Annotated in this window: 48 protein-coding genes, 2 tRNA genes and 1 pseudogene (1 of these 51 running past the window's edge); 35 read left to right on the top strand and 16 right to left on the bottom strand. The window is 65.4% G+C overall.

All coding sequences use genetic code 11. The features are described from left to right. Positions 1 to 80, top strand: partial view of a TetR/AcrR family transcriptional regulator gene (locus QO259_RS11845; RefSeq protein ID WP_285950114.1) — the final stretch only. It extends 460 nt beyond the left edge of the window; the window shows 80 of its 540 coding nt (coding positions 461–540); the start codon falls outside the window, past its left edge; it ends in the stop codon at positions 78 to 80. A 225-nt stretch (positions 81 to 305) separates the two neighbouring features. Here the strand turns inward: QO259_RS11845 and asd are convergent, their stop codons facing one another. Continuing rightward, the gene (asd, locus tag QO259_RS11840; RefSeq protein ID WP_285950113.1) at positions 306 to 1136 is read right to left on the bottom strand and encodes an archaetidylserine decarboxylase; all 831 of its coding nucleotides are present in this window, start codon (positions 1134 to 1136) and stop codon (positions 306 to 308) included. A 102-nt stretch (positions 1137 to 1238) separates the two neighbouring features. Further along, complete coding sequence (locus tag QO259_RS11835; protein WP_285950112.1) at positions 1239 to 2069, bottom strand: sulfurtransferase; 831 nt, start codon at positions 2067 to 2069, stop codon at positions 1239 to 1241. A 288-nt stretch (positions 2070 to 2357) separates the two neighbouring features. Here QO259_RS11835 and QO259_RS11830 point away from each other — a divergent pair, with 288 nt between their 5' ends. Further along, on the top strand, positions 2358 to 3692 hold the full coding sequence (locus QO259_RS11830; RefSeq protein WP_285950111.1) for an NCS2 family permease: 1335 nt from the start codon (positions 2358 to 2360) through the stop codon (positions 3690 to 3692). A gap of 148 nt (positions 3693 to 3840) precedes the next feature. Here the strand turns inward: QO259_RS11830 and rsgA are convergent, their stop codons facing one another. Then, positions 3841 to 4884, bottom strand: coding sequence for a small ribosomal subunit biogenesis GTPase RsgA (gene rsgA / locus QO259_RS11825; protein ID WP_285950110.1), 1044 nt, complete (start codon positions 4882 to 4884; stop codon positions 3841 to 3843). Positions 4885 to 5015: 131 nt separating this feature from the next. Between rsgA and orn the strand changes: the two genes are divergently transcribed. Then, positions 5016 to 5585 (top strand): oligoribonuclease, encoded by a 570-nt coding sequence (gene orn / locus QO259_RS11820; RefSeq protein ID WP_285950109.1) that lies wholly within the window; start codon positions 5016 to 5018, stop codon positions 5583 to 5585. 33 nt (positions 5586 to 5618) lie between these two features. Here orn and queG read toward each other — a convergent pair whose 3' ends face one another. After that, positions 5619 to 6737, bottom strand: coding sequence for a tRNA epoxyqueuosine(34) reductase QueG (queG, locus tag QO259_RS11815; protein ID WP_285950108.1), 1119 nt, complete (start codon positions 6735 to 6737; stop codon positions 5619 to 5621). 121 nt (positions 6738 to 6858) lie between these two features. Between queG and QO259_RS11810 the strand changes: the two genes are divergently transcribed. The 18 genes from QO259_RS11810 (at position 6859) to QO259_RS11725 (ending at position 27646) form a co-directional block, all read left to right on the top strand. After that, entirely contained in the window at positions 6859 to 8346 is a 1488-nt protein-coding gene (locus tag QO259_RS11810) for an NAD(P)H-hydrate dehydratase (RefSeq protein WP_285950107.1), read from the top strand. Between the two features lie 126 nt (positions 8347 to 8472). Next, entirely contained in the window at positions 8473 to 8952 is a 480-nt protein-coding gene (tsaE, locus tag QO259_RS11805) for a tRNA (adenosine(37)-N6)-threonylcarbamoyltransferase complex ATPase subunit type 1 TsaE (RefSeq protein ID WP_285950106.1), read from the top strand. Beyond that, a complete protein-coding gene (locus QO259_RS11800; protein WP_285950105.1) occupies positions 8946 to 10472 on the top strand; it encodes an N-acetylmuramoyl-L-alanine amidase in 1527 nt (508 codons plus the stop codon). Before tsaE ends, QO259_RS11800 begins: the two co-directional genes overlap by 7 nt. 31 nt (positions 10473 to 10503) lie before the next feature. After that, on the top strand, positions 10504 to 12522 hold the full coding sequence (mutL, locus tag QO259_RS11795; RefSeq protein WP_285950104.1) for a DNA mismatch repair endonuclease MutL: 2019 nt from the start codon (positions 10504 to 10506) through the stop codon (positions 12520 to 12522). A gap of 21 nt (positions 12523 to 12543) precedes the next feature. Continuing rightward, complete coding sequence (gene miaA / locus QO259_RS11790) at positions 12544 to 13485, top strand: tRNA (adenosine(37)-N6)-dimethylallyltransferase MiaA (protein ID WP_285950103.1); 942 nt, start codon at positions 12544 to 12546, stop codon at positions 13483 to 13485. Between the two features lie 159 nt (positions 13486 to 13644). Further along, positions 13645 to 13896 carry an RNA chaperone Hfq gene (hfq, locus tag QO259_RS11785; protein ID WP_035469968.1) on the top strand — a complete coding sequence of 84 codons (252 nt, stop codon included), beginning with the start codon at positions 13645 to 13647 and terminating at the stop codon, positions 13894 to 13896. A gap of 14 nt (positions 13897 to 13910) precedes the next feature. Next, positions 13911 to 15233: a ribosome rescue GTPase HflX gene (gene hflX, locus QO259_RS11780; protein ID WP_035469969.1), complete on the top strand. Its 1323-nt coding sequence runs from the start codon at positions 13911 to 13913 to the stop codon at positions 15231 to 15233. A 217-nt stretch (positions 15234 to 15450) separates the two neighbouring features. After that, a complete protein-coding gene (hflK, locus tag QO259_RS11775; RefSeq protein WP_353057282.1) occupies positions 15451 to 16647 on the top strand; it encodes an FtsH protease activity modulator HflK in 1197 nt (398 codons plus the stop codon). Then, positions 16647 to 17606, top strand: coding sequence for a protease modulator HflC (gene hflC, locus QO259_RS11770; RefSeq protein ID WP_285950102.1), 960 nt, complete (start codon positions 16647 to 16649; stop codon positions 17604 to 17606). The genes hflK and hflC overlap by 1 nt, the downstream gene beginning before the upstream one ends. A gap of 223 nt (positions 17607 to 17829) precedes the next feature. Next, positions 17830 to 19011: an ATP phosphoribosyltransferase regulatory subunit gene (locus QO259_RS11765; RefSeq protein WP_285950101.1), complete on the top strand. Its 1182-nt coding sequence runs from the start codon at positions 17830 to 17832 to the stop codon at positions 19009 to 19011. 55 nt (positions 19012 to 19066) lie between these two features. Beyond that, entirely contained in the window at positions 19067 to 20359 is a 1293-nt protein-coding gene (locus tag QO259_RS11760) for an adenylosuccinate synthase (protein ID WP_035470629.1), read from the top strand. A gap of 415 nt (positions 20360 to 20774) precedes the next feature. After that, on the top strand, positions 20775 to 21248 hold the full coding sequence (locus QO259_RS11755) for an SUF system Fe-S cluster assembly regulator (protein ID WP_035470671.1): 474 nt from the start codon (positions 20775 to 20777) through the stop codon (positions 21246 to 21248). Between the two features lie 102 nt (positions 21249 to 21350). After that, entirely contained in the window at positions 21351 to 22793 is a 1443-nt protein-coding gene (gene sufB / locus QO259_RS11750) for a Fe-S cluster assembly protein SufB (protein ID WP_285950100.1), read from the top strand. A 76-nt stretch (positions 22794 to 22869) separates the two neighbouring features. After that, positions 22870 to 23622 (top strand): Fe-S cluster assembly ATPase SufC, encoded by a 753-nt coding sequence (gene sufC, locus QO259_RS11745; protein WP_035470632.1) that lies wholly within the window; start codon positions 22870 to 22872, stop codon positions 23620 to 23622. After that, positions 23619 to 24956, top strand: a complete 1338-nt coding sequence (sufD, locus tag QO259_RS11740) for a Fe-S cluster assembly protein SufD (protein WP_285950099.1) — start codon at positions 23619 to 23621, stop codon at positions 24954 to 24956. The genes sufC and sufD overlap by 4 nt, the downstream gene beginning before the upstream one ends. Continuing rightward, on the top strand, positions 24956 to 26197 hold the full coding sequence (locus QO259_RS11735) for a cysteine desulfurase (RefSeq protein WP_285950098.1): 1242 nt from the start codon (positions 24956 to 24958) through the stop codon (positions 26195 to 26197). Before sufD ends, QO259_RS11735 begins: the two co-directional genes overlap by 1 nt. 5 nt (positions 26198 to 26202) lie before the next feature. Next, positions 26203 to 26766: a putative Fe-S cluster assembly protein SufT gene (gene sufT / locus QO259_RS11730; RefSeq protein ID WP_370635761.1), complete on the top strand. Its 564-nt coding sequence runs from the start codon at positions 26203 to 26205 to the stop codon at positions 26764 to 26766. A 223-nt stretch (positions 26767 to 26989) separates the two neighbouring features. After that, positions 26990 to 27646 carry a SanA/YdcF family protein gene (locus QO259_RS11725; RefSeq protein WP_233076493.1) on the top strand — a complete coding sequence of 219 codons (657 nt, stop codon included), beginning with the start codon at positions 26990 to 26992 and terminating at the stop codon, positions 27644 to 27646. 233 nt (positions 27647 to 27879) lie between these two features. Here QO259_RS11725 and QO259_RS11720 read toward each other — a convergent pair whose 3' ends face one another. The 4 genes and pseudogenes from QO259_RS11720 to QO259_RS11705 form a co-directional block, all read right to left on the bottom strand. Then, entirely contained in the window at positions 27880 to 28320 is a 441-nt protein-coding gene (locus tag QO259_RS11720; RefSeq protein ID WP_035470638.1) for a hypothetical protein, read from the bottom strand. A gap of 109 nt (positions 28321 to 28429) precedes the next feature. Continuing rightward, complete coding sequence (gene rimK / locus QO259_RS11715) at positions 28430 to 29338, bottom strand: 30S ribosomal protein S6--L-glutamate ligase (protein WP_207031067.1); 909 nt, start codon at positions 29336 to 29338, stop codon at positions 28430 to 28432. A 33-nt stretch (positions 29339 to 29371) separates the two neighbouring features. Beyond that, positions 29372 to 29810, bottom strand: a pseudogene (locus QO259_RS11710) (ATP-dependent zinc protease family protein). 4 nt (positions 29811 to 29814) lie between these two features. Further along, positions 29815 to 30825, bottom strand: a complete 1011-nt coding sequence (locus QO259_RS11705) for a DUF3549 family protein (protein ID WP_285950097.1) — start codon at positions 30823 to 30825, stop codon at positions 29815 to 29817. Positions 30826 to 31124: 299 nt separating this feature from the next. On the opposite strand from QO259_RS11705, the gene QO259_RS11700 reads away from it, so the two are divergent. Further along, positions 31125 to 31451, top strand: a complete 327-nt coding sequence (locus QO259_RS11700; protein ID WP_207031063.1) for a YqcC family protein — start codon at positions 31125 to 31127, stop codon at positions 31449 to 31451. A 109-nt stretch (positions 31452 to 31560) separates the two neighbouring features. On the opposite strand, the gene QO259_RS11695 is transcribed toward QO259_RS11700, so the two are convergent. From QO259_RS11695 to QO259_RS11675, 5 genes are all read right to left on the bottom strand, one after another. Beyond that, on the bottom strand, positions 31561 to 32112 hold the full coding sequence (locus QO259_RS11695) for an OmpW/AlkL family protein (protein WP_207031061.1): 552 nt from the start codon (positions 32110 to 32112) through the stop codon (positions 31561 to 31563). A gap of 305 nt (positions 32113 to 32417) precedes the next feature. Next, positions 32418 to 33908 carry a sodium/proline symporter PutP gene (gene putP, locus QO259_RS11690; RefSeq protein WP_035470644.1) on the bottom strand — a complete coding sequence of 497 codons (1491 nt, stop codon included), beginning with the start codon at positions 33906 to 33908 and terminating at the stop codon, positions 32418 to 32420. A gap of 306 nt (positions 33909 to 34214) precedes the next feature. Continuing rightward, positions 34215 to 37406, bottom strand: coding sequence for a bifunctional proline dehydrogenase/L-glutamate gamma-semialdehyde dehydrogenase PutA (putA, locus tag QO259_RS11685; protein WP_207031059.1), 3192 nt, complete (start codon positions 37404 to 37406; stop codon positions 34215 to 34217). A 200-nt stretch (positions 37407 to 37606) separates the two neighbouring features. Beyond that, entirely contained in the window at positions 37607 to 38371 is a 765-nt protein-coding gene (locus QO259_RS11680; RefSeq protein ID WP_285950096.1) for an AraC family transcriptional regulator, read from the bottom strand. 16 nt (positions 38372 to 38387) lie between these two features. Then, complete coding sequence (locus QO259_RS11675; RefSeq protein WP_285950095.1) at positions 38388 to 38759, bottom strand: hypothetical protein; 372 nt, start codon at positions 38757 to 38759, stop codon at positions 38388 to 38390. Between the two features lie 495 nt (positions 38760 to 39254). On the opposite strand from QO259_RS11675, the gene QO259_RS11670 reads away from it, so the two are divergent. Beyond that, the gene (locus tag QO259_RS11670) at positions 39255 to 40451 is read left to right on the top strand and encodes an MFS transporter (RefSeq protein WP_207031052.1); all 1197 of its coding nucleotides are present in this window, start codon (positions 39255 to 39257) and stop codon (positions 40449 to 40451) included. Between the two features lie 55 nt (positions 40452 to 40506). Here QO259_RS11670 and QO259_RS11665 read toward each other — a convergent pair whose 3' ends face one another. Together QO259_RS11665 and QO259_RS11660 are read right to left on the bottom strand one after the other, a co-directional pair. Further along, positions 40507 to 40701, bottom strand: a complete 195-nt coding sequence (locus QO259_RS11665) for a hypothetical protein (RefSeq protein WP_207031050.1) — start codon at positions 40699 to 40701, stop codon at positions 40507 to 40509. Between the two features lie 223 nt (positions 40702 to 40924). Continuing rightward, a complete protein-coding gene (locus tag QO259_RS11660; protein ID WP_233076491.1) occupies positions 40925 to 41479 on the bottom strand; it encodes a helix-turn-helix domain-containing protein in 555 nt (184 codons plus the stop codon). Between the two features lie 464 nt (positions 41480 to 41943). Here QO259_RS11660 and gltX point away from each other — a divergent pair, with 464 nt between their 5' ends. The 3 genes from gltX to QO259_RS11645 all read left to right on the top strand — a co-directional run bounded on the left by gltX (position 41944) and on the right by QO259_RS11645 (position 43692). After that, entirely contained in the window at positions 41944 to 43422 is a 1479-nt protein-coding gene (gene gltX, locus QO259_RS11655) for a glutamate--tRNA ligase (protein ID WP_285950094.1), read from the top strand. 87 nt (positions 43423 to 43509) lie between these two features. After that, positions 43510 to 43585 (top strand) — tRNA-Ala (locus QO259_RS11650). A 31-nt stretch (positions 43586 to 43616) separates the two neighbouring features. Beyond that, positions 43617 to 43692 (top strand) — tRNA-Glu (locus QO259_RS11645). A gap of 375 nt (positions 43693 to 44067) precedes the next feature. On the opposite strand, the gene gltA is transcribed toward QO259_RS11645, so the two are convergent. Next, positions 44068 to 45357, bottom strand: a complete 1290-nt coding sequence (gltA, locus tag QO259_RS11640; protein WP_207031044.1) for a citrate synthase — start codon at positions 45355 to 45357, stop codon at positions 44068 to 44070. Between the two features lie 669 nt (positions 45358 to 46026). On the opposite strand from gltA, the gene sdhC reads away from it, so the two are divergent. From sdhC to sucD, 9 genes are all read left to right on the top strand, one after another. Next, positions 46027 to 46404: a succinate dehydrogenase, cytochrome b556 subunit gene (sdhC, locus tag QO259_RS11635; protein ID WP_035470652.1), complete on the top strand. Its 378-nt coding sequence runs from the start codon at positions 46027 to 46029 to the stop codon at positions 46402 to 46404. Further along, positions 46398 to 46745: a succinate dehydrogenase, hydrophobic membrane anchor protein gene (gene sdhD / locus QO259_RS11630; protein ID WP_035470653.1), complete on the top strand. Its 348-nt coding sequence runs from the start codon at positions 46398 to 46400 to the stop codon at positions 46743 to 46745. The genes sdhC and sdhD overlap by 7 nt, the downstream gene beginning before the upstream one ends. A 3-nt stretch (positions 46746 to 46748) precedes the next feature. Beyond that, on the top strand, positions 46749 to 48521 hold the full coding sequence (gene sdhA / locus QO259_RS11625) for a succinate dehydrogenase flavoprotein subunit (RefSeq protein ID WP_035470654.1): 1773 nt from the start codon (positions 46749 to 46751) through the stop codon (positions 48519 to 48521). A 14-nt stretch (positions 48522 to 48535) separates the two neighbouring features. Beyond that, entirely contained in the window at positions 48536 to 49246 is a 711-nt protein-coding gene (locus QO259_RS11620) for a succinate dehydrogenase iron-sulfur subunit (protein ID WP_035470655.1), read from the top strand. 259 nt (positions 49247 to 49505) lie between these two features. Next, positions 49506 to 52343, top strand: coding sequence for a 2-oxoglutarate dehydrogenase E1 component (locus QO259_RS11615; RefSeq protein WP_207031042.1), 2838 nt, complete (start codon positions 49506 to 49508; stop codon positions 52341 to 52343). A gap of 51 nt (positions 52344 to 52394) precedes the next feature. Then, positions 52395 to 53987, top strand: a complete 1593-nt coding sequence (odhB, locus tag QO259_RS11610) for a 2-oxoglutarate dehydrogenase complex dihydrolipoyllysine-residue succinyltransferase (protein WP_233076488.1) — start codon at positions 52395 to 52397, stop codon at positions 53985 to 53987. 69 nt (positions 53988 to 54056) lie between these two features. Then, positions 54057 to 55508: a dihydrolipoyl dehydrogenase gene (lpdA, locus tag QO259_RS11605; protein WP_035470657.1), complete on the top strand. Its 1452-nt coding sequence runs from the start codon at positions 54057 to 54059 to the stop codon at positions 55506 to 55508. A gap of 118 nt (positions 55509 to 55626) precedes the next feature. Then, on the top strand, positions 55627 to 56793 hold the full coding sequence (gene sucC, locus QO259_RS11600) for an ADP-forming succinate--CoA ligase subunit beta (RefSeq protein ID WP_035470658.1): 1167 nt from the start codon (positions 55627 to 55629) through the stop codon (positions 56791 to 56793). Continuing rightward, positions 56793 to 57665, top strand: a complete 873-nt coding sequence (sucD, locus tag QO259_RS11595) for a succinate--CoA ligase subunit alpha (protein ID WP_207031038.1) — start codon at positions 56793 to 56795, stop codon at positions 57663 to 57665. The genes sucC and sucD overlap by 1 nt, the downstream gene beginning before the upstream one ends. Positions 57666 to 57671 lie beyond the last annotated feature (6 nt).

Genomic DNA, 57671 nt, shown 5'->3' with positions numbered 1-57671 from the left:
TCAGCGAGATCGATCGTGACTTCGTCGAAACCGTGGTGATGCGTGTGCTCGGCCCCTATCTCATCGAAGGGGCGCGCTGAGCCAACGATGCGAGCGCCGCGAGAGCGCCTGCATATGGCGAGGGCCCATCGCCAGTAGGCGAGAGCCTAGAAGTGGGCGGTGAGCGATAAGTAGGTGGTGAGCGATAAGTAGGTGGTGAGCGATAAGTAGGCGGTGAGAACCAAGAGATAGACGACGAACGCCGCGGTCGGCCGACCGCGGCGTTCGTCGTCTTGGGCCAGTTGCTGAAAACCCGACGCCGAGAATCAGGCGCCGAGGCTCTGGCCCATGCTGACCGGCGTACCGGTGGGGTCGAAGTCGTGGAATTCGGCCTCGCGGCCCAGGCACATCACTACCGTGGAGCCGAGCTTGAAACGGCCCATCTCGGCGCCTTTCTCGATCACCACCGGGGTATCGAAACAGGTGGTCTGCACACGGCCGCTGAGCGGCGTGATCTGGCCCGCCCACACGGTTTCGATGGCGGCGACGATCATCGCACCCACCAGCACCATCGCCAGCGGCCCGCGCTCGGTGTCGAACACGCAGACCAGGCGCTCGTTGCGCGCGAACAGCCCCGGCACGTGGTTGGCGGTCGCCTGGTTGACCGAGAACAGCCGGCCCGGCACATAGGTCATCTCACGCAGGGTACCGGTGAGCGGCATGTGCACGCGGTGGTAGTCCTTGGGGGAGAGGTAGACGGTGGCGAAACTGCCCTGGCGGAACGGCGCCGCGCGGGCGCTGTCGCCTCCGAGCAGGGCATTGAGCGAGTAGGCCTGGCCCTTGGCCTGGATCAGTGTGCCGTGGTTGATGCGGCCGAAGCGTGAAAGCGTGCCGTCGGCAGGGGAGATCAGCCCCTCGCCGATAGGGCGGGCGTCGGGCTTGAGCGCGCGGGTGAAGAAGTCGTTGAAGCAGGCGTAAGCGCCGGGGTCGGGCTCTCGGGCCTGGCTCATGTCGACACCGTAGTGCTTGATGAAGTGGCGGATGAAGAGATCCTTGATCCAGCCGACGCGGCTCTCGGCGAGCTTGCCGATCAGGCGCGAGATCGCGTGCTGGGGCAGCGGATACTGAATTTTGGCGAAGAGTTCCTGGCGATCCACGGTATGACTGCCCCTCGAGTCGGAAAGGCGCACAAGGTAGCGGCCGTACCGCGCGGGCGCAATAGCCCGCAGCATTGACCGCACGGTCGCGTTCAGGTGAGCCTAGCGCTCGACCGGCGTATCGTCCCGATTCCCCCACTCCTTCCACGAACCGGGATAGGCGCGCACGCTCGTATAGCCCAGTGCGCGCGCGGCGAGCCAGGTCAGTCCGCTGCGGTGATGGCTCTGGCAGTGGGTGACGATCTCCTTGTCCGGCGTGATGCCGCGGGCTTCGAGCTCCGCTACCAGCTCGGCATAGTCGCGCAGGCGCAGGTCGCGCTGGCTGTCCATGACCTCCAGCCAGTCGAAATTGACCGCGCCCGGCAGATGGCCGAGCTTGCGGTTGTCGCCCTTCAGGCCGCGATACTCGGCATCGGAGCGAGCGTCCCAGATCGCCAGATCGCGGGAGCCCAGACGTTCGAGCAGCTCCTCACGGCGTATCTGTACCCCGGGGTTGAGATACTCGGCCTGGTAGTCACTGGGTGTCGGGGCGCTGGGCGTGGTATCTACCGGGTGGCCGTCGGCGCGCCAGGCGTGTATACCGCCGTTGAGATAGGAGTAGCGCGGGTGGCCGATCAGCTCCAGCGTCCACAGCAGGCGCCCGGCCCAGCCGCCGCCTTCGTCGTCATAGGCCACCACATGGGTTTCCGGGGTCAGCCCTAGATCCGAGAAGAGCGCGCTGAGAGCCTCGGGGGAGGGCACGTCATTGGGGACGTCGCCGCTGCCGGCGAGCAGCCGGCGATGATCGAGAAAGCAGGCGCCGGGAACGTGGCCATCGCGATAGCTCTCGGCCTTGAGCGGTACGTCGACGATCAGCAGGTGCGCCTCGCCGAGGTGGGCGGCGAGGGCGTCCGGTTCCAGAATCAGCGGTAGCTGCGGCTTTTCCGAGCTCATGGGGGCTCCTGGCTGAGAGGGGGCCTGTCTCTGGCAGAACAGCGCCCGGGTCGAGAGGCGAGGGGGTCGCCGGGTTCCTCTCATCATGGCATAGCCCTCGGCCACTGGCATAGCTGCCGGCCCTGGCGTGGGCGGATGGCGCTGTGCGGTGGATTCGATATACTGCGCCCCGCTCGGCCGCCGCCCGAGCCCTTCACGGCTTTCCAAGCCCCCGCTTTGTGTATACAAGTTGTCAGACGCGATGCGTTCGCGTGCCAACAATAATCGACTCAGCCAGGAGATTGCTGCGTGCTCGACAAATACTTCTCTCTGCGCTCGCTGGGAACCAGCCTCAAGACCGAGGTGCTGGCGGGCGTGGCCACCTTCCTGGCGGCGATGTACATCATCGTGGTCAATCCGTCGATTCTCTCCGCGGCCGGCGTGCCTTTCGCCGGGGCCCTGACCGCCACCGTGCTGATCAGCTTCTTCGGCAGCGTGATGATGGGTCTCTATGCGCGCAACCCGATCCTGGTCGCGCCGGGGATGGGCATCAACGCGCTGTTCACCTACACCATGGTGATGGGCGCGGGCATTCCGTGGCAGACCGCGCTGGGCTGCGTGTTCTGGTCCGGGGTGCTGTTCGCGGTGCTGGCGCTGTTCAACGTGCGCCGCTACGTGGTCGACGCCATTCCGGCGACGCTGCGCCACGCCATCGCCTGCGGTATCGGGCTGTTCATCACCGTGATCGGGCTGGTCAATGCACGGCTGCTGGTCTCCAACCCGGCCACCGTGGTGGGCCTGGGCGAGATGACGCCGGCGTTGGTGACCTTTCTGATCGGCCTGGGGGTGACCGCGGTGCTGGTGGCACGACGAATCCAGGGCGCGCTGATCCTGGGTATCGTCTTCACCACCCTGGCGGCGGTGCCGATCGGGCGTCTGTGGGGCGACGGCAGCGTCTATTTCCCCGAGGCGATCGCCACCCCGACGCTGGTCAACTTCCAGGGTATCTTCGCCTGGCCCGACTTCACCGCGCTGTGGCAGGTCGACTTCAGCGGTGCGCTGGCGGTGGCCTACTGGCCGTTCATCTTCGTCATCCTGTTCACCACCTTCTTCGATGCCATGTCGACCTTCATCGGCGTGTGCCAGGCGGGTAATCTGCTCGACGAGAACGGCGAGCCGCGCAATATCCGCCGTTCGATGATGGTCGACGCCTTTTCGGCGCTGATCTCGGCGCCGCTGGGCACCAGCCCGGCCAACGCCTACGTCGAGTCCGCTGCCGGCATCAGCCAGGGCGGCCGCTCGGGGTTGGTGGCGGTGGTCTCGGGGCTGCTGTTCCTGCCGTTTCTGTTCCTGTCACCGCTGCTGGCACTGGTGCCGGCGATCGCCACCGCGCCGGCGCTGATCATGGTCGGAGTGTTCATGCTCTCGCCGATCCGCACCATCGACTGGCAGCAGTACGACGATGCCATCCCGGCGTTCGTGGCGATGATGCTGATTCCGCTCACCTACTCGATCACCCACGGGGTGGTGTTCGGCTTCCTGACCTACGTGGTGGTCAAGGTCGGTGTGGGTAAGGCGAACGAAGTGCGCCCGGCGATGTGGGTGCTGTTCCTGCTCTCGATTCTGATGCTGTTCGAGGGCTGATCCGGGCCGGTCGCCATCGTGGCGGGAAAGGATCGTCGCGTATCGACGCGACGATACTGTCCATAGACCTAGCTGTCGGCCCATAGACCTAGCCGTTGGCCCATAGACCTAGCCGTTGGCCCTTAGACCTAGCCGTTGGCCCATAGACTTAGCTGTTGGCGATGTCGTCGCGGATACGCTGAAAACTGGCGAAGCGTTCGGGGTGGATCTCACCGCGTTCGACCGCCTCGAGCAGAGCGCAGCCCGGCTCCTCACGATGGCGACAGTCGCGGAAGCGACAGCGGCCGAGCAGCGGGCGGAACTCGATGAAGCCCTCGGCCAGCTCGCGCTCGTCGAGGTGCCAGAGGCCGAATTCGCGGATACCCGGCGAGTCGATCAGGTCACCCTCGCGTGGCCGGCCACTCTCGCCGTTTTCCGGCAGCGGATAGAGGCGTGCGGTGGTGGTGGTGTGCTTGCCCTTGCGCGTCTCTTCCGAGAGGGCGCCGATGCGCAGGGTCTCGTCCGGTAGCAGGCGATCGATCAGCGACGACTTGCCCACCCCGCTCTGACCGACGAACACCGAGGTGCACCCCTTGAGCCGCGCGTGCAGGGCGTCGAGCCCGTGGTCGCGCTTGGCCGAGGCTTCGATCAGCGAATAGCCGAGATCGAGATAGCGCGCCAGCATGGCGCGCACCTCACCCGCCTGCGCCGGCAGCAGGTCGCTCTTGTTGAGTACCAGCACCGGGGCGATGCCGGTGCTCTCCGCAGCGACCAGGTAGCGGTCGACGAGATTGGCGTAGGGCGTGGGCTCGGCGGCGATCACCACCAGGATCTGATCGATGTTGGCGGCCACCGGGCGCAACTGGCCGTGGGCGTCGGGGCGTTCGAGCACGCTGTCGCGTTCGCCGCGCGCGACCACTACGCCGCTGCCGTCCTGGGCTTCGCGCCAGACCACGCGGTCGCCGGTGACCAGCCCCTCGAGATTGGCACGCAGATGGCAGCGATGGCGCGAGACCCGTTCGCCGTCGACGGCTTCGACCTCCAGCGTGCGACCGAAGTGGGCGGCCACGCGTCCCGGGCGCTCGGCGCCGTACTCACCGCCCTCGAGGGTACGCTCGTCGCGCGCCGCGCGGCGATCGGCACGGGCGGCGCGCTCGGCCTGAACCTTTTCCACGCGCCAGCGTTGCTGTCGGGTCAGTTTGCGTCGGCTCATCGGTGGCGTCGGTCCTCGGGTCATGGCCGCTCGGGCGGCACGGGCTTACAATGGCGGGCATTGTAGCCATCCCTGTCTGTCGTGTCCGCCCATCTCGGTCGGCACCAGGGCGGACCCCACTGGAGATAGTCATGTCGGCGACCCCCGAAGCCTCCCCGCGCAGCGACCTGCTGGTCTGGATCGATCTCGAGATGACCGGGCTCGACCCCAACCGCGAGCGCATCATCGAGGTGGCGACGCTGATCACCGACGGCGACCTCGAGCTGATCGCCGAGGGCCCGGTGCTCGCGGTGCACCAGCCCGAAGCGCTGCTCGACGGCATGGACGCCTGGAACCAGAAGACCCACGGTGACTCCGGGCTGATCGAGCGCGTGAAGCGCAGCGAGATCGATACCGCCGAGGCCGAACGGCGTACGCTCGAATTCCTGCGCCGCTACGTGGCGCCGGGCACATCACCCGTGTGCGGCAACAGCATCCATCAGGACCGCCGCTTCCTCGAGCGCGAGATGCCGGCGCTCAACGACTTCTTCCACTACCGCAACCTCGACGTGTCGACGCTCAAGGAGCTGGCCAAGCGTTGGAACCCGGCGGCGGCCAGCGGCTTCAGCAAGCGCAATACCCACCAAGCGCTGGATGACATCCGCGAATCCCTGGCCGAGCTCAAGCACTATCGCCAGACCTTCCTCAAGCTGGCCGAATGAGCCAGCGTCGCTCGTCGACTTTTCACACAGTTCCTAGGCGCTGACGATCCGCGCCTGACGCTTGTGGCGCTGCTCGGCGAGCGCCCAGCGCACGTGCTCGCGCACCAGATCCGAAGGATAGGCCAGTCGCGCGCGCAGGGCGCCTTCGACACGCTCGCTCCAGGGCGCATTGCCCAGCCCCACGGCGAGATTGCGCAGCCAGCGCTCGTAGCCGATGCGCCGGATCGGGCTGCCTTCGGTGCGCTTGAGAAACTCCGTCTCGCTCCAGGCGAACAGCGCCACCAGCTCGGCTCGGTCGAGGTCGTGGCGCGGAGCGAAGTCGGGCTCGTCGCTGGCGCGGGTGAAGCGGGTGAAGGGGCAGAACAGCTGGCAGTCGTCGCAGCCGTAGACGCGATTGCCCATGGCGCGGCGGTACTCGATGGGGATGGCGCCATGCAGCTCGATGGTCAGATACGAGATGCAGCGCCGTGCGTCGACCACCTTGTCCTCGACGATGGCGTCGGTGGGGCAGGCGCTCCGGCAGCTCGAGCAGGAGCCGCAGTGCTCGCGGGCGAAGGGCGCATCCACCGGTAGCGGCAGATCGGTATAGAGCTCGCCGAGAAAGAACAGCGAGCCGGCCTTGGGATCGAGCAGCATGGCGTTCTTGCCGAACCAGCCGATGCCGGCCTTGTGCGCCAGGGCGCGCTCCATCACCGGCGCCGAGTCGACGAAGGCGCGGTAGCCGAAAGGCCCTACAGCGGTCTCTATCTGCCGCGCCAGCTGGTCGAGGCGTTTGCGGATCAGCTTGTGGTAATCGCGGCCGAGGGCATAGCGCGAGATATAGGCGCGCTGCGGCTGCCCCAGCACGCGGGTGGTCTCCACCTCGGGCGGCAGGTAGTCCATGCGCGCGCTGATCACGCGCAGGGTGCCGGGGACCAGCTCGGCGGGGCGCGTACGCTTGGTGCCGTGCTTGGCCATGTAGGCCATCTCGCCGTGGTGGCCGGCCTCCAGCCAGCGTGCCAGATAGCGCTCATGGGTGGCGAGATCGGTATCGGTGATCCCCACCGCCTGGAAGCCGAGTTCGCGCCCCCACTGCTTGATCTGGGTGGCGAGAGCGGCGGTGTCGATCTCGGCGGACGGGGTGCGCGCGGAGCACGGGTGCTGCTCGCTCATGCGTCTTCCTGCTCGTCTCGGGTGGCTCGGGCCGCGAGCGGTGCTCGGGTGCGCTACCCTACACCAGATCCAACCGCAACGGCAGGCCGCGCGCGCCGCCATGGGCTCTTCAGGAGGCGACATGCAGACACGGATCGAGGCGAGGCCGCTCTATCTCGCGGCCCAGGTACGCGAGATGGATCGACGCGTCATCGCCGAGGGAGGCGAGGGGTTCTGGCTGATGCGCCAGGCGGGTGAGGCTGCCTATGCGCTGTTGCGTGCGCGCTGGCCCAGGGCGCGGCGACTGTGCGTGCTCTGCGGTGGTGGCAACAACGGCGGCGACGGCTATGTGCTGGCGGCGCTGGCCGCCGCCGACGGCCTGACCGTACAGCTGATCGCGCTGACCCCGCCGGATAAACTCGCGGCAGATGCGCGCCGGGCCTATGAGCTCGCTGCAGAAGCCGGGCTCGATGCGCTCGGCTGGCGTGATGAGCTGACCCTGGATGGCGAGGTGATGATCGACGCCATGCTCGGCACCGGCGCCCGGGGCGCGCCGCGCGGCGACGTCGCCACCGCGATCGCCCAGCTCGATGCCGCCGGCAGGCCGGTGATGGCGCTGGACGTCCCCTCCGGGGTCGATGTCGACAGCGGCCATGTCGAGGGTGCGGCGGTGCGTGCCACGCTCACGCTCACGTTCATCGCCGACAAATTCGGCCTGCACACCGGCGCCGCGCTGGATCATGTCGGCGATCTGACCCTGGCCGATCTGGGGGTGGACGCGCGAGCCTTCACCGATCTGGCGCCGGTGGCGTGGTGCCAGGACGCGCAGTGTCTGGCCACGGCGCTGCCGCCGCGTCGCCCCAGTGACCACAAGGGCACTCACGGTCATGTGCTGGTGATCGCCGGGGCGCCCGGCATGGGCGGGGCGGCGCTGATGTGCAGCGAGATGGTGGCGCGGGTCGGTGCCGGCAAGGTGAGCCTGGCAACCGATGCCGCCCACGTCGCCGCGAGTCTCACCCGGTTTCCCGAGGTCATGGCCCACGGCGTTCGCGGGGGCACTGATCTCGCCGCGCTGGCGGCGGCTGCCGATGTCATCGCGGTGGGGCCGGGTATCGGCACCGGCGCCTGGGGCCAGGCCGCGCTGCAGCAAGCGCTGACCGCCGACAAGCCGTGCGTGGTCGATGCCGATGGTCTCAATCTGCTCGCCGCCCGCGAGTCACCGACTCGGCGCGACGCCTGGGTGCTGACGCCGCATCCCGGCGAGGCCGCACGCCTGCTCGGCTGGAGCACGGCGGCGGTGCAGCGTGACCGGCGTGGCGCGGTGATCGCGCTGCAGCAGCGCTGGGGTGGCTGCGTGGTGCTCAAGGGCCCCGGGACGCTGGTGTACGACGGCGAGCGACTCGACCTGTGCCCTTACGGCAACCCGGGGATGGCCAGTGGCGGGATGGGCGATGCGTTGACCGGAATCGTCGCCGGTCTGCTGGGGCAGCTCGGCGAGCCGGCAAGGGCGGCGCGGCTGGGGGTGCTGATCCATGCCCTGGCCGCGGACGCGGCGAGCGCCGCTGGCGGTCAGCGTGGTCTGCTGGCGAGTGATCTGGCATCCTATGCGCGACGCTTGGCCAACCCCTGACGGCCGGCAGCGTGCGCCCTGGCGGTTACGCCGCAGCCACGCTGCCGCCGCCGCTCTACCGCGGCCGTTCCTTGACTCGAGGCCGCTGCGTGATGCGGCCCGAACTTTGACGAAGCTAGTGCAACCATGCCGATCCTACTGCAAGACGAAGCCGCCCAGGTGGCCTTCGGCGAATCCCTGGGACACGCCCTCGCCGGGCGCGGCCAGATTCATCTGATCGGTGAGCTGGGCGCCGGCAAGACCACGCTGACGCGCGGTATCCTGCGCGCCCATGGTCATGCGGGGGCGGTCAAGAGTCCCACCTATACCCTGGTCGAGCCCTACGAACTGGGCCGCTACCGGGTCTACCATTTCGACCTCTACCGCCTCGGTGATCCCGAGGAGCTCGAGTTCATGGGCGCACGCGACATGCTGGACGACAGCGTTCTCAGCGTGATCGAGTGGCCCAGCCGCGGCGCAGGATGGCTGCCGCGTCCCGATCTCGAACTGCACCTGAGCCTGGCCGATAGCGGGCGCCAGGTCGCGGCGGTAGCGCACACTCAACATGGACGTGACGTGCTGGCCTCGCTGCCGGCGGCGTTGAGCGACAAGGAAGAGGCATGCTGAAGGATGTGGCACACAGGGACACAGCGTCAGCGGGCGCGGTAGCCGGCACGCCGGCGCGCGGCTGGCGTCGCCGCGGCGGCGCGGCGCTGCTGGCCCTCGGCTGTCTGCTGCTGGCACTCGTCTGTCTGCTGCCGACCTCGGCGGCGCAGGCGGCCAAGGTCAATAATCTGCGGCTGTGGTCGGCGCCCGACCACGTGCGCCTGGTGTTCGATCTCTCGGGGCCGGTGCAGGCCAACGTCTTCACTCTGGACAATCCGCGCCGGGTGGTGATCGATCTCGACAGCACCCAGCTAGACGTCGACATCGACAAGCTCGACCTCGACGCCAGTGCCATCGACAAGGTGCGTACCGGGGTTCGCGAGAGCGGCGGGCTGCGCGTGGTGCTCGACGTCAATCGCGCGGTGGTGCCCAAGAGCTTCACCCTGCCGCCCAACAAGCAGTACAGCGACCGTCTGGTGGTCGATCTCGACTACCCCGGCGCCAGCGCCGTGGCCGATCCGATCGATCCCATCGAGGCGATGATCCGCGATCAGGAGATCGCCGCGCAGCGGGCGCAGAAGGAGGCGGTGGCCGAGGGCAATCCGGAGCAGGCCGATGCGGTCGCCGCCACGGTGGAGGCGCAGCCGCATCCCAAGCGCGACATCATCATCGCCGTCGACCCCGGCCACGGTGGCGAGGATCCGGGGGCGATCGGCCCCAACGGTACGCGCGAGAAGGACGTGGTGCTGGGGATCGCGCGCAAGCTCAAGCAGCGCTTCGACCAGACCCCGGGGTTCAAGGCCTTCATGACCCGTGACAGCGACTACTATGTCGGCCTGCGCCAGCGCACCCTGCTGGCGCGCCAGCAGAAGGCGGACTTCTTCGTCTCGATCCACGCCGATGCGGTGCGCAGCCGGCAGCCCTCGGGCAGCTCGGTGTATGCGCTCTCCCAGGGCGGGGCGACCTCCGAGACCGCGCGCTGGCTGGCGGCGAGCGAGAACCAGTCGGATCTGATCGGTGGCGTCGACGGCAATCTCAGCCTCGACGACAAGGACGAGGTGCTGCGCGGCGTGCTGCTCGATCTGACCATGACCGCGACCATGAATGACTCGCTGGCCACCGGTGGTCAGGTGCTCGACAAGCTGGGGCGGATCAACAAGCTGCACAAGTCCAAGGTGGAGCAGGCGGGCTTCGTGGTACTCAAGTCGCCGGATATCCCCTCGCTGCTGGTGGAGACCGGCTTCATCTCCAACCCCCGGGAGGAGGCGGAGCTGCGCTCCTCGAAGCATCAGGCCGAGCTCGCCCAGGCGATCTACGCCGGGATCGTGGCGCATTTCCGTCAGCATCCGCCGCCCGCCAGCCTGCTGGCGTGGCAGCGCGATCAGGGGCGTGGCAGCGCCAGCAACGAGTACCGGGTGCGCGCCGGCGATACCCTGTCGCAGGTGGCGGCGGGCCACGGCATCAGCATGCGCGCGCTGAAGCAGGCCAATGGCCTCGACAGCGACATCCTGCGCGTGGGTCAGGTGCTGACGATTCCGTGAACAGGCGATATCGGACGAGGAGAGCTGACAGATGAGCGAGGCGTCACGTATCCGCGTTCTCGACCCCCGCCTGGCCAACCAGATCGCGGCGGGGGAGGTGGTCGAACGGCCGGCCTCGGTGGTCAAGGAGGTCGTCGAGAACGCCATCGACGCCGGTGGGCGGCGTATCGAGATCGAGCTGGAGTCCGGCGGCACGCGCCTGATCCGGGTGCGTGACGACGGCAGCGGCATCGGCGAGGAGGATCTGCCGCTGGCACTGTCGCGCCACGCCACCAGCAAGATCGCCTCGCTCGATGACCTCGAGGATGTCGCCAGCCTCGGCTTCCGCGGCGAGGCGCTGGCCTCGATCAGTGCGGTGTCGCGGCTGGAGCTGATCTCCAACGCCGCCGACGACCCCACCGGGGGGTGGCGGGTGGTCGCCGAAGGCCGCGAGATGGCCCCGAGGGTGACGCCGGCACCGCACCCCCGCGGCACCTCGGTGCTGGTGCGCGATCTGTTCTTCAATACGCCGGCGCGGCGCAAGTTCCTGCGCACCGAGAAGACCGAGTTCGGACACGTCGAGGAGGCTTTCCGCCGCCTGGCGCTGTCGCGCTTCGATATTGCCTGGCTGCTGCGCCACAACCAGAAGGTGGTCCATCAGCTGCCGGCGGCGGCCGACGATCAGCGCGGTCACGAGCGTCGCATCGCCGCGCTGCTGGGCAAGCGCTTCATCGACGAGTCGCTGCATCTCGACCTCGAGGCGTCCGGTTTGCGCCTGTGGGGCTGGGTGGGGCTGCCCACCCACTCGCGGGCCCAGGCCGATCAGCAGTACTTCTTCGTCAACGGGCGCGTGGTGCGCGACCGCCTGGTCGCCCACGCCATCCGCCAGGCCTACCGCGACGTGCTGTTCAACGGTCGCCATCCGGTGTTCGTGCTCTATCTCGAACTCGACCCGCGGGTGGTCGATGTCAATGTGCACCCGACCAAGCATGAGGTGCGCTTCCGCGATGGGCGTCTGGTCCACGACTTTCTGTTCTCGAGCCTGCATCGCGCGCTGTCCGAAGTGCGACCCAACCCTCAGGGCGTGGCCGATGCCGATGCGCAAGCGTCCGCAGGCGTGGATAGCGGGGAGGCACGGCAACCGGAAGGCGCGCCCGTAGGGGGCGATGACGCGGCGCTGCCGGCATGGCAGCAGCAGCGTATGTCGCTCTCCGGCCAGCACGAGCGCAGCGGTGCGGGTAGCGGCTACGCCCCGCGCCAGGACGGCAGTCCGCGGCCGCCGGCCCAGCGTATCCGCGAATTCATGGCCGGCTACCACGCCCTGCACCCGGATCATGAGTCGACCCTGCTCACGCCGCGGCAAGCAGCAGACGAGACCGCGGGAGAGGCGGCGGCAGAGGGCCCCGGTGGCAGTGCCGCCGCGCTCGCCAGCCGCGAGCGCCCGGCGCCGGACGTCGCCACGCTGGCGGCGCACGATGATACCCAGGCGCCGCCGCTGGGCTATGCGGTGGCGCAGCTGCATGGGGTCTATATCCTGGCCCAGAGCGAGCGCGGCATGGTGATCGTCGACATGCACGCGGCCCATGAGCGCATCGTCTACGAGCGCATGAAACAGCAGATCCACGCCGGCGCCCTGGATGCCCAGCCGCTGCTGGTCCCGGTCTCGATCGCCGTCGGTGCGGCCGAGGCGGAGACCGCCGAACGCGAGCGCGAGGCGTTCTCGCGCCTGGGTGTCGAGCTCGATGCCGCCGGCCCGGAGACCTTGCTGGTGCGCCAGGTGCCGGCGCTGCTCGCCGATGCCGATATCGAGCCGCTGATCCGCGACATGCTCGGCGATCTCGAGCGCTACGGGCGCTCCGACCGCTTCGAGACGCACATCAACCAGCTGCTCGGCACCATGGCCTGCCATGGCAGTGTGCGCGCCAACCGCGCGCTGACGCTGCCGGAGATGAATGCGCTGCTGCGTGATATGGAGCGCACCGAGCGCAGTGGTCAGTGCAACCATGGCCGTCCGACCTGGACCGAGATGTCGATGGCGCAGTTGGACAAGCTGTTCCTACGCGGCCAGTGAACCGTTCTGTAGAGAATACACGTGACCCGAGATGACCGCCCGACGGCGATCCTGCTGCTGGGGCCCACCGCCGCCGGCAAGACCGACACCGCGATCGCGCTCCACGAGCGCTGCGGCTGCGAGCTGATCAGCGTCGACTCGGCGATGGTCTATCGCGGCATGGATATCGGTACCGCCAAACCCAGTGCCGAGGAGCTGGCACGCGCGCCCCACCGGCTGATCGATATCCGTGATCCGGCCGAGCGCTATTCGGCGGCGGATTTCCGTGAGGATGCCCTGAGCGCCATGCAGGCGATCTCTGCCGGCGGCAAGACGCCGCTGCTGGTCGGTGGGACCATGATGTACGCCAAGCGCCTGGTGGAGGGGGTGGCCGAGATGCCGGCAGCGGATCCCGAACTGCGCGAGGCGCTGCGCCAGCGCGGTGAGTCGCACGGCTACGCGGCGCTGCACGCCGAGCTGGCGGCGGTCGACCCCGAGGCCGCGGCGGCGATCCATCCGCACAACCGCCAGCGTCTGATCCGGGCGCTGGAGGTGCAGCGGGTGAGCGGCATCGCGCTGAGCGAGCACTGGCGTCGGCAGCAGCGGGAAAACTTTCCGTGGCGACTGTTGTCCATTGCTCTCGCACCCGCCGATCGCGCCGAACTCCACCGGCGCATCGCGGTGCGATTCGAGGCGATGCTGAATGGCGGATTCATCGAGGAAGTGGCTACCTTGAAACAGCGGGGTGACCTGCACCTCGATCTGCCTTCCATGCGCAGCGTCGGTTATCGTCAGGCGTGGGAGCATCTCGACGGCGCTTACGACCGCGACGGCCTGCGGTCGCGAGGGGTGGCCGCTACCCGTCAACTGGCCAAGCGCCAGCTGACCTGGTTGCGGCGTTGGCCCGGGCTGGTGTGGGTCGACAGCAGCGCCCCCGATGCCCTCGCGCAGGTCGTGAAAATCGTGCGTGCCCACGGGACTTAGCGTAAAATGAAAGCTTCGTCACGACGATGGCGAGCGGCGATCGCTGCCGCGCCACGCTGCCGGAACCGAGTGCGGCGTCGCCGACAACAGAACAGCAAGTCAAAAACAGTATGGCTCATCTCGCCAAAGCGATGAGTTTTCACATTATGGGAGAGCAACATGTCCAAAGGGCAGTCCCTTCAGGACCCGTACCTGAACATCCTGCGCAAGGAGCGCATCCCGGTTTCCATCTTCCTCGTCAACGGCATCAAGCTGCAGGGTCAGATCGAGTCCTTCGATCAGTTCGTCATCCTGCTGCGCAATACCGTGAGCCAGATGGTCTACAAGCACGCCATCTCCACGGTCGTGCCCTCCCGTAACGTCCGGTTGCCGCCGCAGGACCCCAACGCAGCGCCCGGGCTCGACAATTGATCGAGAGGTAGTGATTGTTTTTCGAACGTCCCGACGCCGGCGAAACGGCGATTCTGGTCCATGTGGACTTTCAGGACGAGCAGGATCGCGAGGATCCAGGTGAACTCCTGGAACTGGTGCGATCCGCTGGTGCGGTGCCGGCGACCCTGATCCAGGGCAGCCGGCGCCGTCCCGACCCTCGTTCCTTCATCGGCAGTGGCAAGCTCGACGAGGTCAAGCACGCCCTCACCGCGCACCACGCCGAACTGGTCATCTTCAACCACGCCCTGTCTCCCTCCCAGGAGCGCAATCTCGAGCGCAGCCTCAACTGCCGCGTGCTCGATCGCACGGGGCTGATCCTGGATATCTTCGCGCAGCGCGCGCGAACCCACGAAGGCAAGCTGCAGGTCGAGCTGGCTCAGCTCGAGTACATGTCGACGCGGCTGGTGCGCGGCTGGACCCACCTGGAACGGCAGAAGGGCGGTATCGGCCTGCGCGGTCCCGGCGAGACCCAGCTCGAGACCGACCGTCGACTGCTGCGTGCGCGCATCAAGTCGATCCACAAGCGCCTCGAGAAAGTGCGCAAACAGCGCGATCAGAACCGCCGCGCACGGGCTCGGGCCGAGGTGCCCAGCGTCTCGCTGGTGGGCTATACCAACGCCGGCAAGTCGACGCTGTTCAACGCCATCACCGCAGCCGAGGTCTACGCCGCCGATCAGCTCTTCGCGACCCTCGACCCGACCCTCAGGCGTCTCGACGTGCCCGACGTGGGCGAGGTGGTGCTGGCGGACACCGTGGGCTTCATCCGTCACCTGCCGCACAAGCTGGTCGAGGCGTTCCAGGCCACCCTGCAGGAGGCCACCGAGGCGAGCCTGCTGGTGCATGTGATCGATGCCGCCGATCCCGACCGTGAGCTCAACGTGGCCCAGGTCGACAGCGTGCTGGCCGAGATCGATGCCGACGACGTACCACGCCTGCTGGTGATGAACAAGATCGACCTGATGGACACCGCGCCGCGCATCGAGCGCGACGGTCAGGGGCGCCCGCAGGTGGTGTGGCTCTCGGCGCGTGACGGCCAGGGGCTCGAGCTGCTGCGTGAGGCGATCGGCGAGTGGCTGGCGGAGGACATTCTCGACACCCGCTTGACGCTGACGCCGGAGCAAGGTCGACTACGAGCAGCACTGCATGAACTGCAGGCGGTACGCGAGGAGTCGTTCGCCGAGGATGGTCGGACGATTCTCCAGATTCGCTTGCCCCGACGGGAGTTTATGCAGATGATGGCTCGCTTGGGCGAAAGCGCCGACGACTACTTGCCCGTACACGAGCAGACCCCGATCGACGACTGGGAACGGGTCTGACGCGGGAACCGAATACGCAGGGGAGCTTCGTGGCCCGCGGGCCCGATTCGCACAGGGCGAGACGATTCGACATCAGGCCGAACACGCCCGGCGCGCCGACGCCAACCGCCTCGGCGGCTCGTACTCCCCACGCCTGACGCAACGCTTTGATCGCATCGAGTGGAGACTTAGGTATGGCTTGGAACGAGCCAGGTGGTGGCAACAACCAGCAGGACCCTTGGAGCGGCGGGGGGGCCGCCGCCCGAGCGGGAATGGTGGTGACGATGGTGGTAACAATCGCGGTGGTGGCAACAATCAGGGGCCGCCGGATCTGGATGAAGCGCTGAAGAAGTTTCAGGACAAGATCAACCGTCTGTTCGGTGGTCGCGGCAAGCGCGGCGGCAGCGGTGGCGGGGACGGCGGTGGCAGCAAGCGCAACCCGTTCGTGCTGCCAGTGCTGGTGGTGATCGTCGCGGCGGTGGTGTGGGCCGGCTCCGGCTTCCACCTGATCGACCAGTCCGAGCGCGGCGTGGTGTTCCGCTTCGGTAAGTACACCACCACCCTCAATCCCGGGCTGCACTGGAATCCGCCGATCGTGGATCAGGTCAAGAATGTCAACGTGACCAGTATCCGTTCGGCCAACCAGACCGACTCGATGCTCACCAGCGATGAGAACATCGTTCGCGTCAGCGTCTCCACTCAGTACGTGGTCAGCGATGCCCATGCCTTCCTGGTCAATGTCAACGAGCCGGAGATGACGCTGCAAAACGCGATGGACTCGGCCCTGCGCCAGGAAGTCGGCAACATGCAGCTGCAGCAGATCCTGACCACCGGGCGTGACCGCCTGGGGCAGCGCGTCTTCGATCGCCTCAGCGCCTACATGGAAGCCTACGGCACCGGCCTGCGTCTGCAGACCGTCAACGTCGAGTCGACGGCGCCGCCGGATCAGGTCCAGAACGCCTTCGACGATGTCATCCGTGCGCGCGAAGAGCGCCAGCGCTCGATCAACCAGGCCAATGCCTACAGTCAGGCCGTCGTGCTCGAGGCCAAGGGGCAGAAGCAGCGGCTGGTCGAAGAAGCTCAGGGTTACAAGGCGGCTGCCGTGGCCGATGCCACCGGTCAGACCAATCGTTTCAATTCGCTGCTGGGCGAGTACCAGCAGGCGCCGCAGGTCACCCGTGAACGTCTCTACCTGGAGACGATCAGTCAGGTGCTGAGCCAGACGCCCAAGGCGCTGGTCGACCTCGGTGACAGCAGCGCGGTCACCGTGCTGCCGCTCAACCAGATGCAGGCCGGCGGTAACGGCAGCAGCGACGCGTCGAAGATGAGCATGCAGCAACTCGAACAGATTTCGCGTGAGGTGGTCGATCACATGAACAGCAGCAGCAACTCGCAGCAGCAGACGCGTAGTTCCAGCCTGCGGGAGGGCCGTTAATGTTTAACAATCGTGCCCTGATCGGCGTCATCGTCCTGGCGCTGCTGGCGTGGTTCGCCAGCGCGAGTTTCTACGTCGTCAACGAAACCCAGCGCGCCATCAAGCTGCGCTTCGGCGAGGTGATCGAGAACAATATCGGTCCCGGGCTGCACTTCAAGCTGCCGGTATTCAATACCGTGCGCATCTTCGACGTGCGCGTACAGACGGTGGACTCCGGCGCCACACGCTATCTGACCGCCGACTCCAAGGCGGTCATCGTCGACTCCTTCGTCAAGTGGAAGATCGCCGATCCGAAGCAGTTCTACGAAGCCACCCGCGGCAATATTCAGGTCGCCGAGAACCTGATCGCGCCGCGGACCGACGAGGCGTTGCGTAACAAGTTCGGTCAGACCCAGATGTCCGACATCATCCAGGAGCGCATCGCCGCCGAGAGCAAGAAAGAGGACCTGGCTGGCAAGAGCAAGGGGCCGGATACCGTCGAGGGCGCCCGCGAAGAGTTGATGGTCGAGCCAGTTCAGCAACTGGATGCGGCCATGCGCAAAGAGCTTGGCGTGCATATCCTGGATATCCGGGTGAAGCGCATCGAACTGCCCACCGAGGTGACCCAGGCGGTCTACGAGCGCATGAACTCCGAGCGTGAGCAGGCTGCGCGCACTTACCGCGCCGAGGGGTCGCAGCAGGCCGAAGCGATTCGTGCCGACGCCGACCGCCAGCGGCAGGAGATCCTCGCCAGTGGGCGTCAGGAGTCCGAGACCACCCGCGGTGAGGGCGATGCTCAGGCGGCCAAGATCTACGCCAGCGCCTACCAGAAGGACCCGGACTTCTACGCCTTCTACCGCTCGATGCAGGCCTACCGCGACAGCTTCAACGGCGAAGGCAAGGATCTGCTGGTGCTGAGCCCGGAAAACAGCCAGTTCTTCCGCTACCTGAAGAACCCGCAGCCGGGGGCAGCGCAGTGAGCGCATGAGAAACCCGCGCCCGCGGGATTTCTCCGCGGGCGTTTCGTGGTACCATTTTCGACGCCGGGTCTTGCCCGGCTTTTTTGTGCGAGAGGTTCGTGCCGTCGCCGGCCGCAAGGGGCAGGCGAGGCGTGGACACGGCCGCATACAGATGACGTTGTCGGGCGGCGCCGCGCGCCGGCGCCCTCGATCCTCACGACTTACCGCTTGGCAGGACAGGCTCATGACGATCGCTGACCGCTGGCTGCTTCCCGACGGCATGGACGAGATCCTGCCGCCGCAGGCAACCCGTATGGAGGAGCTGCGTCGGACGCTGCTCGACCTGTACGACCGCTGGGGCTATGACCTGGTCATGCCGCCGCCGGTCGAGTTCCTCGATTCGCTGCTGACCGGCACCGGCACCGATCTCGATCTGCAGACGTTCAAACTCACCGACCAGCTCACCGGGCGCATGATGGGCGCCAGCGCCGACGTCACCCCGCAGGTGGCGCGGATGGACGCTCACTCGCTCAAGCGCCAGGGCCCGGTGCGGCTGTGCTACTGCACCACCGTACTGCGCGCCCAGGCGGACAAGCATCAGGGCGGGCGCAGCCCGATGCAGGTAGGGGTCGAGCTGTTCGGCCACGCCGGCCTCGAGGCCGATATCGAGGTGCTGCGCCTGGCGCTCTCTAGCCTCGAGGCGGCGGGCGCCGGCGAGGTCCATCTGGCGCTCAGTCACATCGCCATCTATCGCGCGCTGACCCAGGCGGCGGCGTGTACCGAAGACGTGGAGCGGGCGCTGTTCGACGCCATCGAGCGCAAGGCGTTCAACCGGGTCGATGCGCTGGTGGCGGCGCATGTCGGCGATCCGGCGCTGGCGCGCATGCTCGGCGAGCTGCCGCGGCTGCACGGTGGCGCCGAAGTGCTCGAGGCCGCGCGCGATGCGCTCGCCGGGGCGCCGGCGGCGGTGGCCGAGGCGCTGGCACAGCTGGTGCGGCTGCACCGGGGTGTGGCCGCCGAGCACCCCGAGGTGTCGATCTACTTCGATCTGGCCGAGCTGCGTGGCTATCAGTACCACACCGGTATGGTCTTCGCCGCCTATGTGCCCGGCTATGGTCAGGCGCTGGCCAAGGGCGGGCGCTACGATGACACCGGCCGCGCCTTCGGCCGGGCCCGGCCGGCGACCGGGTTCTCCATGGATCTCAAGCAGCTGGCGACGCTGGCCGAGCGCGAACCGCCGGTAAATGGCATCTGGGCGCCCGACGACGACAGCGCTGCGCTCACCGAGACCATCAATCATCTGCGCGCTCAGGGAGAGCGCGTGATTCAGGAACTGCCCGGACAGCACACCGGTCCGGGCGCTCACCGCTGCGACCGCCAACTGGCGTTCGAGGCGGGCGAGTGGCGCATCGCGCCGTTGAACTGAGACGAACGGGATTCCGACGCACGCGTCGCAACGAGTCGAGCGAGAGACGAGAGCAATGGGCAAGAACGTAGTCGTATTGGGTACCCAGTGGGGTGACGAGGGCAAGGGCAAGGTCGTCGACCTGCTGACCGAGTCCGCCGCGGCGGTGGTGCGCTTCCAGGGCGGGCACAATGCCGGCCACACGCTGGTGATCGATGGTCAGAAGACCGTGCTCCACCTGATCCCTTCCGGGGTGCTGCGCGATGACAAGATCTGCGTGATCGGCAATGGCGTAGTGCTCTCGCCGGAAGCGCTGATCGACGAGATCAAGGAGCTCGAGGCCAAGGGGGTACCGGTACGCGAGCGTCTGCGCCTGTCGCCGGCGTGTCCGCTGATCCTGCCCTATCACGTGCGCCTCGACCAGGCCCGCGAGAAGGCTCGCGGCGTGGCCAAGATCGGCACCACCGGCCGCGGCATCGGCCCCGCCTACGAGGACAAGGTCGCGCGTCGCGGCCTGCGCCTGGGCGACATGCTGCATCGCGAGCGTTTCGCCTCCAAGCTGGGTGAAGTGCTCGACTACCACAACTTCGTGCTGACCCGTTACCACGGCGAGCCGGCGGTGGACTTCCAGGAGGTGCTGGATCAGGCCATGGCGTTCGCCGAAGAGCTGCGGCCGATGGTGTGCGACGCCGTGACCCTGGTGCATGACATCCGCAAGTCGGGCGAGAACATCCTGTTCGAAGGCGCCCAGGGCTCGCTGCTCGACATCGACCACGGCACCTATCCGTTCGTGACCAGCTCCAACACCACCGCCGGCGGTACCGCCACCGGTTCCGGCGTGGGTCCGCTGTATCTCGACTATGTGCTGGGGATCACCAAGGCCTACACCACCCGTGTCGGCTCCGGTCCTTTCCCCACCGAGCTGTTCGACGAATTCGGCCGCCACCTGGCCGAGAAGGGGCACGAGTTCGGCGCGACCACCGGGCGCGCGCGTCGCTGCGGCTGGTTCGATGCGGTGGCGCTGCGCCATGCGGTACAGATCAACTCGGTCTCGGGTATCTGTCTGACCAAGCTCGATGTGCTCGATGGGCTCGAGAACATTCGCGTCTGCGTCGGCTACCGCAGCAAGGATGGCGACACCATCGACAACCCGGTGGATTCCGAAGGCTACGAGGTGATCGAGCCGGTCTATCACGACCTGCCGGGTTGGAACGAGTCGACCCTGGGCGTCAAGCGCGTCGAGGAGCTGCCGGCCAATGCGCGCGCCTATATCGCTTTTCTGGAGCAGGAGGTGGGCACGCCGATCGATATCATCTCCACCGGTCCGGACCGCAACGAAACCATCGTGCTGCGCAATCCGTTCGACTGAGTCGAGTCGCGCATCGTTCTCTCGACCCGCTGCCTCCCTCGGCAGCGGGTTTTTTATTGCCCACAATTCTTTCAATTCCGGTGATAGGCAAAGTCTGTTTCCCGAGACGAGTGCCCCTGGTGTGTCCCTCCACTTGTCCCATTGCGTTTCGCTGCGGGGGCCGCGCGTGGCGCGGTCTGGCACCGTATGTGGGGGCTGCCGCCAGGTGGCGAGCGGTGGCCCTATCGGGGTCTGCCGCAAGGCCCGGCAGCGCGGGCGTGGGACGTATGGCGAGGGTTCACACTCTGTGCAAAGGGGACTAAAATGGTCCTATATGATCTCGCGGGCGCGGTTGCCCGTATCGGTCCGCGATGAGAGCCGATGATCGGACCGTTTCACCCAAGACGACTCGTGTCGTCGAGTGCAGGCCCGGCGCATGTTGAAACTTTCCAAGCTGACGGACTACGCCGCGATGATGATGGCGCAGATCGCGCGGGCGCCCGAGGAAGCGCATACGGCTTCCGAGCTGGCTCAGCGGTTGCATCTGCCGCATCCGACCGTAGGCAAGACGCTCAAGATGCTGGCGAAGGAAGGGCTGCTGATCTCGCGGCGGGGCTCTCACGGCGGCTATGTGCTGGCACGCCCCGCGGTGGAGATCGCCGCCAGCGATATCATCGCGGCGATCGAAGGGCCGATCGGCATGACCGAGTGCAGCCATGTCGACGGTGAGTGCGAGCTGATCGGCACCTGCGGGGTGGCCGACAACTGGCAGCGGGTGTCGCAGGCGATCCGCACGCTGCTCGATGGTGTGACGCTCGCGCATCTGGCCCAGGAAGCGCCGATCAAGTTACCCGTACTGATGCCGATCCAGAGCGTCACGCTGCCCAGCGTGGCCGAGGGCCGGCGCTAGAACAGTCAGCACGACTCCCGGGGCCCGTGGCGCGAACGCAAGGGGCGCATCGTGGAGAAGAGGCTGGCGCGACAAGACTCTCGAGTGAGAGGAGAGGAGACCATGGCTAGCGAAGAGATGGAGCAGTTGGTCCGTCGCGAATACAAGCAGGGATTCGTGACCGACATCGAGAGTGAGACCGTGCCGCCCGGCCTGGACGAGAGCGTGATCGCGTTCATTTCCCAGAAGAAGGGCGAGCCCGAGTGGATGCTCGAGTGGCGCCTGGAAGCCTACCGGCAGTGGCTGAAGATGACGCCGCCGTCCTGGGCGCACCTGGACTACCCGCCGATCGACTATCAGGCGATCTCCTACTTCAGTGCGCCGAAGAAGCCCGAGGATCGCCCGCAGAGCCTGGACGAGGTCGACCCCAAGCTGCTCGAGACCTACGAGAAGCTGGGCATTCCGCTGCACGAGCGGGCCGCGCTGGCCGGCGTCGCGGTGGATGCGGTGTTCGACTCGGTGTCGGTGACCACCACCTTCAAGGAGAAGCTGTTCGAGGCGGGCGTGATCTTCTGCTCGATCTCGGAAGCGATCCGCGACTACCCCGAGCTGGTGCGTCAGTACCTGGGCACCGTGGTGCCGCGCAGCGACAACTACTTCGCCGCGCTCAACTCGGCGGTGTTCACCGACGGCTCCTTCGTCTACGTCCCCGAGGGCGTGACCTGCCCGATGGAGCTCTCCACCTACTTCCGCATCAACGCCGCCAACACCGGGCAGTTCGAGCGCACCTTGATCGTGTGTGACAACAAGGCTCAGGTCTCCTATCTCGAGGGCTGCACCGCGCCGATGCGCGACGAGAACCAGCTGCACGCAGCGGTGGTCGAGCTGGTGGCGCTGGAAGACGCCTACATCAAGTACTCCACGGTGCAGAACTGGTACCCCGGCGACGAAGAGGGCAAGGGCGGTATCTACAACTTCGTCACCAAGCGCGGTGACTGCCGCGGCGACCGCTCGCGCATCAGCTGGACCCAGGTCGAGACCGGCTCCGCGATCACCTGGAAGTACCCCTCTTGCATGCTGCGCGGCAAGGAGAGCATCGGCGAGTTCTACTCGGTGGCGGTGACCAACGGCCGCCAGCAGGCCGATACCGGCACCAAGATGATCCACATCGGTGAGGGCACGCGCTCGACCATCGTCGCCAAGGGCATCGCCGCCGGGCGCAGCGACCAGTCCTACCGCGGTCTGGTCAAGATCGGCCCGCGGGCCAAGGGCGCACGCAACTACACCCAGTGCGACTCGCTGCTGATCGGTGACCAGTGCGGTGCGCACACCTTCCCGTATCAGGAGATCGGCAACTCCAGCGCCACCGTCGAGCACGAGGCGACCACCTCCAAGATCGCCGACGATCAGCTGTTCTACTGTCGCGCCCGCGGAATCGACGAAGAGGACGCCGTCAGCATGATCGTCAACGGCTTCTGCAAGGACGTCTTCCAGGAGCTGCCGATGGAGTTCGCCGTCGAGGCCGAGGCACTGCTCAACGTGACCCTCGAGGGGTCGGTCGGCTGAGGCCGCGTCACCCGAGCCGTTTATCGTCATCATCGAGCGGCCGCGCGGCGGCGCTCATCGTTTCAAGGGTTTTTTCATGCTCGAAGTCAAGGATCTTCACGTCACGGTCGAAGACAAGGCCATCCTCAAGGGCCTCAACCTGACGGTCCAGCCCGGCGAAGTTCACGCCATCATGGGTCCCAATGGTGCCGGCAAATCCACCCTGTCTGCGGTCATCGCCGGCAAGGATGGCTACGAAGTCACCCAGGGCAGCATCCTGTTCGAAGGTCAGGACGTGCTCGAGATGGAGATCGAGGAGCGCGCCCGTGCCGGCCTGCTGCTGGGTTTCCAGTACCCGATCGAGATTCCCGGGGTGAAGAACATCTATCTGCTCAAGGCCGCGCTCAACGCCGCGCGTGAAGCGCGTGGCGAGGGCGAGATTCCGGCACCGGAGTTCATGAAGCTGGTGCGCGAGAAGAGCGCCGAAATGCAGATGGACACCAGCTTCCTGCAGCGCGCGGTCAACGAAGGCTTCTCGGGTGGTGAGAAGAAGCGCAACGAGATCCTGCAGATGCTGGTGCTGCAGCCCAAGCTGGCGATGCTCGACGAGATCGACTCGGGGCTGGACATCGACGCCATGAAGGTCGTCGCCAAGGGCGTCAACTCGCTGCGCAGCGCCGATCGCGCGATCCTGCTGGTGACCCACTACCAGCGCCTGCTCAACCACATCGAGCCGGACCGGGTCCACGTGCTGGTCGACGGCCGTATCGTCAAGAGCGGTGACAAGAGCCTGGCGCTCGAGCTCGAATCGCGGGGTTACGACTGGGTACTGGAGGAGTCCGTCGCATGAATGCACCGGAACGCTTTCTCGAGCGTCTGAACGCGCGTCGCGAGAACGATCCGAGCTGGGTGGCGGCGCGGCGCCAGGCCGGCGCGGCGCGCTTCGCGGCGGTCGGCTTCCCGACCCGGCGCAACGAGGCGTGGAAGTACACCGACGTGCGCAGCATCGCCGACGGTGATTTCGCCCTGGCCGCGGATGCCGAGTTCTCGCCCGAGCGCCTGGCCGTCTGCGCCCTCGAACTCGACGCTCACCGCCTGGTATTGGTCGACGGCCGTTTCAACGCCGAGCTGTCGTCGCTCGACGCGCTGCCCGCCGGCGTCAGCGTGACGCCGCTGTCGCAGGCGCTGGAGAGCAATCATGAGCAGGTCGGTGGCAGCCTGGGGCGGCTGGCCGGGGTCGACTTCTCCGCCTTCACTGCGCTCAACACCGCCTTCGCCGACGAAGGTGCGGTGGTGCGCCTGGCGCCGGGTACGGTGGTCGACAAGCCGATCTACGTGGTGCTGGTCTCGCGCGCCAACGCGCAGGCGGTAATGAGCCACCCGCGGGTGCTGATCGAGGCCGGCGCGCGCAGCGAAGCAACGGTGATCGAGCACTACACCGGCGAGGAGGGCGCGGCCAACTTCACCAACGTGGTGACCGAGGTGCTGCTCGAACGCGCTGCCATCGTCAATCACTACAAGCTGCAGGAGGCCGCTTCCGGCGACCTGCACGTGGCCAGCATCCATGCCGATCAGGGTCGCGACAGCCGCTTCAACTCGTTCAATCTCAATCTGGGCGGGAGCCTGGTACGTACCGATCTGGTCACCGATCTCAACGCCGAGGGTGCCGAGGCGGCCTACTACGGGCTGTTCTTCCTGCAGGGGCGTCAGCACGTCGACAACCACACGCTGGTCAACCACAACGCGCCGCGCACCTTCTCCAACGAGAGCTACAAGGGCATCCTCGACGACCGCTCCCACGGCGTGTTCAACGGCAAGGTCTACGTCAAGAAGGACGCCCAGCAGATCGAGGCGTACCAGAACAACGCCAATTTGCTGCTGTCGGACCGCGCCGAGATCGATACCAAGCCGGAGCTGGTGATCTATGCCGACGACGTCAAGTGCTCCCACGGTGCCACCACCGGTCAGCTCGACGAAGACGCGGTCTATGCGCTGCGCACCCGCGGTATCGATGCGGCGATGGCGCGGGGCCTGCTGACCCTGGCCTTCGCCGGCGAGGTGATGGAACAGGTCAAGCTCAGCGAGATCGCCGAGCGCGTCGAGCGCGCGGTGGCCGGGCGCCTGCCGGAACGCTTCAACCTGGCCGATCTGGTCGAGACCGCCGAGGCGGTACAGGAGGCTTGATGACCGCGATCACCGATTTGACCCTGGATCTGGCCGCGGTGCGCCGTGACTTCCCCATCCTGGAGCGGGAAGTTCACGGCAAGCCGCTGATCTATCTCGACAACGCGGCGACCAGCCAGACGCCCACGGCGGTGATCGAGAGCCTGAGCGACTACTATCGCCGCTACAACGCCAATATCCACCGCGGGCTGCATACCCTGGCCGACGAGGCGACCGCCGCCTACGAGGGCGCACGGGCGCGGATCCAGACGCACCTCAACGCCTTCGAGCCGCGCGAGATCGTGTTCACCCGCGGTACCACCGAAGCGATCAATCTGGTCGCCAACAGCTGGGGGCGGGCCAACCTCCAGCCGGGTGACGAGGTGCTGGTGTCGTTGATGGAGCACCACTCCAATATCGTGCCTTGGCAGCTGCTGGCGCAGGCGCTGGGGATCGTGGTGCGGGTGATCCCGGTGGACGAGCGCGGCGTGCTCGACCTCGCCGCCTACCGTGATCTGCTCGGCGAGCGCACCCGGCTGGTGTGCGTCAACCATGTCTCCAACGCCCTGGGTACGATCAACCCGGTGGCCGAGATGGCCCGCGACGCCCATGCCCACGGCGCCTTGATCCTGGTCGACGGCGCCCAGGCGCTGCCGCACCAGCGGGTCGACGTGCAGGCACTGGATGTCGATTTCTACGCCTTCTCCGGGCACAAGGTCTACGGCCCCATGGGTATCGGTGCGCTCTATGCTCGGGCGTCGCTGCTGGAGGCGATGCCGCCGTGGCAGGGCGGCGGCGAGATGATCTCGCGGGTCTCCTTCGACCGTGGCACCGAGTTCGCCACCATCCCCCATCGCTTCGAGGCGGGAACCCCGGCGGTGGCCGAGGCGGTGGCGCTGGGCGCTGCGCTCGACTGGGTCGACGGCATCGGCATCGAGCGCCTGGCGGCCTGGGAGCAGTGGCTGCTCGAGCACGCCACGCACAAGCTCGAGGGCATCGATGGGCTGCGGATCATCGGCACCGCGCCGGACAAGGCGAGCGTGATCTCGTTCGTCGTCGATGGCGCCCACGCCCAGGATATCGGTCTGCTGATCGATCAACTGGGCGTGGCGATCCGCACCGGCCACCACTGCGCCCAGCCGCTGCTGCAGCACTTCGGGGTCGAGGCAACCTGCCGCGCCTCGCTGGCGGTGTACAACACGCCGGAAGAGGTCGATGCCTTCGTCGAGGCGCTCGAGCGGGTGCTGGGGATGCTGCGCTGATGGCGATGGATGCGAAGCACGGGCTCTACAAGGGGCAGGAGATGCCCCTGCAGCGCGATGTCGAGGTGATCTCGATCCCCTTCGGCAAGACCATCACGCTGCCCGAGGACAGCGTGGTTGCGGTGATGCAGGCCAAGGGAAGTTCGGTCAGCGTCTCCTACGAGGGGCGGCTCTATCTGATCGAGGGCCAGGACCTCGATGCCCTGGGGCTGACGCCGACACCGCGGCCGACGCTCGACCCGGCGGCTTCCGAGGAGGAGATGGAAGCCTTCGTGTGGGAGCAGCTGCGCACTTGCTTCGATCCCGAGATCCCGGTCAATATCGTCGAGCTGGGGCTGGTTTATGGCTGTCGTATCGAGCGCCTGCTCAGCGGCGAGCGCATGGTGACCATCCGCATGACCCTGACCGCACCCGGCTGCGGCATGGGTGACGTGATCGCCGAGGATGCCCGGCGCAAGATTCTGGGCGCGCCGCAGTTCTCCAAGGTGCACGTGGAAATCGTGTTTGATCCCCCCTGGAGCCGTGAGATGATGAGCGAAGAGGCGCGCCTGGAACTGGGCATGTTCTGAACCGGCCTGGCGCGGGCACCACGATTGGACCTTGAGCGTGCGAGGGTGGCGCCGCGTCGCGCAGACGTGCCGGCTTTCCCACAAGGCAACGACCGCAAGACGAACGCAAGATGCAGATCGACACCGACTCTCGCCGCTTAGCCTGCTGTTTCCGACCCTGTCTTTCCCCTCATCGAGGCGACCGCCGACGGTCGCCTCGCTATCTATGCGGCCGCGGCGCGCTATGCTGCGGTTACTGAAGGGCCTGCTCAAGACGCTGCTGGCCGGGCTCTTGCTGCTCGTTCTCGGTGTCGTCGCGATCAATCTGTGGGTGCTCCACCAGACCCAGCCGCGGATCGAGCACGACGTGCTGCTGTGCCGAGCGCAGCCGGTGGGGCTGGTCTTCGGTACCGCCCAATGGCTGCGCGCGGGTGGGCCCAACCCCTACTATCGGGCACGCATGGAGACCGCCGCGGAGCTTTTACGCCTCAATCGCGTGCAGCATCTGCTGCTCTCCGGCGACAACCGCACCCGCTACTACAACGAGCCGGTGAGCATGTGGCGCTCGCTGCGCCACCGTAACGTCGAGGACACGCACATGACCCTCGACTACGCCGGGTTCAGCACCTTCGATAGCGTGGTACGGGCCAAGGAGGTCTTCGGGGCCAAGCGTCTGATGCTGATCTCGCAGGCGTGGCATCTGCCGCGGGCACTGTTCATCGCCGATGCATTGGGGCTCGAAGCCACCGGCTGCGCGGTGCCCGACGAGGGAATCGCCGGCGAGTGGCAGCTCAGGCTGCGTGAGTGGCTGGCGCGGGCGGCGACCTTCGGCGATCTCTATCTATGGGGGCGCGAGCCCTACTTTCTTGGCCCGCTGGAACCGATCCAGCTATCGCCGTGACCGCGGGGCGACCGCGTTGGCGGGATGACAGAAGCGCGGTAGGGCGATGAAGCACATCAGCGTATCGACTGTGGCCGAGGAGGTCTGGGCCGCGTGTAGGTCTTGCTGATAGTGACAGGTCCTGCTGATGCTTCAGACAGTTGGGGTGCTTCAGACCGTTGGGGTGCTTCAGAACGTTGGGGAGGGCGGTAGGCCGACGCTGAGAGCCGCCACCGATGGCGGCGACCCAAAGTTCAGCGCTGGCGCTGCTGCAGCTTGGTGATCTCGCGAATCAGCGCGCGGCAATTCTTCCAGCAGCGCTCCAGTGCGGGCTCCAGCGGGTCCGGCAGGGGGTGGGTGAAGGCGTTGCCCAGCGCCTGCATCAGCACGCGCTCCTGTTCCAGCAGCTCACCCAGCAGCACCGCGCTGTCGTTGCCGACGAAGCTCTTGATGCGACTCCACAGCCACAGGTAGTCGTCGCGCTCGACGTCGGCGTCGCGGGGCAGCATGGCGAGGTGTTCGCGAACCAGATCCTGCAGCTCGCGCATCGCCGCACCACGTTCCTCGTAATGGGGTTTCAGGGCATTGCGCAGCGCCGGGCGCAGGCGATCGAGGTTGTCCTGAAAATAGTCGAGACTGTCGGCCAGCGCCTCCAAGACGCTGTCCATCGCCACCTGGCGATTGTCGAGAAACATGTGCGGTCACCTCCTGAGGTGACACAAATTGTGCGGCCGGAAACACTGTTTTTCTACCCCTGCGGGGATAAATTTTTAGGTTTTCCGGCTATTTGTTGAGATTCACGCGTCAGCCATTGGGTTTGGGCGGCGCCTTGCGCGGCGTTGCGGCGTTCTTCTCCAGATGCTCGATGATCTGCCCGGCAATATCTTTCGCGGTGGCCGTCTCGATGCCCTGGAGCCCGGGCGAGGAGTTGACCTCCATGATCACCGGCCCGTGATTGGAGCGCAGCAGGTCGACCCCGGCCACGCGCAGGCCCATCGCCTTGGCTGCGCGGATCGCGGTGGAGCGCTCCTCGGGGGTGATACGAATGACGCTGGCGGTACCGCCGCGATGCAGATTGGAGCGGAACTCACCATCGGCGGCCTGGCGTTTCATCGCCGCCACCACCTTGTCGCCGATCACGAAGCAGCGGATATCGGCGCCCTTGGCCTCCTTGATGTACTCCTGCACCATGATATTGGCCTTCATGCCCATGAAGGCCTGGATCACCGACTCTGCCGCCTGGTTGGTTTCGGCCAGCACCACGCCGATGCCCTGGGTGCCCTCCAGCAGCTTGATCACCAGCGGTGCGCCCTTGACCATGGTGATCAGGTCGGGGATGTCATCCGGCGAGTGGGCGAATCCGGTCACCGGTAGCCCCAGGCCCTTGCGCGAGAGCAACTGCAGCGAGCGCAGCTTGTCCCGCGAGCGGGTGATCGACACCGAGTCGTTGAGCACGTAGGTGCTCATCATCTCGAACTGACGCAGCACGGCGCAGCCGTAGAAGGTCACCGAGGCGCCGATCCGCGGCACGATGGCGTCGAAGGTCTCCAATTCCTGCCCCTTGTAGTGGATCGAGGGGCGGTGCGAGGCGATGTTCATGTAGCAGCGCAGGGTATCGATGACCCTGACCGTGTGGCCCCGCGTCTCGGCGGCCTCGATTAGACGGCGCGTCGAATAGAGATTGCGATTGCGGGACAGGATGCCGATGTGCATGAGCGAGGGCTCCAGAGTGAACGATCCGGCGAGTCAGGGCTCGCCGTGCAGAAAAAGCGGCACCGGGGGCGACCAGCAGTCGCCGCATCGCGCGCCGTCCCAGCAGCATGGGATGACGCATGTCGCTGCGGTCGGTCAGGGTGAGTTCGATGGGGAAGTCCAGGTTACCCAGCACCAGCCGCGTACGAATCACGTAGCGCCACTCCTCCTGGCCGTTGGAGCTTCTGACCTTGCGTCGGTCATGCAGCGGCTGCAGGCACTCGTGCGGCGGCGTGGCATGGCCACTGGTGCGAGTGACGAAGCGCACCCAGGGGTGCCCGTGCTCCTCGAACGGTTCGATCAGCTCGGCGTGCAGCGCCGAGGTGCGGGCGCCGGTATCCGCCTTGCAGCAAAGGGTCAGGTCGAGATCGGGCAGCGCGACCATCTCGCGGCGTCCGATCACCGCCTTGGCCTGGTAGGGCAGTGCTTTCATGAGCTCAGACGTTCCACTCTGCAACGCGCCGGCCGAGGGCAGAGTCCCGCGGTGCCTGGCGCAACATCATCAATATTGGCAGTCTCAGGCGTGGGATCAATGCCAGATCGCGCACCACACGACGAAAGTGAAGCTGCTCGTTCGCCGCCAGGCGCTCGAGGAATCTCCCCAGCCGACCCTCATCCTCCAGGTGGTGCCAGCCACGTGCCGCCACCGCGACCAGACAGTCGGCCGCCATCAGCTCGTCGCGTTCGAGCCACTGCCCCAGCCAGGCGCTCACCGTGGCATCGTGACTGCCCAGCAGGGCCCGCAGCAGTGCGCAGTAGCGCTCCAGATCCTGGTCTGCTTGGGCCTGCTCCAGGCAGCCGGTCAGCGGCGCGTGCAGGGACGTGGGCAGGTCGCCGTGCTCCATCAGATAGCACAGCGGGATCAGCACCTCTCGCGGTAGCTGTGCCAGCCGCGGGGCGAGGGCGGCGCAGGTCGCCGGATCGGGGTCGACGACCCAGTCCGCCAGCCCCTGTAGCCCGAGTAACTGCCAGTGCACCTCGGCGTCGCCGGCCAGATAGCGTGCGGCCAGCTCACGCTGGGGCGAGGGCGGCTGCGCAAAGTGGCGCGACAGCCTCGCGTGGAGCAGGGCGCGCTGATGCAACTCCGGCTCCAGCGCCACCGGATTGTCCTGCATCAGGTTATCCGGCGCCGAGGTGTCCAAGGTCTCGCCGCTGGCGCCCAGGGTCAGCAGCAGGCGCTCGAGAAAAGCATCCCGTGACGCCGGGCTGAGCATGCCCTGCTCGTCCAGCGGCAGAGCCAGGAACCAGACCACCGGATCATTACCCGCCGCCGGCCAGCGCAGGGCGCAGGCGAACTGCGCCTGGGCATTCCACGGCAGGGGCCAGGCCTGGCGCTCGCGCTCGAAGGCTTCGAAGGTGTCGCGGGTCAACGGCGCCACGCGCCGGCCCAGGCTCGCAAGCGCCACTTCGGCGCCGCTCTGGGCGAAAAAGTCGCTCAGCGTCTGCATCGATCGTCGCTAGCCAGTGAAGAGAGGCGCGCACTGTAACGCGCCTGCTCGGGAGTGAACAGAGGCTGGACAAAAATTGAGCATGCCGCGCGATATCTCATGGCGAGCCGCCAAGGGCGATCTGTTCAGGGTTTATCCACAGCCTCTTTCAAGGTATCTGTGAGCAACCCGAATGGGTCACAATGGGCGCGCAAAGATACCGGGGGCGGTACCGCCGTAGCGCGCGACAGGTTCGCCATCGCAGCGGCGCCCGGACGCCGACGGCGAACCGTCCCGGACCCGGCAAGCAAGGAGCCTGAATGACTTCACATGATGCGCTGGCGCAGGCGCTGCGCCAGCTGGAAAGTGCACTGGACGAGGCCGAGCTGTGGGAGGTGTCAGCGCCGCCGGCGGACGCCTTCGAGAGTCAGCAGCCGTTCTGCGTCGATAGCATGACGCTGCCCCAGTGGCTGCGCTACGTGTTCGTGGCGCGACTGCAAGCGCTGGTGGACGCGCGCGCGCCGCTACCCGCCAAGTGCGAGGTGGCACCGGCACTGGAAGTATGGCTGAAGGATGTCTCGGGGCCGCACAAGACGGTGGTCGTCGAGGCGCTGCAGCGAGTGGACCGGCTCGTCACCGAGGGGTGACGCCGGGTGCGTCGCGCTGCCTGCGGGTGGCGCTCATCCCGTGAGCCTGCAAGACGAGCAGGCATAAAAAAACCGGGCCATTGGCCCGGTTTTGTCTTTCTGATGACGCTTAGAAGCGCAGCATCGCGCCGGCACCCACGGTAACCGGGTCGAGGTCGATGTCGCGGCCGCCGCTGATGTCGGCGTTGACGTCGGTGTACTGGGCGAAGGCGTTGAAGCCGAAGTTCTGGGTAACGTTCAGGTCGACACCCAGTTCACCCGTGGCGCCCCAGGAGTCATCGACGCTACCCACGCCGCTTTCGCTGGAGAACGTGGTGTAGTTGACGCCGACACCTGCGTACGGCTGCACGCGGGAATCCATGCCACCCAGCGGGTAGTACTGCGCCATCAGGTTGACCGGAACCTGCTTGAAGGTGCCGCCTTCGGCGTGGACCTTGGTTTCGGTCATGGAGCTCAGCTCTACGCCCAGCTTGTCATGGAACATGTAGCCCAGACCCAGGTAGGCGCCGGTGTCGCGATCGGCGTAGCCGGTGTCGACGTCGGTCTTGGCGACGCCGGCACGGGCGAAGAAATCACCGGCACCGTAAGCGAATGCAGCCTGGGTTCCGAATGCGCAAGCGCCGGCAACAACCATGGCAGAGAACAGTTTGGTCTTGGTCATGATCAAGGACTCCTTTCTTTACATCATGCAGCCGTGTTACCGGCTTTCACATTCTATGAGACAACGATGGGGATGATAGGAAACGCTGTTCTATAAGTCCAGTAAAATTTTGAAACAGTGTTTTCTTGTTGACCGGACCGGGGCCACACGCATGTTCTGCGCCTAACCCTGAGGTAAACCTAGTTGCTGTGTAGACGTTATGCCAGCGTCTCGTCAGGGCGCTTCTCCAGGTGTGGTAGGACGTCGGTGCGCGGGCACGAAAAAGGGCTCCCGCAGGAGCCCTTGGTCTTGATGGTCGAGCACGCTTAGCGCGTGATCTGACGATACTCGCCGGCGTCGCTGGTCATACGGCTGACCACTACGATGGCGAGGAAGGAGGCGATGAAGCCGGGGATGATCTCGTAGACGCCGGGGCCGCCCAGGAACGAGCTGCTGAAGCCCAGCGCGATCCACACGATCACCGTCACCGCGCCCACCACCATGCCGGCGATGGCGCCGGCGCCGTTGGTCCGCGACCACATCAGCGACAGCAGGATCAGCGGGCCGAAGGCGGCACCGAAGCCGGCCCAGGCGTTACTGACCAGCCCCAGCACCTGGGAGTCGGGGTTGGAGGCGATGATCGCTGCCACCACGCCCACCGCGACTACGCTCAGGCGGCCGATGGTGACGGTCTCCTTCTCGCTCGCCTCCTTGCGCAGGAACAACCGGTAGAAGTCCTCGGTGAGCGACGAGGAGGCCACCAGCAGCTGGCTGGAGATGGTGCTCATGATCGCCGCCAGCAGCGCCGCGTAGAGGAAACCGGTGATCAGCGGATGGAACAGCAGGTTGGAGAGGATGATGAAGATCGTCTCCGGGTCCTGCACGTCGAGGCCGTTGCGGATCGCATAGGCGCGGCCGAAGATGCCGACCGAGATCGCGCCGACCAGCGAGATGAACATCCAGCTCATGCCGATGTTACGCGCCGTGGGCACGTCCTTGACCGAGCGGATCGCCATGAAGCGCACGATGATGTGCGGCTGGCCGAAGTAGCCCAGGCCCCAGGTCACCGCGGAGAGCCAGCCGACGATGGTCAGCCCGTCGGTCCAGGAGAGCAGCGTGGGATCGACCTGGTTGAGCGTTTGCTGAGCCTGGCTGAAGCCGCCACCGCCCTCACCGAACAGCACCACCGCGGGCATGATCACCAGCGCCAGCATCATGATACAGCCCTGGACGAAGTCGGTCATGCTCACCGCCAGGAACCCGCCGACCACGGTATAGACCAGCACCACCCCGAGGGTGAGGATCACGCCGGTGGCATAGTCGCTCAGCCCGCCGATGTCGATGACGCCGGCAAAGGCGCTCTCGAACAGCTTGCCGCCGGCCACCAGGCCCGAAGCGGTGTAGACCGAGAAGAACACCACGATGACGATGGCCGAGACCGTGCGCAGCGACAGCGCGCGGGTCGGGAAGCGGTTGGCCAGAAACGCCGGGATGGTGATGGCGTTGCCGTAGTGTACGGTCTGCTCGCGCAGCCTGGGTGCCACCAGCAGCCAGTTGAAGAAGGCCCCGACGAACAGGCCGATGCCGATCCATGCCGAGGCGAGACCGGAGATGAACATCGCCCCGGGCAGGCCCAGCAGCAACCAGCCGCTCATGTCCGAGGCGCCGGCCGAGAGCGCGGCGACCTGCGGGCTCAGGGTACGTCCTCCGAGCATATAGTCTTCGGAAGTGGCAGTGGACGTGCGCATGGCGTAGAGGCCAATGGCGATCATGAGCACGAAGTAGGCACACAGGCTGATCCAGACACCGATAGCCATAGAAGCGTCTCCTGTTACGTAGTTATTAGGCTGGAGGGGGTAGAGATCGATCGAGGAAGCCGACGCGACTTGCATCGGCTTCCTCGATCGACGGGCGCCAGGCCGGAGCGCGGCTCCGGCACATCAGCGATTTTCACTTCGGACGCCGTCGCATCGGCAGGCACGCGGCGACGTCCTCGGGTGAGCACGCCTCCCGCCCGCGCGCATCGCGGGGGGAGTATATCGGTTGCTGTTGTTATCGGGGACGGCCGAGTGTGGTCGATCATGCGTGATTTCCTTCTCGGATGGTCACCCGGAGCGCCGAGTTCAGTCGTCGCCCATGGCCAGCAGCGAGGCATTGCCGCCCAGCGCCGCGGTATTGATGGTACGTGTCTTCTCGGTGGCGAAGCGCAGCAGGTAGTGCGGGCCGCCGGCCTTGGGGCCGGTACCGGAGAAGCCCTGGCCGCCGAACGGCTGCACCCCGACCACCGCGCCGATGATGTCACGGTTGACGTAGACGTTGCCGACACGGATGCGGCTGGCGACATAGTCGGTGAAGCTCTCGTTGCGGCTGTGGACGCCGAAGGTCAGACCGAAGCCCTTGGCGTTGATGGCATCGATCACCGCATCGAGCTTGTCGGCAGGGTAGCGGGCGATGTGCAGCAGCGGGCCGAACTGCTCGCTCTCCATCGATGCGATGCCGTCGATGGCGAACGCCATCGGTGCGACGAAGGTACCGTGTTCGGTGTGTGCCGGATCGAGCTCTGCCTCGGCCAGCAGGCGACCCTCGGCCTTCATCTTCTCGACATGGGCGAGCAGCCCCTCGCGGGCCTCTTCGTCGATCACCGGGCCGACGTCGGTGCCCAGATCGCGCGGGTCGCCGATACGCAGCTCCGCCATCGCCCCGCGCAGGATCTCGATCACGCGATCGGCGATGTCATCCTGCAGATAGAGCACGCGCAGCGCCGAGCAGCGCTGACCGGCGCTCTGGAAGGCGGAGTGGACGACGTCCGCCACCACCTGCTCGGGCAGCGCGGTGGAGTCGACGATCATCGCATTCATGCCGCCGGTCTCGGCGATCAGCGTGGGCAGGGGCGCATTGTCGCGCGCCGCCAGGGCGCGGTTGATGATCTGCGCGGTACCGGTGGAGCCGGTGAAGACCACGCCGGTGATGCGCGGATCGCTGCTCAGCACGCTACCCACGGTGGGGCCATCGCCCGGCAGCAGTTGAACCACGTCACGCGGCATGCCGGCCTCATACAGCAGCTCGATCACGCGGTTGGCGACCAGCGAAGTCTGCTCCGCCGGCTTGGCCACCACGGTATTGCCGGCGACAGCGGCCGCCACCAGCTGCCCGGTGAAGATCGCCACCGGGAAGTTCCACGGGCTGATCGCCGCGAACACGCCCTTGCCGCCGAGCATCAGTTCGTTGGACTCGCCGGTCGGTCCGGGCAGACTGGTGGGTTCGGCGAACAGCTCGCGGGCGCGGGCGGCATAGTAGCGGCAGAAGTCGACCGCTTCGCGAATCTCGTCGACGCCGTCGGTGAGCAGCTTGCCGCCTTCACGCGAGCACAGCGTCATCAGCTCCGCCAGGTGCGTCTCCATCAGGTCGGCGTGACGCTCGAGGATCGCTGCACGCTCGTCGACCGGCGTCTCGCTCCAGCGCGGGAAGGCCTGCCAGGCGATCTCCACCGCCTGCTCGGCCTGGTCGCGGGTTGCCCACTGCACGCTGCCCACCACCTGGCGCCGATCGAACGGGCTGGTGACGCGCTGGCGCTGGGACTCGTCAGCGCTGACCTCGACCCCGAGCAGCGGTTTGGCGTGGTAGTCGCGCTCCATGAACTCTTGCATGCGCGCGATCAGCGGCTGGTACTCACTATTGATGTTCAAGTTGACGCCTTTGGAGTTCTTGCGGGCCGGGCCATAAATGTCCTGGGGCAGGGCGATGCGCGGGTTGGCATAGGTGTCGTAGTGCGCCAGGGTGGCGACCGGGTGGACACACAGCGACTCCACCGGCACGCGCGGGTCGACCAGCTGGTGCACGAATGAGGAGTTGGCACCGTTCTCCAGCAGCCGGCGTACCAGATACGGCAGCAGATCCTTGTGCGCGCCGACCGGGGCGTAGATGCGGCAGTAGGTACCCTGCGGGGCGCGCTTGAGCGCCGCCTCGTAGAGCGCCTCGCCCATGCCATGCAGGCGCTGGAACTCGAACGCGCGATCGGCCTCGTTGGCCAGCTCCAGAATATGCGTGATGGTGTGGGCGTTGTGCGTTGCGAACTGCGGGAAGATCCGCCCGCGGGTGTTCTCGGAGAGCAGGAACTTGGCGCAGGCGAGGTAGGCCACGTCGGTGCAGGCCTTACGCGTATAGACCGGATAGCCGGCCACGCCGAGTTTCTGCGACTCCTTGATCTCGGTATCCCAGTAGGCGCCCTTGACCAGCCGCAGCGGGATCTCGTCGCCCTGCTGGTCGGCCAGCCGGTTGACGTAGTGGAGCACCGTGAGGCAGCGCTTGGAGTAGGCCTGCACGACCAGGCCGAAGTGGCCCCAGCCGCGACAGACGTCGCTTTCGAAGACCGCGCGGAAGACCTCCAGCGAGAGCTCCAGGCGGTCTACCTCCTCGGCATCGATGGTCAGTGCCACCTGCCGCTCGCGGGCCATCTCGACCAGCTGCTTGACCGTACCCACCAGCTCCTCGAGCACCTGGGTGCGGCGGCCGAACTCATAGCGCGGATGCAGCGCCGAGAGTTTGATCGAAACCGAAGGCGCCGGGGTCTTGGCGTCCAGGCGGCGGCTGGTCTCGCCCACCTGGCGGATCGCCGCGGCATAGTCGTCGAAGTAGCGCTTGGCGTCGTCACGCGTGCGCGCGGCTTCGCCGAGCATGTCGTAGGAGTAGGTGTAGCCCTTGTTGAACAGGGGCTTGGAGCGCTTCAGGGCTTCATCGATGGTGCGCCCGAGGACGAACTGCTGGCCCATGATCTTCATCGCCTGGTACATGGCGCTGCGGATCACCGGCTCGCCCATGCGATTGACCATGCGATTGATGAAGTTGGCCGGCTTGCCGTCTCGGGGCTTGTCGAGCTGGATCACGTTGCCGGTCATCAGCAAGCCCCAGGTGGAGGCGTTGACGAACCACGACTCGCTCTGGCCGACATAGCGCTTCCAGTCCGCGACCCCGAGCTTGTCTTCGATCAGCGCATCGGCGGTTGCCTTGTCGGGCACGCGCAGCAGCGCCTCGGCCAGACACATCAGCAGCACGCCCTCCTGGGTGTCGAGACTGTACTGCTGCAGCAGCTCGTCGATCGAGTCGACCGCCGTGTCCATCTCGCGCACGTCATGTACCAGCTCGGCGGTCTTGTCGCCGATGCGCTTGAACTCGGCCTGATCGGCCCCCAGCAGGGTGACCAGTTCCGCGACGTAGGTGTCCTCGGCGACGATATAGTGTTCGCTGATCCGCGCGAACAGCTCATCGAGCGAGGTCTGCCACGTTTCGGGCTTCAACATCTGATCGGCTTTTAACATTGTTCAACCCCTGAATGGACATCGGCGGGACGTGTGATCGCCTGTCACCAGACGAGCGTCTCCGGCACGGAGGGAAGGATGGTGGGTGACTCTAGCGTGAAACAGAGCGCGGCGACTTGCCAATTCCAAGGAGAGATTTGTCACAAATCCGGGGTGGCGAACCCTCGAGGCGGTCGTCGGCTACGTCGCCGGCACCAAAGTTAGACCAAAGTCTGACGGCGCAGCGTGATCGGCGGATAGCCGAAGTGACGACGGAAGGCGTGGCTCAGACCGCTCTGATTGGCGAACCCGGTGCGTTCGGCGATCTCCGACAGCGGCGTGTCCGAGCTAGTGACCAGGTGGCGCGCCGCTTCCAGGCGTTGGCGCATGACGAACTGGTAGGGTGAGAGGCCGGTCTGCTGGCGGAAACGCTCGCTGAAGTGTGCCTCGCTGAGACAGGCGACCCGTGCCAGCTCGGCGACGCTGATGCGGCGGTCGAGATGGGCATGCACGAAACGTTCCAGACGCGCCACGTCGAGGGGGCGCGCCAGGCGCGAAGAGACCGACTCGGCCGGATCACGCCGCGCGTCGAGGGAGCTCAACAGGGTGGTGATCAGCAGATCGCCCGGGGCGTGCTGCGGGCGCGCCATCTCGTGGAGCAGGAACTGGACGAAGTGCTGCAACGACTCGTCGAGGCTGAAGTAGCCGGGGCGATCGAACAGCCGCCGCAGCTCGCGCTGGCTGCCGGTGAGCGAGGCGGCGTCGTCGGGAAGGTCGATGATCAGCTGACGGTTGTCGCCGATGCCTTCGTAGTAGTGCTCGACATTGGCCGGCACCAGGCAGCCCGACAGCGGGGCCACCACGCCGCCGTGGCCACCGACCTCGAATTCGGCATAGCCGGAGAGCCCGATCACGATCTGATGGTAGTCGTGGTGATGGTGCTGGATCGCGTTGTCCAGCGGCGCCAGACGGATAGTGTCGGTCATGCTGCGCTCCGCCGGCTCACGCCGAGTACTCGCCCTGATTCAGGGCCTGGTGGGCGGCGAGATGGGCGCGCAGCGCACTCAGTTCTTCTCGCCCCCGACGCGAGAACAGCGACCCGCCTTGTGCCACCTGCCAGGGCCGACCATGGGCTTCCATCAAATGCTGGCAGCGACGGCGCAGGCTCTCCAGATAGGCATCGTGGCGGATGGGGTAGCCGATGACGCTGTCCCAGCGGGCCTGATCGGCGCGGTTGTCGAGCACGGCATCGAACAGGGCGATCAGATCCTCGGCGCCGGTACGATAGCGCGGCGTGCGCGACAGCATCAGCGCGGCCACGGTGCCCAGGCTCACCAGTAGACAGACGGCGAAGACGATAAAGAAAAGCTGCACGAGGACGCTCCCGGCGGCGGAATGACCAAGACCTGCGACCAGAGCCGCAGTCTATCACGTTCGCCGCGGCCTGCCCCAGCGCCACGCCACCGACCCCCAGGACGGGTGGGCGGCAGAGAGGTCGAAGGTGCGCAAGCGCGTGTCGAAGACACAAAAACACCGGGAGCGGTTTTTGACGTCGGTTCCGCCGACGGCCCGAGGGGAGGGCGCCAGGGACAGTGGCCACAAAAAATGACCACAAAAAAAGTCGCCGCGCAGTGAGCGCGGCGACCAACGATCGCTAACAGTAAGCTAGAGATCCCATCGCAGGAATCTCATGCCTGTTATGAGTCCGGGGGGCGTGAAAAGTTCCCAGGGGGGCTTTGCTGCGTTGCCTGCGTGACGGTAAATCGCCCACACGTGGGAAATTGACATGCGTCAGCGGTTCTCAAGGTCTCGGGGAGCAGGGATAATGGCGCGATCTCCGTTATTAGACGAAAGTATTAAGAGGGCGCTATGAACGCAGCCACGAACGGGCGTCCCGATGCCCGCGTCGCGATACTCATCGAGCTGGCGCTGGCCGTGGGAGGTTTTGCGATCGGTACCGGTGAATTCGCCATCATGGGGCTGATGCCGAACGTCGCCCAGGCGCTCGGCGTCGGCGAGACCCAGGTCGGCCACCTGATCAGCGCCTATGCGCTGGGCGTGGTCGTGGGCGCGCCGCTGATCGCGGTCTTCGGCGCCTATCTCTATCGGCGCCACCTGTTGTTGTTGCTGATGGCGTTCTTCGCCATCGGCAACTTCGCCAGTGCCTTGGCCCCCGGCTACGCCTCGCTGATGCTATTCCGTTTCATTTCGGGGCTGCCCCATGGAGCCTACTTCGGGGTCGCCGCGCTAGTGGCGGCGTCGATGGTGCCGCCGCACAAGCGTGCCAAGGCGGTCAGTCGGGTGATGCTCGGTATCACCACCGCCATGCTGATCGGCAACCCGCTGGCGACCTGGCTGGGGCAGTTGCTTAGCTGGCGCTACGCCTTCGGCTTGGTGGGCGCGATCGGCCTGGTCACGGTGGTGCTGGTCTTCATCTACCTGCCGTTCAACCGCGATGAGGTGCGCAACAGCCCGTTGCGCGAGCTGACCGCGCTGCGCCGCCGTCAGGTCTGGCTGACGCTGGGCATCGGCGCGATCGGCTTTGCCGGCATGTTCTGCGTGTTCAGCTATCTGGCGCCGACGCTGATCCAGGTCACTGGCCTGGAAGATCACTGGGTGCCGGTGATCCTGGCGGCGTTCGGCGTGGGGGCGATCCTCGGCAACATGGCCGGCGGCTGGCTGTTCGACCGCCTGCAGTTCCGCTCGGTGGGTTGGATACTGGGGTTCAGCGCGATCATCCTGCTGCTGTTCCCGCTGGCGGCCCATTCGGTATGGACAGTATGGCTGGCGGTGTTGGCGGTCGGCGGTATGGTGGCGCTGTCGCCGCCGCTGCAGATTCGGCTGATGGACGTGGCCAAAGATGCCCAGACCCTGGCCGCGGCCTCCAATCACGCCGCTTTCAACGTGGCCAATGCGCTCGGCCCCTGGCTCGGCGGCCTGGCGATCACCGCGGGCTATGGCTGGACCTCCACCGGCATTGTTGGCGCAGTCATGGCGCTGGGAGGTCTTCTCATCTATGCGCTGGCGCGCTGGCAGGAGCCGCGTCGCGCCTCGAATGAAGCCTGAACGGCAGACGCCCCGGCACGTTGGCACGGGGGCGTCTCGGAACCTTGGCGGCACGTCAGTCGATCGGTGCGGCGGCGTTCTCGGTGGGGTAAACGCAGGGTTCCTGGCTGGGGCAGCGTTCGCACTGAATGGCGACACCCTCGGCGGATAGCTCGATAGCGCTGGTTTCCGGTAGCGCCTGTTCATGGCCACAGGCGCGGCAGCAGGCAATCCAACGATCGCTCGTCTGTGTCAGGGTGAACATATCCATTGTTCGTCTCCTCATCGGAATGGCTCAGAGTGCCGTTAGGAGTCTAACGGGAAAGCATGCCGGGATGCGACTTTGGTCTTGTATGTCAGGATAGCTGCTGGTCGGGCGAGAGGAGATATGTGACGAGACATCGAACGGATGTCTCGAATGGCATGACAGTAGCTGGGGTAGGGCTAACGCGCCCCGAGATTCTAACGTTGGGACAGGTGACGATCGCCGCGGCTCATTGGCGGCTCCAGCGGGCGCGTAGGTAGCCTACGACGCGAAACGGCGGGGTGCGCATGTTCTCTACGCTGACGCTCTGGAGCTGCTCGCCGCTGACACGGATGCGTCCTGAGGTGAGGCGCTCCAGATACTGGATCTGCAGGCGACCCTCGCGTTCGATCAGATAGAGCCCGTCCTGCTGGAAGCGTTCGCTCGGAAGCACCGCTGCCAGATCACCCTCATAGAGAAAGTCGAAGGTCTCACCCTCGGCGGGTGTGACCATGAAACAGTCGCTGGTCAGCAGTTGCGCAGTCGACAGCTCGGCATCGAGGTCGGCGCTGCTGGAGGCGGCTTCCCAGGGCGCACAGACGCGTGAGCGCAACGCCAGTAGCCCTTGCGGCTTGGTCGGGGCATCCACTGCCAGGGCGTTGAGGGAGTCGTCGTCGAGCAATTGCCGAATCGAGCAGTCGAGCGCAGAGGTGAGGGCGACCAGGCGCGCGTGGCCGATCTGTTTGATGGTGCCGGATTCCCAGTAGGAGATCGTGACGTCGGAAACACCGACCCGGCGCGCCAACGCGGCTTTGCTCAATCCGGCCTGGAGTCGAAGTTGTTTGATTCTTGGTCCTAGCCCGTCCATCCGTACATCTCGCCTGCATAATGATGCGTTAGCATATCCACTCATCACCGAAGTTTGTTTCGGGTTGGTTGGAGCGACGTTCTCGACATTTATCGCAACGTGTCGGAATGTAAGAAAAATTCCAGCTGTCGAGGAGGTGCCGGAAAGTCTCGGACCGCCATGGCCGAGCGTTGGACGAGACGCTCGGGACAGGGCTATCGTTCTGCACGATAATGAATCTTAGTGCCTTTCGTGCCACTTGAACAATTTGTGTCGAAGTTTCCCGGCGCTGCCTTGACGGGTTGGGCCTGCAGGTGGCCGCTGAGGGCGCGTATACTAGCGAGATCGGGAAGCCCTCGCGCGAGTCGCGTGGGGATCTCTTTACGGGCCCAGGCCCGCTTTTTCATCAACGGATTGGATTCATGACTGTACGCACGCGTATCGCGCCTTCCCCGACCGGTGACCCCCATGTCGGGACGGCCTATATTGCGCTCTTCAATCTCTGTTTCGCGCGCCAGCATGGCGGGCAGTTCATCCTGCGGATCGAAGATACCGATCGCCAGCGCTCGACGCTGGAGTCGGAGCAGATGATCCTCGATTCGCTGAGCTGGATGGGGCTGAGCTGGGACGAAGGCCCCGATGTGGGTGGCCCGCACGGCCCCTACCGCCAGAGCGAGCGTGGTGAGATCTACGCCGAGCACGCCCAGCAGTTGCTGGATGCCGGTCATGCCTTCAAGTGCTATCGCACCAGCGAGGAGCTGGACGCGCTGCGCGAAGCGCGGCGTGAGGCGGGCCAGCATCTGGCGCTCAAGTCCAGCGATCTGGCTCTGGACGAAGCGGAGCGCGCCCGCCGCGAAGCGGAAGGCTACCCCTACGTGATCCGCATGCACGTGCCGGACAGTGGAACCTGCGAGATCGACGACATGCTTCGCGGTCGGATCGAGGTCGACTGGGCCCAGGTAGACGCTCAGATTCTGCTCAAGTCCGACGGCATGCCCACCTACCACCTGGCCAATGTGGTCGATGACCATCTCATGGGGATCACCCATGTGCTGCGCGGTGAGGAGTGGATCAACTCGGCGCCCAAGCATCAGCTGCTTTACGCCTACTTCGGCTGGGAAATGCCGGTGCTGTGCCACATGCCGCTGCTGCGCAACCCGGACAAGTCGAAGCTGTCCAAGCGCAAGAACCCGACCTCGATCAACTACTACCGGCGCATGGGCTATCTGCCCCAGGCGCTGACCAACTATCTGGGTCGCATGGGCTGGTCGATGCCGGACGAGCGTGAGAAGTTCTCGCTCGACGAGATGATGGCCAATTTCGATATCCAGCGCGTGTCGCTGGGTGGGCCGGTGTTCGATCTCGATAAGCTCACCTGGCTCAATGGCGTCTATATCCGTGAGGACCTGGACGATGCCGGGCTGCTCGAAGCGCTGCGCAGCTGGGCTTTCAACGAGGAGTACGTGGGCCAGATCCTGCCGCAGATTCGTCCGCGGATCTCGACCCTGTCCGACGCCATTCCGCTGGCCGGGCACTTTTTCTCCGGGCTGCCCTCGATCAGTGCCGAGAGTTTCGATGGGGTGGCCCTGGAGCGGGAGTCACTGGTCGAGCTACTGCAGTTCCTGACCTGGCGCCTCGAGGCGGTCGGCCGCTGGGAGAAGGCCGAGCTGCTGGAGGTGTGCCAGTCACTCTCGGCGGCGCTAGAACTCAAGATGAAGGCGTTCCTGGCCCCGGTGTTCATCGCCGTCACCGGCAGCGCCCACTCCACCTCGGTACTCGATGCGATGGCGATCATCGGCTCCGACATGACCCGGGCGCGTCTGCGTCACGCCATCGAGGTGCTCGGCGGGGTCTCCAAGAAGCAGGCCAAGCGGCTCGAGAAGCGCTATCGCGAGCTTTGAAGCGAATCCTGGCCGGATCCGTCGGCGCTCAAATAAAGTGTTGACGGATCAGTTAGATACCCGTATAGTTCGCCCCGTTCCTGAGACGGGGCCTTAGCTCAGCTGGGAGAGCGCGACACTGGCAGTGTCGAGGTCAGCGGTTCGATCCCGCTAGGCTCCACCAAGGAACATCGCGACCGATGTCGCGCCTTTGCGTCCCATTCGTCTAGTGGTCCAGGACACCGCCCTTTCACGGCGGTAACAGGGGTTCGAACCCCCTATGGGACGCCACTTCTGCTTTTCCTCATCCTTCCCATTTCGACCGTCAACCTATGTGGCTGGCTGTTGATAACTCGTTTTTGATCGCTTCATAACGCTTGACAACGTGGTCGATTGTCCACTGCGTCCCGCTGTGCCGCCGAGGCCTGCGGGTAAGCGGCTGAAATGCGTATATATCCTGCTTTTTTCTTATAAATCAGTGTGTTGCGGTTGATCAAAAATTGAACGATCTGTCTTCAGGGCGCCTGTCAGGGGGCCTGCGTGACATTGTATGATGGTTTTGAACAGGGTTATCCACAGAATGTGTGGACATCTTCCGCGGCCAAAAAAAACCGCCGATGGGATCGGCGGTTACGGTAGGGTGAGCGCTACCCCGGGGCGCGAATCTCAGTTCGAGCTGGGGTAGTCGCGCTTGGCGTGGCCGGTATAGAGCTGGCGCGGGCGACCGATGCGGTAGCCGTTGCTGATCATCTCGTTCCAGTGCGAGATCCAGCCGACGGTACGCGCCATCGCGAAGATCACGGTGAACATGTTGGTCGGGATGCCGATGGCCTTGAGGATGATGCCGGAATAGAAGTCGACGTTGGGGTAGAGCTTGCGCTCGATGAAGTACTCGTCCTCCAACGCGATCTGTTCGAGGCGCTTGGCGATCTTGAGCTGCGGGTCGTCGGCGATCCCGAGCTCTTTGAGCACCTCGTCGCAGGTCTCCTTCATCACCTTGGCGCGCGGGTCGAAGTTGCGATAGACCCGGTGGCCGAAGCCCATCAGCTTGAACGGATCGTTCTTGTCCTTGGCCTTGTCGATGAAGCGCTGGATGTTCTCTTCGGAGTCGTCGCCGATCTCGTCGAGCATTGCCAGTACCGCTTCGTTGGCGCCGCCGTGGGCCGGGCCCCAGAGGGCTGCGATGCCGGCGCTGATGCAGGCGAAGGGATTGGCGCCGGTGGAGCCAGTCAGGCGTACCGTCGAGGTCGAGGCGTTCTGTTCGTGGTCGGCGTGGAGCATGAAGATGCGATCCATCGCCTTGGCCATGATCGGATTGACCTCGTAGTTCTCACACGGGTTGCCGAACATCATGTGGAGGAAGTTTTCCGCGTAGTTGAGATCGTTGCGCGGATACATGAACGGCTGGCCGATGTTGTACTTGTGGCACATGGCGGCCAGCGTCGGCATCTTGGCGATCAGGCGGATGGCGCTGACATGGCGCTGCTCGGCGTCGGTGATATCGAGGTTGTCGTGGTAGAACGCGGCCAGCCCGCCGACCACGCCGCACAGGATCGCCATCGGGTGGGCGTCGCGACGGAAGCCTTTGTAGAAGTTGACGATCTGCTCGTGAACCATGGTGTGACGGCTGACCGTCTCGGAGAAGTCGCGGTACTGCTCGGCGGTGGGCAGTTCGCCGAACATCAGCAGGTAGCTGAGTTCCACATAGTTGGAGTTGTCGGCCAGCTGCTCGATGGGGTAGCCGCGGTGGAGCAGTACGCCGGCGCCGCCATCGATGTAGGTGATGCCCGACTCGCAGGCGGCGGTGGCGACGAAGCCCGGGTCGTAGGTGAACAGTCCCTCGCCGGTCAGGCTGCGCACATCGACGACGTCCGGTCCGAGGGTGCCGGAATAAACCGGGAATTCAATCGTCTTGTCGACACCATCGACGGAAAGTTTCGCTTTTCTGTCAGCCATGTAGGCCTCCCTATCGTGACATAACCCTTTGTCTTTCCTGCTATGCGGGCAAAAAGAGTTCGCCCACTATAGGTTTCCGCAAAGGTTTGTCAATTCGCCCAAGCGGCTTTGACAACGGCTTCTATAGGCGGTTTCGCGCATTGTCGACACTTTGCTCGGTCAATGCGTCCCGTGATCTGCTCCTGCTGGGCGCGCCGCTCCATGGATGAGGCTGGCGGGCCATATTCCGCGCCGAGATGCCGGGCGCGGCCAGGATTGTCGCTATACTGATACAGGCAGAGTCGCTTCGGCCGAGGCGGCTCTGCCCGATCGGCAGGTGAAAGAGTCCGTGCTGCGTCTTTTGCGGCCGGGACCTGGAGTGTAGCCGCTGTGATACCGGGTGTCGCCGTGACGTCTGTGTCTCACTGCGGGAGAAGGGGAGTCATAGTGCCATGTCTGCGCTTGTGGCGGGTGCCGCAGGCAGGCTTTCTGGGGTCGTTCTGGGCATGACCAAAGTTGTAGCCGTTTGTCATGCCGGCCCTCAAACCCTATAATCTTCTCCCGCGCGATATGGCATCGTCAGCTCGGCCTGGGCCGCAGGGAAACCAGTTCCGCGACCGAGATCCTGCTTCTAAAAACCACAGCCCATACGGGCCAGACCCGTCTGGGTCAAGAGAGTGTTGAACAGCCGTGAATAGCAAACGTCCAGTAAACCTCGACCTGTCTACCATCCACTTTCCACTTCCCGCACTGACCTCCATCACTCACCGCGTTACCGGCGTCATCCTGTTCGTCGGGCTGATCTTCGGCTTCTGGGCCCTGGATAAGTCGCTCTCCTCGCCGCAGGGGTTCGAGACAGTGAGCGATGTGCTGGCGCACAACGTACTGGCCAAGCTGGTCGCCTGGGGTCTGCTCTCAGCGCTAGGGTTCCACTTCGTGGCCGGTATCAAGCACCTGCTGATGGACGCAGGCTACGGCGTCGATCTCGAAGGCGGTACGCGTAAGGCGCAGATCACGGTCGTGATCAGTGCCGTTCTGGTGGTTCTGGCAGGAGTCTGGGTATGGTAACCAACATCACGAATCTCGGTCGCAGCGGCCTTTCCGACTGGCTGATCCAGCGCGTCTCGGCGCTCGTCCTGGCGGTCTATGCGCTGTTCCTGGTCGCTTATCTGCTGTTCCATCCCAACCTCGATTACGTCACCTGGAGCGGGCTGTTCGCGCAGACCTGGATGCGTATCTTCTCGCTGCTGGCCTTCATCTCGATGGCCGCACACGCCTGGGTCGGTCTGTGGACCATCTCCACCGACTACCTCAAGCACACCGGCGCACGTTTCGGATTCCAGGCCGTCGTGATTCTCGCCATCTTCGTTTTTCTGGTGTGGGGCGTACAAGTCCTCTGGGGAGCCTGATCCATGTCTACCATGCGAAACCTGACATTCGACGCCATCATCATCGGCGGTGGCGGTTCCGGCCTGCGCGCAGCACTCGAGCTGGCCAAGTCCGGCAAGAAGACGGCGGTGCTGTCGAAGGTCTTCCCGACCCGCTCGCACACGGTCTCCGCCCAGGGTGGCATCACCTGTGCCATCGCCTCCGCCGATCCCAACGACGACTGGCGCTGGCACATGTACGACACCGTCAAGGGCGGTGACTACATCACCGACCAGGACGCCGCCGAATACATGTGCACCGAGGGCCCCAAGGCGGTCTTCGAACTCGAGCACATGGGGCTGCCGTTCTCACGCTTCGACAACGGTCGCATCTATCAGCGTCCGTTCGGCGGCCAGTCCAAGGACTTCGGCAAGGGCGGCCAGGCGGCACGTACCTGTGCCGCGGCCGACCGTACCGGCCACGCGCTGCTGCACACGCTGTACCAGAACAACCTGAAGAACAACACGGTGTTCCTCGACGAGTGGTACGCCATCGATCTGGTCAAGAACGCCAACGGCGACGTGGTCGGCTGTATCGCGCTGTGCATCGAGACCGGTGAAATCGTGCACGTCAAGTCCAAGGCCACCGTACTGGCCACCGGCGGCGCGGGCCGTATCTACGCCTCCACCACCAACGCCCTGATCAACACCGGTGACGGTATCGGCATGGCGCTGCGCGCCGGCTTCCCGGTGCAGGACATCGAGATGTGGCAGTTCCACCCGACCGGTATCCACGGTGCCGGCTGTCTGGTGACCGAGGGCTGTCGTGGCGAGGGCGGCTATCTGATCAACAAGGATGGCGAGCGGTTCATGGAGCGCTACGCGCCCAACGCCAAGGACCTCGCCGGCCGCGACGTGGTTGCCCGGGCCATGGTCATGGAAGTGCTGGAAGGGCGCGGCTGCGGCGAGAACGCCGACCACGTCATGCTCAAGCTCGACCACCTGGGTGAAGAGGTGCTGATGAAGCGCCTGCCCGGCATCGTCGAGCTCTCCAAGACCTTCGCTCACGTCGATCCGGTCAAGGAGCCGATCCCGGTCACCCCGACCTGCCACTACATGATGGGCGGTATTCCGACCAACGTTCACGGCCAGGCGCTGACCCAGGACAAGGACGGCAACGACGCCATCATCAACGGGCTGTTCGCGTGTGGCGAGGCGGCCTGCGTCTCGGTTCACGGCGCCAACCGTCTGGGCGGCAACTCGCTGCTCGACCTGGTGGTCTTCGGTCGCGCTGCGGGCATCTACATCGAGAAGGCGCTCAACGAAGGTATCGAATACCTCGACGCCTCGCAGTCGGACGTCGACAGTGCCATGGCGCGCCTGTCGCGCTGGAACGAGTCCAGCGGCGGCGAATCGGTCTCCGAACTCAAGGCCGAGCTGCAGAACACCATGCAGAACGCCTTCGGGGTCTTCCGTCAGGAAGACAACATGCAAGAGGGTGTGAGCAAGCTGGCCGAGCTGCGCGAGCGTATCGGTAAGGCCCACCTGAGTGACAAGTCCAACGCCTTCAACACCGCCCGGGTCGAAGCGCTGGAGCTCGACAACCTGCTCGAAGTGGCCGAAGCGACCGCCATCGCGGCGCTGGAGCGCAAGGAGAGCCGCGGTGCTCACTCGCGCTACGACTATCCGGATCGTGACGACGTCAACTGGCTCAAGCACTCGCTGTTCCATCCGGGCGACAAGCGCGTGACCAAGCGTGATGTCAACTTCACGCCGAAGACGGTCGATACCTTCGAGCCGAAAATCCGTACCTACTGAGGGGGTTGTCACTCATGTCCAGTCTTCAGGTTTCCGTTTACCGCTACAACCCCGAGACCGACTCCGCGCCCTACATGCAGGAGTTCCAGATCGACACCCAGGGGCGCGATCTGATGGTCCTCAACGTGCTGACCATGATCAAAGATCAGGACAGTTCGCTGGCCTTTCGCCGGAGCTGCCGTGAAGGGGTCTGCGGCTCCGACGGCATGAACATGAACGGCAAGAACGGCCTGGCCTGCATCACCGCGCTGTCCGAGGTGGTCAAGGACAACAAGCTGGTGCTGCGTCCGCTGCCGGGTCTGCCGGTCATGCGCGATCTGGTGGTCGACATGGGGCTGTTCTACAAGCAGTACGAGCGCATGCAGCCGTATCTGCAGAACGACACCGCGGCACCCGCGATCGAGCGACTGCAGTCGCCGGAAGAGCGCGACAAGCTCGACGGCCTCTACGAGTGCATCCTGTGCGCCTGCTGCTCGACCTCGTGCCCGTCGTTCTGGTGGAACCCGGACAAGTTCGTCGGCCCGGCCGGCCTGCTGCAGGCCTACCGTTTCCTCGCCGACTCGCGTGACAACGCCACCCAGGCGCGTCTGGCCGAGCTCGAGGACCCGTTCAGCCTGTTCCGCTGCCGCGGCATCATGAACTGCGTCTCGGTGTGCCCCAAAGGTCTCAATCCGACCCGGGCCATCGGCAAGATTCGGGAAATGCTGCTGTCCAACGCCACCTGAGCGCGGGTGCGGGCATCTACGACTTAAATCGTAGCGCGCGGCTTGTTATCATGTGCCGCGCTCGCCGGCTGCGACACGGTGTCGCAGCCGAGCCGACTATCAGAATGCTGGCCGGTGCCTCGTGCACCGGCTTTTAACGATCATGACGCCGCTTCGCCTACATGGTCGTTACGCCGTCTCGCGACGGTGACGGAGTGACGCCGTGACGCAGATCGCGACCGGCGCCGACAACACCCCATCAGTGCAGGGTGAACGAGATATGCAAGAAGGCATAATGGAGTTGATGTGGCGCACTTCCCACATGAGCGGCGGTAACGCTCACTACGTGGAAGCGCTCTACGAGCAGTACCTGAACGATCCCTCGACCGTGCCCGACGAGTGGCGCCAGGCCTTCGATCAGTTGCCCCGGTTGGAAGGTACCCCCGCTCATGATGTCCCCCTGAGCCCCATCCGGGAGCAGTTCTATCAGCTGGCGCGCGAGCGTCGTCCCGGGCAAGCCGCCCCCAGTACCGCCGGCAGCAGCGAGAATCGCAAGCAGGTCAAGGTACTGCAGCTGATCAACGCCTACCGCTTCCGTGGCCACCAGCGCGCTGACATCGATCCCCTCGGTCTGCGCCAGGCCGAGACCGTGCCTGACCTCGATCTCTCCTTCCACGACCTCACCCAGGCCGACATGAACACCGTGTTCCAGACCGGTTCGTTCTTCCTGGGCAAGGACGAGGCACCGCTCAAGGAGATCGTCGAGGCGTTGGATCAGACCTACTGCCGGTCGATCGGCTGTGAGTTCATGCACATCGTCAACACCGAAGAGAAGCGCTGGCTGCAGCAGCGTTTCGAGTCGGTGCGCTCCAAGCCCAAGTACAGCCAGAGCGATCGCGAGCATCTGCTCGAGCGCCTCACCGCCGCCGAAGGGCTGGAGAGCTATCTCGCCTCCAAGTACCCCGGCACCAAGCGCTTCGGACTGGAAGGCGGTGAGTCCTTCATCCCGATGATGGACGAGGTGATCCAGCGTAGTGGCACCTACGGCGTCAAGGAAGTGGTCATCGGCATGGCCCACCGTGGCCGCCTCAACCTGCTGGTCAACATCCTCGGCAAGAGCCCGTCTGAGCTGATCGATGAATTCGACGGCAAGAAGCAGCTCGAGCGCGGTTCCGGTGACGTCAAGTATCACCAGGGCTTCAGCTCCAACGTCATGACCCCGGGCGGCGAAGTGCACCTGGCGCTGGCCTTCAACCCCTCCCACCTGGAGATCGTTTCTCCAGTGGTCGAAGGGTCGGTGCGCGCCCGCCAGGACCGTCGCGACGACGTCGATGGCGAGCAGGTGCTGCCGGTGGTGATCCACGGCGACGCTGCTTTCGCCGGTCAGGGCGTGGTCATGGAGACCTTCCAGATGTCGCAGACCCGCGGTTACAAGACCGGCGGCACGCTGCACATCGTGATCAACAACCAGGTCGGTTTCACCACCTCGCGGCCCGACGACGCGCGCTCCACCGAATACTGCACCGACATCGCCAAGATGGTTCAGGCGCCGATCTTCCACGTCAACGGTGACGACCCGGAAGCGGTGCTGCATGCGACCCAGGTGGCGGTGGACTATCGCAAGGCGTTCAAGCGCGACGTGGTCATCGATCTGGTCTGCTATCGTCGGCGCGGTCACAACGAAGCCGACGAGCCCTCCGGCACCCAGCCGCTGATGTACGCCAAGATCAAGTCGCACAAGTCGACGCGCACGCTCTACGTCGAGCAACTGATCGAAGAGGGCGTGCTCACCGAGGAGCAGGCCAAGCAGATGGGCGAGCAGTATCGCGATGATCTGCTGGCCGGCAATCACGTGGCCAACGCCCTGGTGAAACAGCCCAACACCGGTCTGTTCGTCGACTGGACGCCGTACCTGGGCCACGAGTGGAGCGGTGACACCGACACCAGCTGCGACCTCGAGCACCTGCGCCAGCTGGCGCAGAAGATGAGCGAGATCCCCAACGGGGTCGAGGTTCAGCGTCAGGTTTCACGGGTCTACGAAGAGCGTCGCAAGATGCTCGCCGGCAACCAGCCGCTCAACTGGGGCTTTGCCGAGACCCTGGCCTACGCCACTCTGGTCGACGCCGACCATCCGGTGCGGCTGACCGGCCAGGACGCCGGCCGCGGGACCTTCTCCCACCGCCACGCCGTGGTCCACAACCAGGAAGACGGCTCGACCTACATTCCGCTGCAGCACATCAAGGAAGGGCAGCCGAACTTCACCATCCACGACTCCTTCCTCTCGGAGGAGGCGGTGCTGGCGTTCGAGTACGGCTACGCTACCACCACGCCCAATGCGCTGATCATCTGGGAGGCCCAGTTCGGGGACTTCTTCAACGGCGCCCAGGTCGTGGTCGACCAGTTCATCTCCTCGGGCGAGTCGAAGTGGGCGCGCCTGTGCGGGCTGACGCTGCTGCTGCCGCACGGTTACGAAGGCCAGGGGCCGGAGCACTCCTCCGCGCGCCTCGAGCGCTTCCTGCAGCTGTGCGCCGAGCACAACATGCAGGTGTGCGTGCCGACCACCCCGGCGCAGATCTTCCATCTGCTGCGGCGCCAGGTGATCCGTCCGCTGCGCAAGCCGCTGATCGTGATGTCGCCCAAGAGTCTGCTGCGTCACAAGGATGCCACGTCGACCATGGAAGAGCTGTCCGACGGCCGCTTCCAGATGGTCATCCCGGACGTCGGCGAGCGCGATCCGCAGGCGGTCAAGCGGGCAGTCATCTGCTCGGGCAAGGTCTACTACGATCTCGCCAGCTACCGTGCCGAGAACCAGCGCGACGATACCGCGATCATTCGTGTCGAGCAGCTCTACCCCTTCCCCAAGGAAGAACTGTTCGACGCGCTCAAGGCCTTTCCGAACCTGGAACAGGTCGTCTGGTGTCAGGAAGAGCCGCTCAACCAGGGCGCCTGGTATCAGAGCCAGCATCATCTTCGCCTGGTGGCGAGCATGGTGCGCGAAGGGTTGGACCACAGCCTCAAGTTCGCGGGTCGTCCGGCATCCGCCGCGCCCGCCGCGGGCTACATGTCGGTCCATGTGGCACAACAGAGCCAGCTGGTCGACGACGCCTTCAACGCCTGAGGCGCCATGCTGCCGGAACAGATGCGACAGAGAAGAGATTAAGGATACGACATGGCTACTGATATCAAAGCGCCGACTTTCCCCGAATCCGTTGCCGAGGGAACCGTTGCCACCTGGCACAAGAAGGTGGGCGACAGCGTCGAGCGCGATGAACTGATCGTCGAGATCGAGACCGACAAGGTGGTTCTGGAAGTGGTGGCGCCGGAAGCCGGCACGCTCTCCGAGATCAAGATCGAAGAGGGTGACACCTGCGAGTCCGAGCAGGTGCTGGGCGTGCTCGGCGCCGCCGGCGAAGGTGGCAAGGGCGGCGAAGCCAAGTCTGGTGACACCAAGGCCGACGACGCCAAGTCCAGCGACACCAAGTCCGACGATGCCAAGGGCGACGACAAGTCGTCTGCCAAGAAGCCGGCCGGCGGCGGCAAGCAGCACGATGTCAAGGCGCCGAGCTTCCCGGAGTCGGTACAGGAAGGCACCGTCGCCAGCTGGACCAAGAAGGTCGGCGAAGCGGTCAAGCGCGATGAGGTGCTGGCTGAGATCGAGACCGACAAGGTCGTGCTGGAAGTGGTCGCGCCGGCCGATGGCGCCCTAGCCGAGATCAAGGTCCAGGAGGGCGAGCAGGTCGAATCCGAGGCCCTGCTGGCGGTGTTCAGCGAAGGTGCCGAGGGTGGTGCCAGCGATGACGCGCCCGCCGAGCAGGCCTCCAGCGACGACGACGGCGAGGCGGATGCCAAGGTCGACGGCAAGATCCTCGCGCCGGCAGCGCGCAAGCTGGCGGCCGAGAACGATCTCGATGTGGCCAAGATCGAAGGCACCGGCAAGGGCGGTCGTGTCCTGAAGGAAGACGTGCAGAAGGCCATCGACAGCGGCTCCGCCAAGAAGTCCGCCGCACCCAAGGCCGACAAGCCGGCCGGCGGCGCCAAGGCCGCACCGGCGGTCGAGGGCGAGCGTCCCGAGCAGCGCGTGCCGATGAGCCGTCTGCGTCAGACCATCGCCAAGCGTCTGGTCCAGGCCCAGCAGACCGCGGCCATGCTCACCACCTACAACGAGGTGGACATGAGCGCGGTGATGGCCCTGCGCAGCCAGTACAAGGACACCTTCCAGAAGGCCCACGACGTCAAGCTCGGTTTCATGGGCTTCTTCGTCAAGGCGGCGACCGAAGCGCTCAAGCGCTTCCCCGACGTCAACGCCTCGATCGACGGCACCGACATCGTCTATCACGGCTACCAGGACATCGGCGTCGCCGTCTCCACCCCGCGGGGCCTGGTGGTGCCGGTCCTGCGTGATACCGACAGCATGAAGCTGGCCGACATCGAGAAGGCGATCGGCGACTTCGGTAGCCGCGGTCGTGACGGCAAGCTCGGCATCGAAGACATGCAGGGCGGTACCTTCACCATCACCAACGGCGGTATCTTCGGCTCGCTGATGTCGACGCCGATCCTCAACCCGCCGCAGACCGCGATCCTGGGCATGCACAAGATCCAGGAGCGCCCGATGGCGGTCAACGGCAAGGTCGAGATTCGCCCGATGATGTATCTGGCGGTCTCCTACGACCACCGCATGATCGACGGCAAGGATGCGGTCCAGTTCCTGGTGGCGATCAAGTCGCTGCTCGAGGATCCGGCGCGTCTGCTGCTGGACATCTGACCGCCCGACATCCGGATCCGCCGGGGCGCGCCCCGGCGGATGGCACACGAGACGAACAGGAAATCTTTCATGGCCGATAAATTCGATGTGATCGTCATTGGCGCCGGCCCTGGCGGCTACGTGGCCGCGATCCGCGCCGCACAACTGGGCCTCAAGACGGCCTGTGTCGAGAAGTGGGTGAACAAGGAAGGCAAGACCGTCCACGGCGGCACCTGCCTCAACGTGGGCTGTATCCCGTCCAAGGCGCTGCTCGAGACGTCGCACAAGTTCGTCGAGACGCGCGATCACTATGCCGAGATCGGCATCAACGTCGGCGACGTCGCCACCGACGTCAAGAAGATGATGGAGTTCAAGAACAGCGTCATCGCCAAGAACACCGGCGGTATCAGCATGCTGTTCAAGTCCAACGGCGTCACCGCGCTGGAAGGTACCGGCAAGCTGCTCGACGGCAAGCAGGTCGAAGTGACCGGCCACGACGGCAAGAGCCAGACCTACACTGCCGACAACGTCATCATCGCTTCCGGCTCGGTGCCGGTGAACATTCCACCGGCGCCGATGACCGATGACATCATCGTCGACTCCGCCGGTGCGCTCGAATTCAGTGAAGCGCCCAAGCGCCTGGGCGTGATCGGGGCCGGCGTCATCGGTCTCGAGCTGGGCAGCGTGTGGAGCCGTCTGGGCAGTGAAGTGACCGTGCTCGAAGCGCTCGACAGCTTCCTGCCGATGGTCGATCAGGCGATCTCCAAGGAGACCCTGAAGCTGCTCAAGAAGCAGGGTCTGGACATCAAGCTGGGCGCGCGCGTCACCGGCTCCGAGGTCAAGGGCAAGGGCGACAAGCGTGAAGTCGTGGTCCAGTACACCGACAGCGACGGCGACCAGGAGCAGACCTTCGACAAGCTGATCGTGTGTGTCGGCCGCAAGCCCTACACCGACAAGCTGCTCGACGATGGCGCCGGCGTGAAGCTCGACGAGCGCGGCTTCATCTTCGTCGACGACCAGTGCCGTACCAGCGTCTCCGGCGTCTACGCCATCGGTGACGTGGTGCGCGGCCCGATGCTGGCGCACAAGGCCTCGGAAGAGGGCGTGATGGTCGCCGACATCATCGCCGGCCAGAAGCCGGAGATGAACTACGACACCATCCCCAGCGTCATCTACACCGCGCCGGAAGTGGCCTGGGTCGGCATGAACGAGCAGCAGGCCAAGGAGCAGGGGATCGAGGTCAGCACCGGTACCTTCCCGTTCTCCGCCAGCGGCCGGGCGCTCGCCAACAACGCCCCGGAAGGCATGGTCAAGGTCGTCGCCGACGCCAAGACCGATCGCATCCTCGGCGTGCATATCCTCGGCCAGCACGCCGGCGAACTGATCGCCCAGGGCGTCATCGCCATGGAGTTCGGCTCCAGCGCCGAGGATCTGGCCCTGACCTGCTTCGCTCACCCGACACTTTCCGAAGCGGTCCACGAAGCGGCGCTGGCCGTCGACGGTCACGCCATTCACATGGCCAACCGCAAGAAGCGCAAGTAAGTTCTATTATTCGCGCGTCTTGCCAGAGGTGCCGTTCTGGTTTCGGAGCGGCACGGGGGCGGGGGCCTTTCAGCGGCCCCTGCCATTCGAGTCACATGCAACCTAATGGCATGAATCGATGAACCTTCACGAGTATCAGGGCAAGCAACTGTTTGCCGATTACGGTCTTCCGGTGTCCAAAGGCTTCGCCGTCGACACCCCCGAAGAAGCGGCACAGGCCTGCAAGAAAATCGGTGGCGACAAGTGGGTCGTCAAGGCCCAGGTCCATGCCGGCGGTCGCGGCAAGGCCGGCGGTGTCAAGCTGGTCGAGAGCCCGGAAGCCGCCAAGGCGTTCGCCGAGCAGTGGCTGGGCAAGAACCTGGTGACCTACCAGACCGACGAAAAAGGTCAGCCGGTCGCCAAGATTCTGGTCGAGAACTGCACCGACATCGCCAGCGAACTCTACCTGGGTGCGGTGGTCGATCGCGCCACTCGTCGCGTGGTCTTCATGGCCTCCACCGAGGGCGGTGTCGAGATCGAGAAGGTCGCCGAGGAGACGCCCGAGAAGATCCTCAAGGCCGAGATCGATCCGCTGGTCGGCGCACAGCCGTACCAGGCGCGTGAGCTGGCTTTCCAGCTGGGCCTGAACAAGGACCAGATCAAGCAGTTCACCAAGATCTTCCTGGGTCTCTCCAAGCTGTTCCACGACAAGGATCTGGCCCTGCTGGAGATCAACCCGCTGGTGATCACCGACGAAGGCAACCTCCACTGCCTCGACGCCAAGATCAACCTGGACGCCAACGCCCTCTACCGTCACCCGGACCTGCAGGCGATGCGCGATCCGTCGCAGGAAGACGAGCGCGAAGCCCATGCCCAGGAGTGGGAGCTCAACTACGTCGCGCTCGACGGTAACATCGGCTGCATGGTCAACGGTGCCGGTCTGGCCATGGGTACCATGGACATCGTCAACCTGAACGGCGGCAGCCCGGCCAACTTCCTCGACGTCGGTGGCGGCGCGACCAAGGAGCGGGTGGCGGAAGCGTTCAAGATCATTCTCTCCGACACCAACGTCAAGGCCGTGCTGGTCAACATCTTCGGCGGCATCGTGCGTTGCGACATGATCGCCGAAGGCATCATCGGTGCCGTCGAGCAGGTCGGCGTCAACGTGCCGGTGGTGGTGCGTCTGGAAGGTAACAACGCCGAGCTGGGTGCCGAGAAGCTGGCCTCCAGCGGTCTGAACATCATCGCTGCTACCAGCCTGACTGACGCGGCTCAGCAGGTCGTCAAAGCGGCGGAGGGCAAGTAATGAGTATCCTGATCGACAAGAGCACCAAGGTCATCTGCCAGGGCTTCACCGGTGGCCAGGGGACCTTCCACTCCGAGCAGGCGATCGCCTACGGCACCAACATGGTCGGCGGCGTCACCCCGGGCAAGGGCGGCCAGGAGCACCTGGGCCTGCCGGTGTTCAACACCGTCAAGGAAGCGGTCGAGCAGACCGGCGCCGAGGCCAGCGTGATCTACGTGCCCGCTGCTTTCTGCAAGGACTCGATCCTCGAAGCCGCCAACGCCGGCATCAAGCTGATCGTGTGCATCACCGAAGGTATCCCGACGCTGGACATGCTCGACGTCAAGGTCAAGTGTGACGAGCTGGGCGTGCGCCTGATCGGCCCCAACTGCCCCGGCGTGATCACCCCGGGTGAGACCAAGATCGGCATCATGCCGGGTCACATCCACAAGCCGGGCAAGGTCGGTATCGTATCGCGCTCCGGCACTCTGACCTACGAAGCGGTCAAGCAGACCACCGATCACGGCTTCGGCCAGTCCACCTGCGTGGGCATCGGCGGCGACCCGATTCCGGGGTCCACCTTCATCGACATCCTCGAGATGTTCGAGAAGGATCCGCAGACCGAAGCGATCGTGATGATCGGCGAGATCGGCGGCACCGCCGAAGAGGAAGCTGCGGCCTACATCAAGGCCAACGTCTCCAAGCCGGTGGTCTCCTACATCGCTGGTGTCACCGCCCCTCCGGGCAAGCGCATGGGCCACGCCGGTGCGATCATCTCCGGTGGCAAGGGCACCGCGGACGAGAAATTCGCCGCGCTGGAAGACGCCGGGGTCAAGACCGTGCGTTCGCTCGCCGAGATCGGTGATGCGCTGAAAGCCGTTACCGGCTGGTAATCGCTT

This window comes from Salinicola sp. JS01 (assembly GCF_030284585.1).
Classification (GTDB): domain Bacteria; phylum Pseudomonadota; class Gammaproteobacteria; order Pseudomonadales; family Halomonadaceae; genus Salinicola.
Note: the sequence above shows the minus strand (reverse complement) of the source record. Positions and strands in the feature narration are given on the sequence as shown.

Bases quoted from the DNA above. Each gene is read 5' to 3' on its own strand.
- QO259_RS11835 (WP_285950112.1), bottom strand. From the start codon at position 2,069: ATGAGCTCGGAAAAGCCGCAGCTACCGCTGATTCTGGAACCGGACGCC.
- rsgA (WP_285950110.1), bottom strand. From the start codon at position 4,884: ATGAGCCGACGCAAACTGACCCGACAGCAACGCTGGCGCGTGGAAAAG.
- orn (WP_285950109.1), top strand. From the start codon at position 5,016: ATGTCGGCGACCCCCGAAGCCTCCCCGCGCAGCGACCTGCTGGTCTGG.
- queG (WP_285950108.1), bottom strand. From the start codon at position 6,737: ATGAGCGAGCAGCACCCGTGCTCCGCGCGCACCCCGTCCGCCGAGATC.
- QO259_RS11810 (WP_285950107.1), top strand. From the start codon at position 6,859: ATGCAGACACGGATCGAGGCGAGGCCGCTCTATCTCGCGGCCCAGGTA.
- tsaE (WP_285950106.1), top strand. From the start codon at position 8,473: ATGCCGATCCTACTGCAAGACGAAGCCGCCCAGGTGGCCTTCGGCGAA.
- QO259_RS11800 (WP_285950105.1), top strand. From the start codon at position 8,946: ATGCTGAAGGATGTGGCACACAGGGACACAGCGTCAGCGGGCGCGGTA.
- mutL (WP_285950104.1), top strand. From the start codon at position 10,504: ATGAGCGAGGCGTCACGTATCCGCGTTCTCGACCCCCGCCTGGCCAAC.
- hfq (WP_035469968.1), top strand. From the start codon at position 13,645: ATGTCCAAAGGGCAGTCCCTTCAGGACCCGTACCTGAACATCCTGCGC.
- hflC (WP_285950102.1), top strand. From the start codon at position 16,647: ATGTTTAACAATCGTGCCCTGATCGGCGTCATCGTCCTGGCGCTGCTG.
- QO259_RS11765 (WP_285950101.1), top strand. From the start codon at position 17,830: ATGACGATCGCTGACCGCTGGCTGCTTCCCGACGGCATGGACGAGATC.
- QO259_RS11760 (WP_035470629.1), top strand. From the start codon at position 19,067: ATGGGCAAGAACGTAGTCGTATTGGGTACCCAGTGGGGTGACGAGGGC.
- QO259_RS11755 (WP_035470671.1), top strand. From the start codon at position 20,775: ATGTTGAAACTTTCCAAGCTGACGGACTACGCCGCGATGATGATGGCG.
- sufB (WP_285950100.1), top strand. From the start codon at position 21,351: ATGGCTAGCGAAGAGATGGAGCAGTTGGTCCGTCGCGAATACAAGCAG.
- sufC (WP_035470632.1), top strand. From the start codon at position 22,870: ATGCTCGAAGTCAAGGATCTTCACGTCACGGTCGAAGACAAGGCCATC.
- sufD (WP_285950099.1), top strand. From the start codon at position 23,619: ATGAATGCACCGGAACGCTTTCTCGAGCGTCTGAACGCGCGTCGCGAG.
- QO259_RS11735 (WP_285950098.1), top strand. From the start codon at position 24,956: ATGACCGCGATCACCGATTTGACCCTGGATCTGGCCGCGGTGCGCCGT.
- sufT (WP_370635761.1), top strand. From the start codon at position 26,203: ATGGATGCGAAGCACGGGCTCTACAAGGGGCAGGAGATGCCCCTGCAG.
- QO259_RS11725 (WP_233076493.1), top strand. From the start codon at position 26,990: ATGCTGCGGTTACTGAAGGGCCTGCTCAAGACGCTGCTGGCCGGGCTC.
- QO259_RS11720 (WP_035470638.1), bottom strand. From the start codon at position 28,320: ATGTTTCTCGACAATCGCCAGGTGGCGATGGACAGCGTCTTGGAGGCG.
- rimK (WP_207031067.1), bottom strand. From the start codon at position 29,338: ATGCACATCGGCATCCTGTCCCGCAATCGCAATCTCTATTCGACGCGC.
- QO259_RS11705 (WP_285950097.1), bottom strand. From the start codon at position 30,825: ATGCAGACGCTGAGCGACTTTTTCGCCCAGAGCGGCGCCGAAGTGGCG.
- QO259_RS11700 (WP_207031063.1), top strand. From the start codon at position 31,125: ATGACTTCACATGATGCGCTGGCGCAGGCGCTGCGCCAGCTGGAAAGT.
- QO259_RS11695 (WP_207031061.1), bottom strand. From the start codon at position 32,112: ATGACCAAGACCAAACTGTTCTCTGCCATGGTTGTTGCCGGCGCTTGC.
- putP (WP_035470644.1), bottom strand. From the start codon at position 33,908: ATGGCTATCGGTGTCTGGATCAGCCTGTGTGCCTACTTCGTGCTCATG.
- putA (WP_207031059.1), bottom strand. From the start codon at position 37,406: ATGTTAAAAGCCGATCAGATGTTGAAGCCCGAAACGTGGCAGACCTCG.
- QO259_RS11680 (WP_285950096.1), bottom strand. From the start codon at position 38,371: ATGACCGACACTATCCGTCTGGCGCCGCTGGACAACGCGATCCAGCAC.
- QO259_RS11670 (WP_207031052.1), top strand. From the start codon at position 39,255: ATGAACGCAGCCACGAACGGGCGTCCCGATGCCCGCGTCGCGATACTC.
- QO259_RS11665 (WP_207031050.1), bottom strand. From the start codon at position 40,701: ATGGATATGTTCACCCTGACACAGACGAGCGATCGTTGGATTGCCTGC.
- gltX (WP_285950094.1), top strand. From the start codon at position 41,944: ATGACTGTACGCACGCGTATCGCGCCTTCCCCGACCGGTGACCCCCAT.
- gltA (WP_207031044.1), bottom strand. From the start codon at position 45,357: ATGGCTGACAGAAAAGCGAAACTTTCCGTCGATGGTGTCGACAAGACG.
- sdhD (WP_035470653.1), top strand. From the start codon at position 46,398: ATGGTAACCAACATCACGAATCTCGGTCGCAGCGGCCTTTCCGACTGG.
- sdhA (WP_035470654.1), top strand. From the start codon at position 46,749: ATGTCTACCATGCGAAACCTGACATTCGACGCCATCATCATCGGCGGT.
- QO259_RS11620 (WP_035470655.1), top strand. From the start codon at position 48,536: ATGTCCAGTCTTCAGGTTTCCGTTTACCGCTACAACCCCGAGACCGAC.
- QO259_RS11615 (WP_207031042.1), top strand. From the start codon at position 49,506: ATGCAAGAAGGCATAATGGAGTTGATGTGGCGCACTTCCCACATGAGC.
- odhB (WP_233076488.1), top strand. From the start codon at position 52,395: ATGGCTACTGATATCAAAGCGCCGACTTTCCCCGAATCCGTTGCCGAG.
- lpdA (WP_035470657.1), top strand. From the start codon at position 54,057: ATGGCCGATAAATTCGATGTGATCGTCATTGGCGCCGGCCCTGGCGGC.
- sucC (WP_035470658.1), top strand. From the start codon at position 55,627: ATGAACCTTCACGAGTATCAGGGCAAGCAACTGTTTGCCGATTACGGT.
- sucD (WP_207031038.1), top strand. From the start codon at position 56,793: ATGAGTATCCTGATCGACAAGAGCACCAAGGTCATCTGCCAGGGCTTC.